The sequence below is a fragment of the Duganella sp. GW822-FHT06D06 genome (assembly GCF_058799615.1).
Map to the genome: position 1 here is coordinate 1 of NZ_JBXALQ010000008.1, position 56,353 is coordinate 56,353.

The window sequence follows — 56,353 nt, forward strand, 5'->3', positions numbered from 1 at the left end:
CGCCGACGGCGCGGCGGCGGGCGCGGCTGCCGGGGCGGCAGGCGGCGGCGTTGCGGCGGCGGCCGCCTCGGCAGGCATGGCGGCATCGATGAACGCCACCAGCGCGGCGATGGTCGACAATTCTTCGAACAACTGGCGGATCGAAATCGTGACGTCATACAGCGCTTCGATCTTGCGCATCGCCTGCACCAGGATCAGGGAATCGGCGCCCAGTTCCAGCAAGGGCATGGCGGGGTCGATCTTGCCGGCATCGATGCGCATCAATTCGGCGACGATGTCGATGATCGTCGCGCTGATCTGCGCCCGGCGGCCCGCCGTCGCGGCGGCAAGTTGCGTTGAACTCATGTCTTGAATCTCCATAGCTAGCTGATGTACTGATGGGTCGTTGGCGCCGCGTAAGTCCGCAGGGGCCACAATTGAGGGAATAGCGCGCGGCCTGGCGTCGATCCAATGACGTTGCCGTTCGAACGGGTAAGTGGGCAGATGCAGCCGGCGCGGTTGCTGCCCGAAGTGCACCGCGTTCCAGTCGATCGGATGGCCGTCGAGCCAGAGTTGACCAAGTGAATTGAGCCAGGTCGCCAGGTCGGCCTCCGCAGCGGCGGTCTCGGCCAGCGAGGAACGTATCGTCCAGACCGACGCCGCCTGCTGCAGGGCGAACTGGCGCGCCAGGCTGGACAAGATACGGCCCGGTCCCAGTTCCAGCACGTTCAGGCCGGCGCCGTCGTCCCAGCCGGCCAGCGTTTCCAGGCCTTGCACGAAGCGCACCGGCGCCCGCAGGTGGCGCACCCAGTAGGCCGGATCGACCGCCTCGGCGGCGCTGATCCAGCGGCCGGTGAGGTTGGAAATGAAGGGCATCTGCGGCGCCTTCAGGACCATCCCTTCCAGCAGCGCCTGGAACGATTCCAGCACCGGGTCCATCATCTGCGAATGGAAGGCGCGCGTGGTCGGCAGGCGGCGCGTGGTGACGCCGCGCTGCGCCAGCTGGCGTTCCACCAGCGTCACCGCGGCGTGCGTGCCGGACAGCACGCAGCGCTGCGCGCCGTTCACGGCCGCCAGCGCCAGTTCCGGGTTCAGCAGTTCCTGCACCTGCTCTTCGTCCAGCAGGACGCTGAGCATGGCGCCGCCTTCCAGCGCGTTCATCAGCTCGCCGCGCGCGACCACCAGCGACAGCGCCTCCTCCAGCGTGAACACGCCCGCCAGGCAGGCGGCCACGTATTCGCCAAGGCTGTGGCCGATCATGGCCTGGGGCCGCAGCCCGCATTGCTGCCACAGCTGGGCCAGCGCGTATTCCAGCACGAACAATGCCGGCTGGGCGTAGCGGGTCTGCGCCAGCAGGGAGTCGTCGGCGGGCCCAGCCGGCCGGCCCAGGTCCAGCAACCGATGCAGGTCGAACTGGTGCGCGCGCAGCAGATGCGCGGCGCACAGATCGATCTGCTGGCGGAAGCCGGCCACCTCGCGGTACAGCTCGCGTGCCATGCCGACCTGCTGCGCGCCCTGGCCCGGGAACATGAACACCAGCTTGGGCAGCGCGGCGCCGGCCGGCACCTGGCGGGTGGCCAGCGCCGCCGTATCGGCCAGCGCGGCGGCCGCTTCGGCGCTGTCGCGGCAGACCAGCATGCGGCGCGCCGCGAACGCGTTGCGGCCGGCCTGGTGGGTGTAGGCGACATCGGCCAGCGCCGGCGCGTCGGCCGCCGCCAGCCGCTGCGCCAGCTGCGCGCCGAGCGCATCGAGCGCGCCGACGGTCTTGGCGGACCAGGTCAGCAGTTGCCATGGGCGGTGGACGGCGGCCGGCGGCCGCGCGGGCGCCTGCTGCACCACCACGTGGGCCAGGGTGCCGCCAAAGCCGAACGAACTGACGCCGGCATAGCGCGGCGCCTGGCCCGCGTCCCAGCGCTGCGGGCTGGTGGGCAGCGTCAGCGCGCTGCCCTCCAGCGAGCAGTGCGGGTTCGGACGCTGGAAGTGCAGATTGGGCGGGATCACCGCGTGCTCCAGCGCCAGCACCACCTTCAGCAGGCCGGCCACGCCGGCGGCCGCTTCCAGGTGGCCGATATTGGTCTTGACCGCGCCGACCGCGCAATGCTGGTCCGGGCCGCGACCCTCCTGCAGCACGGTCTTCAGCGCGTTGAGCTCGATCGGGTCGCCCAGCGCGGTGCCGGTGCCGTGGCTTTCCACATAGCTCAGTTGCGCCGCCGCGATGCCGGCGGCCTGGTGCGCGGCGCGCAGCACCGCCATCTGGGCCACGCCGTTGGGCGCGATCAGGCCGTTGCTGCGGCCGTCCTGGCCGACCGCCGAGCCGGGAATCAGGGCGCGGATCGGATCGCCGTCGCGCAGCGCGTCGGCCAGACGCTTGAGCACCAGCATGCCGCAACCTTCGCCGCGCACATAGCCGTCGGCCGCGGCGTCGAAGGCCTTGCAGCGGCCGTCGGGCGCCAGCATGCCGCCCTGCGCGAACGGCAGGCTCGCTTCGCTCGACAGCAGCAGGTTGACGCCGCCGGCCAGCGCCAGCTGCGATTCGCCGTTGCGCAGGCTCTGGCAGGCCAGGTGCACCGCCACCAGCGACGACGAGCAGGCGGTATCGATGGCCAGGCTGGGGCCGCGCAGATCGAGCAGGTAGGACAGGCGGTTGGCGCTGATCGAGGCGGCGCTGCCGGTCGCGGCGTAGACGTCCAGGCCTTCGTCGGCCTGCTGCTGCACGCGCTCGTAGTCATGGGTGGACAGGCCGACGAACACGCCGGCGGCGCTGCCGGCCAGGGCCGCCGGCGCCACCCCGGCATCCTCCAGCGCCTCCCACGCCACTTCCAGCACCAGCCGCTGTTGCGGGTCGACCCGGCGCGCCTCGACCGGCGAGATGCCGAAGAAGCCGGCGTCGAACTGGTCGACCTGGTCGAGGAAACCGGCGAACCGGGTGTGCGCCGGATGGCCGGCGGCGTGGCTGAAGGTGCCGGCCGCCAGCCGCGCCTGCGGCGCGCTGCGGGTGGCTTCCCGCCCTTGCTCGAGCAGGCGCCAGAACGCCTCCGTGTCGGGGGCGTCGGGGAAGCGGCAGGACACGCCGACAATCGCGATCGGCTCGCCGGCGGCGCCGGCGGCGGCGGCGGCCTGTGCCGGCGCCGCCAGGCTCGCGGCCAGATGCTGCGCCAGCTGCGCAATGGTCGGATAGTCCCAGAAAACGGTGGGCGCGACCGGCGTACCCAACCACGCCGACAGCGCCTCCCCCGCCTGCAGCAGGGTTTGCGAATCGAGGCCGTAGTAGGCGAACGGCTGGTGCGGATCGACGGCGTCGACCGCCAGCGCGAACTGACGGGCCACATAGGTTTGCAGCCAGGCCACGATCAGGGCCGGGCTCAGCCGGGGCTGCGGCTGCGGCTGCGGCTGGGATTCGGATTGGGGCTGGGCCGCCGCCGGCGCCGCCAGCTGGGCTTGCGGCCTGGTCCAGCGCGCCACCTCCTCCAGCGCGCCGTCCAGCATCATCCGCTTGCACAGCTGGCGCTGGATCTTGCCGCTGGAGGTGCGGGGGATGCGTCCCGGCTTGAGCAGGACGATGATCTCGGGCGCGACGCCGACCACCGCCGTCACCGACGCCGCGATCGCGCCGAACAGGGCGTCGTCGGCGCTGGCCCGATAGTCGAGTTCCTGCACCACCGCCAGCTGTTCGCCGGCGTCGCCCTCCAGCGCGAAGCTGACGGCGCCGTCCGCGCGCAGGCGCGGGTCGGCGGTGAAGGAGGCGTTCTCCACATCCTGCGGATAGATATTGCGGCCGCCGATGACGATCAGGTCCTTCAGGCGGCCGCAGATGTACAGTTCCTGCTGGTGCAGGAAGCCCAGGTCGCCGGTGCGCATGAAGTGGCCGCGGCTGTCGCCGGCGATGCTGGCCTGGAAGGTGTCGACGGTCTCGGTCTCGCGGTTCCAGTAGCCCTGCGCGACGCACGGGCCCTGCACCCAGATCTCGCCGACCTGGTCCGGCTGGCACAGCGTGCGCGTGACCGGATCGACGATGGCCACCGCGTGTTCGTCCAGCACCGGGCCCGAGCTGACCAGCGGCAACGCGTCGGCGTCCGTGCTGAGCTGCACAAGGTTGGCGTTCAGCTCCGTCCTGGAGACGGCGACGCTGGCGGCCACCAGCTGCGCACTGGCCTGGGACTGCAGCCTGCCGCTGATCATCAGGGTCGACTCGGCCATGCCGTAGGCCGGCAGCCATGCCTGCGGATTGAAGCCGCAAGGGGCGAAGGCGTCGGTGAACGCCTGCAGCGTTTCATCGCGGATCGGCTCGGCGCCGTTGAAGGCCACCCGCAGGCGGCTCAGGTCGAGGGTGGCGCGCTGTTCGTCGGTGACCTTGCGCACGCACAGTTCGTAGGCGAAGTTGGGCGCGCCGGTGATGTTGGCCTTGAAATCGTGCAGCGCCTTGAGCCAGCGATAAGGGTTGAGCAGGAAGGCGGAGGGGCGCATCAGCACGCCGGGATGGCCGCGGTAGAGCGGCGCCAGGATCGCGCCGATCAGGCCGAAATCATGGTATGGCGGCAGCCAGAACACCGGCATGTCGTCCGGGCCGGCCTGGACGCGCTGGCCGATCAGCTCGAGGTTCTTGAACAGGTTCCGGTGGCTGACCATGACGCCCTTGGGCGAACTGGTCGAACCGGACGTGTATTGCAGGAAGGCCAGACTGTGCAGGTTCAGCCCCGGGTCGCGCCAGGCGTCGGGCTGCTCCGGCAGCGCGTCGACCAGCAGCCAGCGGGTCACCGACAGCTTGTCGCTGCGCGCCTCCATGGCGGCGATGCGCTGCAGATCGGCCTGGGTGGTGATGGCGGTGCTGGCGCGCGCGTCGTTGAGGATGGACTGCAGGCGCGGCAGCTGGCGCGCGCTGGTGGGCGGATAGGCCGGCACCGGCACCGCGCCGGCGTACAGGCAACCGAAGAACGCGCTGATGTAGTCGATCCCGGGCTGGCACAGCAACATCACCGGCTGCCCCGCCACGCCGCCCTGCGCCTGCAGGCAGGCGCCGATGGCGCGCGCGCGCGCATCCAGTTGCGCGTAGCTGACGCGGGTTTCCGGCCCGGCGCCGTCGTCCAGGAAAATATAGGCCGTATCGTCCGGCGTCCAGCTCGCGCGTTGCGTGAGCACCTCAATCAAACTCTGTACATGGGGCATGTGCGACATAGATGACGACCGTGAAAAGGTGAACGTTCAGGAAAGGAGCACGCGGGGAATTTTATTGGCGAAGTAACAACTGCCAACTCCCATTATGCAAGGGCGGCATGCGAAGCAGAACGGCCTGGATTACTTTCCAAATAATAAATATTGGTATATAATTTCAAGCGGGAAAATTGTCTGTCCGGGCAATATGCCGGCACGAGAGCCATGGCGCGCAGCAGGCGGCCAGGTTGGAGAGCGGGGGATTTACTTCAGACGGACGGCGCGCGCGCCCATCCCGGGCGCGGCGACCGGCGCCGGTTCAGGCTTCGAGCAGGCCCAGCACGATGGTGCGGCTGATCGCATGGCGTGTCGTATGGACGTTCAGCTTGGCCGCCACATTACTCAGATGGAAATACACGGTGCGCTGGGAAATGCCCAGGATCTGGCCGATCTCACGGCTGGTCTTGCCGGCCGCACTCCAATGGATACACTCCAGCTCACGTTTGGACAACAAGGCCGGCGGCTGCGGCGCGCGGTCGCGCCACAGGGTGGCCGAGCGGTCGTGCAAATACAGGCCGAGCAGCACCAGCGGCGCCTGCTGGGCGGCCGCGGCGGCGAACGGCTGCAGCCGGTCGCCATAGAAATCGATACGGCTGGCCGCCTGCCCGCTGCGCACCACCAGGCTCAGCGCGTGGGTGATGCCCGACGTTTCCAGCAATTGATAGACCACCGGCGCCGGCGTGGCGACCTCCCGGGGCTGCCAGGCCAGCGGCGCGCTGGACGCCAGCAGTTGCCGGCCGATCGGATCCGACGCCGCGTGCTCCCGATTGGAGAACAAGCGCAGCAGTGGATCGGGCAGCGTGCCGATGACGTGGCTGACGGCGCCTTCGGCGCCCTTGATGTCCAGCTTCAGCATGAAATGGGCAACGCCCAGCCGTCCCAGCACACTGCCCGCCCCGGCCTGCAGCTGCCCCCAGTCGGCCGCCCCGGCGATGACGGCCACGTCATCGTCGCTCAGCCCGGTGTTCAGTTTAGACTCCAGCATAGTTTCCTCTAGTCATCAACGGTTGGGCAGATCGTTCAAAAAATCCGCATACGAATAAATCGGTCCCGGCAAATAGCGGGCCGGCAGATCAAACAAGGCCCAGAAATAATCCTGCTGTCCCTGGCAATGCTGCGCCGGCAGGCAATACGACTGCCAGGCGTGCTCTATGGCCTCGACGTACATGCCGGTATCCGAGAAGAATGGCAGGATCTGCATGCTTTCCAGCCCGGCCACCAGCCCCATCGGAGCGCCGGCGTCGCGCGCCACCTCGTAGTGGGCCAGCATGCCGGCCTCGGTTTCGATCACCATCAGCGTGGGTTTGCCGTGGAAGTCGAAGAACAGGATGCCCGACGGATTGACGAACAGATAATATTCGACGAAATCATACTGCTTGCGCAATTGTTCGATCAAGTCCGCCATCGCCGGCTCGAACAGAAAGGTGTGCGACTGGCGCCCCAGCAAGTCTTTCAAGGTGCTGGACTGGTCGACAAAGAAGGCGCGCTCCAGCGCGTGGATGCCGAGCGCCAGATGGTCGAGCACGGCGTGATCGTTCTTGGTGAGAAAACGGTCGATCAGGCCCTGGTTGAAGGCGTCGATGGCGACCTTGTCGTCGGCCTGTCCGGTGAACATGATTTTCTTGCAGGGCAGATGGTCCAGCGCCTCGCACACCGCCACGCCGTCCATTTTCGGCATCGCGTAGTCGACCACCAGCACGGTGGGCGTCAGGAAGCGCCGCGGGTTCATCACCTGGCGGTAGATCTGGTCGAGGTCGACCGAGACCACGCGCCGCTCGAACGACAGCACCTGCTCGTCGTAGCTGACGGCGATCGGCACGTTGCGGTTGGCCGAGTTGCGGCTGGCCTCGCTGATCCAGGCGATCGCCTCGTCGGCGCGTTGAAACGTCTTGTGGGCGATGCGCGGGTGGAGCTGAAACGACAGGCTGTCGAGAAAGCGTTGATTGTCGTCGATGAAGACCGTGGTGGTCGGATGTCGATAAGCAGAAAGAAATTTTTCCATCAATGCCATGTAGTGATCAAAGAAAGGCGTTGGCGCCGGACTGCGGCGGTTGCGGCGTCGACGGTGCAAACTCCAGGATGAAAACGGTGTAACGGTCCAGGCGCGACACGCAGCGGATCTGCGCGCCCCACGCGTCCATCACGTCCTTGCAAAACGCCAGCCCGATCCCGGCGCCATTGCCTTCCGGGGCAGAATAAAAGCGCCGGAAAATATTCGGCAGGTTCTGCGGGGCGATGCCGCATCCGGTATCGATGAACAGCAAGCGCGGCCGGGCACGGGCGCCGTCGATCACGATACGGATGCGCCCTTTCCCGGCCCGCTGCACCGCCGTGATCGCGTTGCGCATCAGGTTAATCAAAATCATGGAACACAGTTCCGGCTGGCCATGAAATTGAAAATCCGCCCGCAGCGTGAGCGCGATCATATCGCGCTCCGTTGAATTAGTAAAAGAATATCTTTCCTGCGCGGCCAGCACCATCGCCTGCATCGACAGCATTTGGTTGCCTTGCAGATTTTTATTGCTGGAGCTTACTCCCAGCAACAACAGATCGATCGCGGTATTCATGTGCCTGACCTCGGAGGAAACCCGGGTCAGCGCGCCGTCGAAGGCGTCGTGGCTGCCCGCCGGCAAGCGGGCCTCGTCCAGGATGCGCCGCATGCCGCGCGCGTTGGCGTCGATGCTGCGCAGCGGTGTGCGCAACTCGTGCGAGACGGTGCCCAGCGCGGTCGCCATGCCGGCCAGGCGTTCGCGCGCCAGCACGTCGCGCCCCACCTTCACCAGCGACACGCAGCCGATCGCGAACAGGTGGATCGGCCATTGGATCAGTTCGGCGGCATCCAGCGCGCCGTCCGGCGGTGGGCCGTGCCACCATTGCCCGGTGTAGGCCAGGTAGGCCAGGCTGGTGCCGACCAGGTACACCAGCAAGGCGCTGAAGGTATCGAAGTGGAACAGGACGATCACCGCCACCAGCAGCGACTGGCTCCAGACGTTGTTGCCGCCGTTCATCAGGAACATATAGGTGAAGAAAAACGGCAGCATATACGTCAGGCCGACCAGCAGATAGACCGACAGCCAGCATTGCCTAGCGTAGCGGCGCGCCATCACGCCCGGCAGGCACAGCGCGAAGCCGATCACGCGCAGCACCGGGTTCTCGTAGGGCTGCGGGGCCCAGCAGCTCCACAGAAAATAAAACAGCGGCATGCCGATCAGGCCGATCCAGGACAGGACGACCACCCGTTTGACGACGATATCATTGCTGTTGTTGTAATCGAGCCACCATCGGACCGAACTCAGGCGGTACTCGGTGAGGCGCACGCGCAGCCGCGGCAGCGCAGTTTTCATCATATGTTTTTTACAATGTTGATTAAGCAAGTTGTAGGATAGAAGCGGTGCGTGTCACGAACGCATGGGCCGGGTGGTATCCCGGCATCCGGATGTGAAGGAAAGCCGCAGAAAACTTCATTTATTGAAAATATATCCTATGGAACAAATTATGGACCAAGTAATTGCACCGACCAGCACCATTAAGATTGCCGCCGAACATGTCCTGCCCCATTTCGTCAACGCCCGCATGGACGAGCATTTCATCCAGCGCGTCGCCCAGTTGCTGGGCGGCGAGCATATGCACCAGTGGCGCCCGCCCGGCCCGGACGCCATCTACGTCGCCAGCAACGACTATCTGTGCATCACCGCCGAGCCCGAACTGATCCTGGCCCAGACCGCGCAAATGCAATACGGCGGGGACATGCTGATGTCGTCGGTATTCCTGCAGGCGGGCAGCGTCCAGCACCAGCTCGAACAGAAATTCGCCGCCTACCTGGGCTCGGAGGACAGCTTGCTGACGCAATCGGGCTGGAGCGCAAACGTCGGTTTGCTGCAGAGTATCGCCGGTCCCGGCGTGCCGGTCTACCTTGACATGATGGCCCACGCCTCGCTGTGGGAAGGCGTGCTGTCGGCGCAGGCCCGCGCCGTGCCGTTCATGCATAATGATGCAAGCCATTTGCGGCGTCAAGTTGCCAAGCACGGGGCCGGCGTGATCGTGGTGGACTCGCTGTACAGCACCAACGGCAGCCTGTGTCCGTTGCACGAGGTGCTGGCGGTGGCCGAGGACAGCGGCAGCATCCTGGTGGTCGACGAATCCCATTCGCTGGGCACGCACGGGCCGGAGGGAGCCGGCCTGGTGGCCGCGCTCGGCATCACCGAACGCGTGCATTTCCGCACCGCGTCGCTGGCCAAGGCCTTCGGCGGACGCGCCGGCCTGGTCACCTGCTCAAGCAAGTTCAAGAGCTACTTCCTGTCGTCCTCGCGGCCGGCGATCTTCAGTTCCTGCCTGTTGACGCACGAACTGGCCTGGTTCAACGCCGCGCTCGATTTCATCCGGGCCGCCGACGACCGGCGCCTGGCGCTGCGGCGCACCACGCGGCGCGTGCGCGCCGGCCTGACCGAGCTCGGCTACAACATCAGCGACGGCAGCGAACAGATCATCGCGTTGGAGGCGGGCACCGAACCGTGCACGCTGGTGCTGCGCAAGGCGCTGGAGGCGCACGGCATCTACGGCGCGGTGTTTTGCGCGCCGGCCACCGCCAAGAACCGCTCGCTGGTGCGCCTGACGCTCAACTCGGGACTGACCGAGATCGAGATCGAGAAGTTGTTGTCGGTCTGCGCCGCCATCCGCGACCAGGTCGCGCTGCCGAGCTGGTCATCCTCGCGGCGCGCGGCGCGCGCCGCCGTTGCCGGCCAGGCGTGACCGGCGCTGCCGGTCGAATGCGCTACTCGTAACGCAGGCATTCGACCGGCAGCAGCACCGAGGCGCGGCGCGCCGGATAGAAGCCGAAGAACACCCCGACCAGGCTGGAGAAGCCGCACGCCACCACCACTTCCCGCAGGCTCACCGAGACCCCGAACTTGCTGTTGGCGGTGATCAGCGTGGCCACCCCGGTCGCCAGCAGGATGCCGATGGTGCCGCCCACCAGGCAGATCACCACCGCCTCGGTCAGGAACTGCCACAGCACGTCGCGCGGCTTGGCGCCGATCGCCATGCGGATGCCGATCTCGCGGGTGCGTTCGGTCACCGAGACCAGCATGATGTTCATGATGCCGATGCCGCCGACAATCAGCGAGATGGCGCCGATCAGGCCCAGCAAGGCGGCGATGCCGGCGCTGATCTTCTTGGCCGTTTCCGCGAACGAGGCCAGATTCTCGATGTGAAAATCGTCGGGCTGCTCGAACTTGATGCGGTGGCGGTCGCGCAGGGTGTCGTTGATGTCGGCGATGCCGTCCTGCAGCGCGACGCCCGACTTGCCCTGGGCCACGATGTAATGCACATTGTCCGGGATCGGGCTGCGGATCAGGTTGGCGCGCGCGGCGGTGATCGGCACCAGCACCAGTTCCGACAGGTCTTCGCCGCCGTCGACCTGCTTGCCCTCGCCGTGCAGCACGCCGACCACCTGGAACGAGACGTTCTCGATGCGGATGAACTTGCCGAGCGGGTCGACCTTGTAGAAGAACTGGTCGGCCACCTTGTGGCCGATGATGACCATGCGGGCGGCGGCGTGCACATCGGCGTCGCTGAACGAGGTGCCCTGCTCCAGCCGCCAGTTGCGGATCTTGAACATGGTCGGGGTGATGCCGCGCACCGCGCTGTTGGAGGTTTCATTGCCCACCGCCAGATTGAAGTTGGCCTGCAGCACCGGCGCCGCGCCGACCAGGCTGGGCAGGCTGTTCATGGCCTCGGCGTCCTGCATGGTCAGAACCGGCGTCTTGTCGACCCGCGCGCGCTGGCCGCCGGCGCGGTCGCCGCCCGGCACCACGAACAGCATATTGGTGCCCAGCTGCTCGAGCTCCTTGCCGATAAAGCCCTGCATGCTCTTGCCCAGCGCCAGCAGCAACACCACCGAGGTGATGCCGATGATGATGCCCAGCATGGTCAGCACGGTGCGCAAGCGGTTGGCGTTCATCGAACGCAGCGATTCCACCACAATCTGCAAAAAATTCATTTTGATGTCCCGGCGGCGTTAGGCATGGCTCTGTATGGCATGGGGCGGCGTCGGCAGCGCCGGCGCCGCCAGGCCGGCGGCGGACGGGCCGTCGTACCACACGCGGCCGTCCTTGAGGCGGATCAACCGCTTGCTGTAGGCGGCGATGTCGGGCTCGTGGGTGACCAGCAAGATCGTGATCCCGCGCTCCCGGTTGAGCTGCTGGAAGGCGTTCATGATCTCGATGCTGGTCTGCGTGTCGAGGTTGCCGGTCGGCTCGTCGGCCAGCAGCACCGGCGGATCGCCGACCAGCGCGCGCGCCACCGCCACCCGTTGCTGCTGGCCGCCGGACAGCTGGTTGGGCGTGCGCTTGGCGTAGTCCTGCAGGCCGACCCGCTCCAGCTCCACCAGCGCCTTGGCGTGCGCCTTGCCGCGCGCGACGCCGGCGTAGATCAGCGGCAAGGCCACGTTCTCCGCCACGCTCATGCGCTTGATCAGGTTAAAGCTCTGGAACACGAAACCGATGGTGCGGTTGCGGATCGTCGCCAGCTCGGCGCGCGACAGCGAGCGCGTATCGACGCCGTTCAGCAGATAGGTGCCGCCGGTGGCCTGGTCCAGGCAGCCGAAGATATTCATCAAGGTCGACTTGCCGGAGCCGGACTGGCCCATCACGGCGACGAAGTCGCCGTGCGGCACCACCAGCTCGATGCCGTGCAGCACCGGCGTTTCATTGCCTTCCGAGAAATAGCTTTTGGTGACGTTGCGGATCTCGATCAGATGGCCGGCCGCGACGCTGGCGAGATGGGCGCCCACTACAGCACGCCCGCGCTGCCCGGCGCCAGCGCGCGGATCACCACCCGTTCGCCCGCCTTGAGCGCCCCGGCGCGCACTTCCGTGTAGCGGAAGTTCGACAGTCCGATCTGGACGTCGACCGGCACCGCGCGGTTCTGGGCATCGAGCTTGTAGATCTTGAAGGCGCGCGTGATCTCGCTCTTGCTGCGGAACGCGACGTCGTCGCCGGCCACCGCCGGCGCGGCGGCGACGCTGTCGGGCTTGCCGCCGCGCTGCGCCTTCTGCAGCTTGGCTTCCTTCTCCAGCTCCTCGTCGGACAGCCGGAAGCGCAGCGCCGCGGTCGGGATGCGCAGCACCTGCTGGCGCTTGCCCACCACCAGCCGCACTTGCGCCGTCATGCCGGGCTTGAGCAACTCTTCGCGGTTGGCCACGTCCAGCACCACGTTGTAGGTGACGACGTTCTGCGCCACCGTCGCCGCCAGCCGGAACTGGCGCATGGTGGCGTCGAACTCCCGGTCGGGATAGGCGTCGACCACGAAGCGGGCCGCCTGCTCATCCTTCAGCGCGCCGACGTCGGCTTCCGAGACGTTGGTGTCGATCTGCATCTTGGTCAAGTCCTGCGCGATCTGGAACAGGTTGGGCGTCGAAAACGCGGCCGCCACCGTCTGCCCCAGGTCGATGGTGCGCTTGATCACCACGCCGTCGATCGGGGCCCGGATGACGCTGTTGTCGAGGTCGGCCTGCGCGTGCGCCAGCTCGGCCTTGGCCAGCTCGAAATTGGCGCGCGACACGTCCAGCTCGCGGCGCGCCTGGTCCAGCACCAGCGCCGACAGATAGTTTTGCGCCACCAGGCGCTCGTTGCGCTCGAACGTGGCCAGCGCCAGCCGCAGCGAAGCGTCGGCCGACGCCAGCGCGGCCTGGGCCTTGCGGACGCCGGCGTTGAAGATGGTCGGGTCCAGCTTCAGCAGCACCTGGCCCTTCTTGACGTGGTCGTTGAAGTCGGCGTTCAGTTCGACCACCGTGCCCGACATCTGCGAGCCGACGTTGACCAGCGCCACCGGATTGATGGTGCCGGTGGCCGTCACGGTCTGGGTGATGTCGCCGACATCGACCGTCAGCGTGTGGAATTTCGATGGCGGCACCACCGTTTCCTGGTTGGCCTGCAGGTAGGAGGCGCCGCCCACCACGACCACCAGCAGGCCGAGGGCGAACGCCAGGCGTTTTTTGTTGAGCCTGGTCATGCGGGACTCCCGGCGCGGTCAAAAGGCGGCCTGGACTGACCGGTCAAACGGGAAGGACGGTTGGGCATGACGTTACTCTCATAGGCTAGGAATCGGGAGCGGCAAGGGCGCGCGGTCTCAGTGGTCCGGCATGCCGAACTGTTCGAGAAAGATGCCGAACGTGATCACGGTCATCAGCAGATCGCTGTCGAACGGCAGGTTCAGCTTGAATCCCGGACGGGCATAGGTCTTCTTCAACCGCTCCACGGTCTCCGGATTGAAATAGCCCTGCTTGCGGATCACCTCCGGCGACAGCAGTTCGTTGATCCAGTCGATATTGCGGGCCAACAGCGCCGGGCTGCCGGGCGCGACGAAATGGAACTTCTCGCGGTTGCAGATCGACGGCGGCAGATGGCGCTTGGCCACCTGCTTCACGATGTATTTTTCCACCAGGCCGTTGAGCTTGAGGCGCGGCGGCAGCGTCTTGGCGAACTCCACCAGCCGGATATCGAGGAAGGGATAGCGCGCCTCGATCGAATTGGCGTACGACACCCGGTCGCCGTGGTCGGCCAGCAGGTGGTCCGACAGCCGCAGCTTGAAGTCGACGTAGGAACGCTGGTGGATCGGGTGCCGGCCCTTCATCTTGGCGCGGTTGAGCAGGTTGTGCCGGACCGAATTGAACTGCGGGAAGCGCTCCGCCACGGCCGGACTGTACAGGTCGAGCTTGCTGGCTTTCAGCGCCAGGTAATTCTTCTCGTAGAAGAAATTCTTGTTGCCCCACAGGGTGTTGCGTTCCTCGTCCTCGAGCACGTCGTCCAGCTCGCGCGCGCCGCCGTCCTGCTGGCCGCGCATCGCGTCGAAGCGGTAGCCCACGTAGCCGGCGAACAATTCGTCGGCGCCCTCGCCGGTCAGCACCACCTTGATGCCGCTGTCGCGCACCAGCTCCGACAGCGCCAGCGAACAGGTGTTGTAGGATTCCTTGAGCGGCGCCTCCGAGTAGTACACCGCCGACTTCAGGCGGCTGGCGACCTGCTCCCAGTCGAACAGGATCTCGTGGTGGGTCGACGGGATGCTCTGCGTATAGGTGCGCTGGAACGAGCTTTCGTTGTGGTCGGTGTCGGCAAACACGATGGAGAAAGAATGGCGCTGCGGATCGGGCGCGACCACCTGGGTCAGGCTGCCGATCAGCGAGGAATCGAGGCCGCCGCTCAGATAATAGCCGACCGGCACGTCCGCGTTCAGCCGGTCCTTGACCGCGCGGCACAGGATTTCCTCGAACTCGTCGAAATACAGCTCGTCGTCGCCGTGGTCGTGGATCGCCACCGGGTAGTCGAGATCCCAGTATTCCTTTTCCTGGATGCCGGCGCCCACCTTGGCCAGCAGGTAGTGGCCGGGACGCAGCGAGGAGATCCCCTTGAACATGGTGGTCGGGCTGGCGACACCGGGGAAGCTCAGGATCTGGTCCAGCCCCTGCAGGTCGACCGCGCGCTGCACCAGCGGATGCGCCACCACCGCCTTGATCTCGGAACCGAAGATCAGGCTGTCGTTGACCATGGTATAGAACAAGGGACAGATGCCGACGTGGTCGCGCACCAGCAACAGGCTCTTCTTGCGGTCGTCGAAGATCGCGAACGAAAACTGGCCGTTCAACTTCTTCATGAAATCGATGCCGTATTCCTGGTACATCGGGATCAGCACCTCGACGTCGCATTCGGTCTTGAAGCGGTAGCCTTTTTGCTGCAGCTCGTGGCGCAGCTCCTTGTAGTTGTAGATCTCGCCGTTGCAGATCGAGACGATGCTGTCGTCCTCGCTGAAAAACGGCTGGTTGCCATGCTTCAGGTCGATGATCGACAGGCGCCGGAACGCCAGACCCACCTCGTTCTTCAGGCAGTAGCCGGCGTCGTCCGGGCCGCGATGGATCAACTGGTTGGCCATGTGCACGAGCATGGCCTGGTTTGTCGAGCGTTGACCGTGAAGGTCAAAGGTACCTGCGATTCCGCACATAAAGCGTGTGTCTTTCGATGGGTTGAGTTCGGGAAAATGGCGCGCCGGCGGCGCTGCGGCCGGGGCCGGGCTGGCGGGTCTTAATTGCTCATCGATACCAGGATCTTGCGCGCGCCGGTGAACGGCGAGCGGCCATGCGCGGTCAGCATATTGTCGACGATCATCATATCGCCGCTTTCCCATGGAAACGCCACGCTCAGCCGGTCCATGCCGGCGCGCACCTCGGCCAGCGCGCTGTCGGGAATCGGCGTGCCGTCGCCGAAGCAGCCGTATTGCGGCATCTCGAACGGGTCGTCGCCGTAGATTTCCATGATGGCCTGGTAGACCTCGGGCGGGTTGGTCGACGGATGGAACTGGTCGACCTGGTTGAACCAGACCCGTTCGCCGGTGCGCGGATGCACCGCGGTCGCCGGCCGGCGCTGGATCAGGCGGACGCCGCCATCGGGCTTCCACGCATACTCGATCTCGCCGTCCTTGCAGTATTGCTCGACGACCGAGCGCTGCGTGGTTTCAAAGGTCTGCTGCCACGACTTGCCGATCGTCGCGCCGCTGCCGCCGTGCAGGTTGCGGACATAGGTCACGCCTTTTTCCTCGAACAGCTTGAGCACTTCCGGCGACAGCTCGCGCAGCATGGCGCGGCTGTCGGCGATCAGCGTGCTGCCGCCCGTTTGCGGCGCCGTGACGCAGCAGAAATACAGGCGCGCCGGCCAGACATGGCTGTACGACAATTCGTTGTGCATGGAAATGCTCAACTCGGGCGGATACTCGGTCGAGGTGTAGATGCTTTCGCTCAGCTTGGTGCGGGGCGAGTTGCCGTCGATGTAGGAGGCGGCCGCGCCCGTCAGCGCGCTGGTGCAGCGCTGGAACTTCTCCAGCGAGCTGACGTCGAAATTCCGCAACAGGATGGCGCCATGCTCCAGCAACAGGCGGTCCAGCTCGGCCTGGTGGGTGCGCAGCACCTGCGGCAGGTCGATGCCGCGTTCGGCGCCGGCGTTCCATACATAGGGCAATACTTTGGACATCACAATCTGCTCCTCTTGCGATTGGGTAACGGCCGCCGCGCTAGGCGGCGATCGAATAAACGTTGGCGCGCGCCGATCCCACGCGGTCCAGGCAGTGCTGGGCCAGCACCTTGACCGGATCGATGATCTGGAAGCCGGCCCAGCGCTGTCCCTGGATCGCGAACGACAGTTCGGTGCAGCCCAGCAGCAAATGGGTGGCGCCGGAGCGTTCGCGCAGGCGGGTGGCGACCTCGATCAGCGCCTCGATCGCCTTCATGCTCGGCAAGTTGCCGGTGGCCTTGATGCCGAACTCGGTGTCGAAGATGGCGGCCATCAACAAGGCCTGGTCGTCTTCGTCCGGGATCGCCAGGGTCCGGCCCATCTTGCTGAAATAGCCGTCGTACAGGCCGGACTTGACCGTCGCGGTGGTGGCCAGCAAGCCCACCGATGCGTGCGGGAAGCTGGCCTCGATGTAGGCCGCCGCGTTCTCCACCATATTGATCAACGGCATCTTGACCTGGTCCGAGATCTCGTCGAAATAGATGTGCGCGGTGTTGCAGATGACGACGCCGAAGTCCGCGCCCAGCGTGGCCAGCTTGTCCAGCGAGCTGACCACCGACGGCGCCGGATTGGCGGTGCGGTTCAGAAAGGCATCGACCCGGTTCGGAATGTGGGGATCCGAATACAGGATGAAGGGTACGTGGTCGCCATCCTGCTTGGCCGCCGTGTTGAGTGCGATCAGTTGCTGGGCAAAATACAATCCCGCGGCCGACCCCATGCCGCCCAAAATTCCGATTTTTTCTATCATGAATAGATTCCGATCTGCTCTTGCCACACTGGTTGGGATGCGCAGAGTACGGCGCGCATGGTGTACTCGATGCAACGCGGCTAGCCGTGAAAGCCGGTCTGAACTACGGACGGTGGAATTATCATGCAACTCACCGTGCAACAAAAATAGGCTATTTTTCTTTGTATTTTAATAATTTTCGTGCATAATTGTCGGTTGCATAAAATTAATTGCCGGACGCGCAGACCAAACCGAGGTCCAGCGGACGCTCGCCTTCCAGCGGCACGATCTGGGTCAGCGCGACCGATTGCGACAGGCCGGCCGCGCGCTCGACGCAGACGGTGGCCAGGTAGTCCGGCGCCGGGCGCAGCTGCCAAAAGCGCCAGCGCCCGGCGGCGTCGCCCAGGGCCGGCGCGACTGTCATGTCGAGCACGCCGCCCGGCGAAAACCGGAAGCCGAACTGGTCCAGCGGCAGCGACAGCCCCATGCCGCGCGCCTTGATGTAGGCTTCCTTGAGTGTCCAGTATTGAAAAAACCGCTGGTGCCGCTGCGGCTCGGGCAGGGCAGCGAGGTCGGCGCACTCGCGCGGCGACAGGAAGCGGCGCGCGCTGGCCAGCGGGGCCGGCGCGCGGCGGGTGTTTTCCACGTCGACGCCCAGCGCATGGCTGAAGCTCAGGCCCAGCAGCACCAGCTCCGCTGTGTGGCTGAGGTTGAAGGAGATGCGACGCCCGCCGTCCTGCGCGGGCGGCAGTCCGGGCCGGCCATAGGCATTGACGGGAAATTGCAGCTGCTCCGGCGGCGCCGACGCGTAGCGCGCCAGCACGGTGCGCAGCAGCGCCCGGGTCACCAGGTAGCGATGGCGGTCGGCGGCGAAATGGAAGCGTTGCGCCTGGGCCAGTTCCGCCTCGCTCAGCAAGCGCCGGTACCTGGCCAGCAAGGCCGGCGCGCGGATCTGCTCAGGGAAGGCGCACCACAGCAGGATCCGGCCCGGATCCGGTGGCGCCATCTAGGCGCGCTGCAAATCGTTCAGTTCTGCGCCCACGCAATCGAGCACCGCCCGGCGTTCATCGTTGAGAAAGAAATGGTCGCCCTCGAACCAGTGGACGCTGAACGGGCCGCTGGTCTCGCGCTGCCAGCCCTCCACCTGCGCCGGCGTGGTGTATTCGTCGCGCCGGCCGGCCAGCACCGAAATCGGTATCTCCAGCGGGGCGCGCGGATGGTACTGGTAGTTTTCGGCCAGCGAAAAATCGGCGCGCACCATCGGCAACAACAAGTTCATCAGTTCAAGATTGCGCAGCACCTCGGGCGGCGTGCCCTTGTAGTCGTGCAGCGCGCTGATCAGATGTGCGTCGGCATACAGGTGCAGGTTCTTTGACGGACTGCGCAACTGCGGCGCGTTGCAGCCGGAGGCAAACAAATGCTCGGGCATCGGCAGGCCATGGCGGGCGCAATAGGCGGCGACCTCATAGGCCATCAGCGCGCCCAGGCTATGGCCAAAGAAGGCGAACGGCAAGTCGCTTTGGCCGGCCACTTTCTCGGCGATGCGCAAGACCAGTTCGGGCATCGAGCGGCACGGCGCTTCGCCGAAGCGGCTGCCCCGCCCCGGCAGCTGGATCGCGCACACTTCGATCGCCGGGTCGAGCCCGGCCTGCCAGGCGGCGAAGCTGGCCGCGCTGCCGCCGGCATAGGCGAAGCAAAACAGCCTGAAACGTCGGCCGGGGCTGGACTGGCGGACAAACCAAGGATCAAATTTCATCAAATAGCTCCGGTGCCGGCGGCGATTGCGCCGGGGAAAAGTAGTGAATGGCAAGCAACCCTGCCCGCGCCTGGCGGCACACCGGCAGGCGCTCAAAAAATCGGTCCGAGCATAGCCGCTTTTGCCGGCCCCGAAACCTGTCAGATGCAACAGCTGCGCCGCTGCCGCCGGCGCTGCCGCAGAGAGCGGCGCAGGGCCGCGGCATTAGCGAACTAGCATTATTGTCAGGTTCAATAAATGAACGTTCTCTTTAGAATGGGGCATCGTCGAACCTAGCCAGCGTTCCACGCCACCGCCCTTGCCTCACGCGGGACTGCTGCCGCGGTCCCCGGTTCAGCGTGGAATGTCGCCCTTGAACACCAGGAAAATCCATCCGGTTTTATCACTAGAAGAGCACGTTCACCATGTCAGCCACCGACTTCGCCTATTCGGCTCTTGAGCAGATTCATGCCTGTAAAAACCCGACCGAACTGGCGGCCTTCACCAAGGAGCTGATCGGCAACCTGGGCGCCAGCTCCTATGTCTATTCCGTTCACATCACCGATGACAATACGCCAGACCAGTTCAGCCAGCGCCACGTGATGAGTTCCGACCCGGCCTGGTGCGACCTGTACAACAAAAGACGGTGGTTCATGAACGACCCCTTCCTCGAGTACGCAAAACGCAATTCATCGCCGGCGCTGGGCAGCGACGTGCGTGCCGCCACGCAGGGACAGCAAGACATGCTGCGCATGGCCGGGGAATACGGATTTCTGAGCGGGATATTGGTGCCTACCCACAGCAGCAACAATGTGGAGGAGCGCGTCAGCATGCTGTACGTCGGCTGCGACGCGCCGCCCGAGGTGGGCGAACCCATACTCAAGGCATGCCGCATTATCTACCGGGCGCTGGGCATGGAATTGCTCGACTGGTGGCTGCGCTACCTGCGCGACAAAGCGGCGGAAAAATTCAAGCTGAACGCGGAAGAAATCCAGCTCTTGCAACTGTCCAAAAATGGCTGCGTGGTGTCGGAAATCGGCGCAAAGCTGAGCATAAAACCCAGCAATCTCTATCGTAAATTCGACATCATCAAGGACAAGTTCAACGTCGAGAAAATCGGCGAAGCGGTGCGTGTCGCCAACCGTTCCGGCTTGCTTGGCTAGCCGCGTTCTTTCCGGGGCAGCGGCAGCGCCCGGCGCGCCGACGGCGGCACCGACTCCCAGCGCTTGAACGCGCGGCGGAAATTGGCGACGTCGGTGTAGCCCAGCGCGTAGCTGATCTCCTGCACGCTCAGCTGCCCGGCGCGCAGGTATTCCAGCGCCAGCATGCGGCGCACCTGTTCCAGTATCTGCTTGTATGAGCTGCCCTCCGCCAGCAGGCGCCGGTGCAGCGTGCGCGGCGTCATGCACAGCCGCCGCGCCGTCAGCTGCAACGACGGGAAGCTGGTGCGCTGCTCCAGCATCAGCCGCTGCACGCGCGCGCTCAGCGAGACTTGCGCCGCCAGCTTGTCCAGCTCCCGCTGGCAGATCTGCACCGCGTGTCCGAAGGTGGCCGGATCGCCCACCCGCAGCGGCACGTCGATGGCCGCCGACGGCAGCACCATGCCGGTCCAATCCTGGCCGTAGCCCACCTCGCAACGAAACAGCTCGCGCGCCAACGGCGCATCGTCCGGCGCGGCGAACTGGAAGGCCACAGCGCGGCATTGATAGGCGCCGCGCGCGATGAAATCCAATACGTTTTTAAACGCCAGCAGCGCCGCCTCCAGCACCGGCCGCGCGATATCGCCCAGCGGAATGCGTTCGTGCAGGCGCACGCGGAAGTCGTCGCCCTGCTGCGCGAAGTCGATCGAGATCATCGTCGTGCGCAGCATGAAGTAGCGCTCCAGCAGTTCCAGCGCCTGGCGCAAGGTGGCGCTGTTCATGGCGGCGTAGCCGAGGATGCCGTGGGTGTGCTCGCGCATGCGGTCGCCCACCAGCAGGCCCATGGCCGGCTCGCCGGTCAGCGCCACCGAATCGAGCACCAGCTGGCGGAACACCGGGAACGACACGGCCAGCTCGCCGTCGTCCAGCTGGTCCGCGCGCAGGCCGCTGCGCGCCAGCCAGTCGCCGACGTCGCCGCCCATGCTGCCGATTTGCTCGGCGATCTGGCGCAGGTAGCTGCTTGCCAGCGTGTGGTCGTTTGCCTGCATGGGGAGCGCCTCAATGAAGATCAAACGATTGTCAATAAATAACCCCTGCATGTCAATCCGGCACCTCCCTTGGACGCCACTGCGCTGCCTACAATGGACGTAATAACAACAAGGAGACCGCGCCGATGAACGTCCTGCACTACCTGAAATTTTGCCTGTTCCATGTGGTCGGTCTGCTGGCCGCCGCCGCGCTGTACGCCGGCGGCGACACGGTCGCGGCCTCGCTGCTGGGCGTGGTGCTGTTCTACGTGCTGGGCGACCTGCTGGGCGGCGACGATCTGAGCACGCCGTCGCTGCGCCACCACGCCGTCCTGACCGGGCAACTGTGGCTGGCCTTGCCGCTGCTGTTGCTGATCGTCGGCGCGGCGCTGGACAGCTTCATCGCCGGCCGCTACGCCACGCCGCTCCAGCTGGCGGCCGCCGTGCTGCTGACCGGGCTCATGATAGGCACGATAGGCACCATCACCGCGCACGAACTGGTCCACCGCACCAGGGAGCCGGCATCGTTGCTGATCGGCCGCTGGCTGCTGGCGTTCAGCTTCGACACCGGCTTCGCCATCGAGCATGTGTACGGCCACCACCGCTACGTTTCCACCCGCGAGGACCCGGCCACCGCGCCGCGCGGACGCAACGTCTATTGGCACATCGTCTGCTCCACCATCAAGGGCAACATCAGCGCGTGGCAGCTGGAACGCAAGCGCCTGGAGCGGCGCGGCCAGCGCCAGTACAGCCGGCACAACATGGTGCTGCGCGGCCACCTGATGAGCGTACTGCTGCTGGCCGCCGCCTGGTACTGGGGCGGCGCCGCGGCGACGCTGTTCTTCAGCGTCTGCGCGCTGTGGGGCAAGGCGCTGCTGGAGGTGGTCAACTACATGGAGCACTATGGGCTGGTGCGCAATCCGGCCCGGCCGGTGCAGCCGCGCCATTCGTGGAACACCAACAAACGCCTGAGCTCCTGGACCATGTTCAACCTGACGCGCCACTCGCACCACCACGCGCGCGCCGGCCTGCCGTACCAGGACCTGCATCCCTACCCGGACGCGCCGCTGATGATAGGCGGCTATCTGTCGACCATGCTGCTGGCGCTGGTGCCGCCGCTGTGGCGGCACCTGATGGCGCCGCGCCTGCGCGCCTGGGACCGGCACCATGCCAACGACGAAGAACGCCAGTTGCTGCGGGATGTCGGCTAACCGTTCTTGCCGGCCACCGCCAGCTGGCGGTACTGGGTCGGCGTGACGCCGGTGGTGGCCTTGAACTGGCGCGTGAAGGCGGAATGGTCGCCGTAGCCGCAGGCCTGGGCGATCTCCGCCACGCTGGCGGCGCCCTTCAGCAACCGCGAGGCGGCGTCGACCCGGGTCTGGATGATCATCTGGCGCGGCGTCAGGTGGAAGATGCGCAGGAAGTAGCGCTCGATCTGCGCCACCGACATATTGGCCGTGCGCGCCAGCTCGGCCAGCGGCAAGGCTTGGCCGTATTCCTGGTGGATCAGGTTCACCGCCGCCGCCACCTTGCGGTAGGCGGGATTCTTCTTGTCCGCCATCGCCAGGTCGCGCGACACGCCGGTCAGGCCGACGATGCGGCCGGCGGCGTCGCGCAGCGCGGTCTTGCGGGTCAGGCACCAGCCGGGATCGCGGTTGGGATACAGGTGCAGTTCCAGCTGGTCCTCGATATCGCTGCCGCCGGCCAGCACCGCCATGTCCTGCGCCAGGTAGGTCTGGCCGAACGGCCGCGCGAACACCTCGGCCGGGGTGCGGCCGATCAGCGCCGCCTTGTGCCGCTGGCCGCAGCGCTGCACCAGCGTCTGATTGACCACTATATAGCGGCATTCGACGTCCTTGACGAAGAAAACCACGTCCGGCAGCGCGTCGAACAACGCCTCGGCAAAGAAGGGGTCGGCGATGTCCGTGCCCAGGGCCAGCCGGGCGTCGTCGTGAGGGAGTTCTTTATGCATGAAGGCGATTGTGCCAGCGGCGCCGGGCGGCGTCTCCTGTTTTATCGCCGTTGTGCAGATTTCGTCATCGATCATGCGCAGGAGATGCAAGACAGCGGGGCTCAGGAAGCCTAAGATTTGAGCATGAAAACCATCTCCATCATCGACTCCCACACCGGCGGCGAACCGACCCGCCTGGTGACCGACGGCGGCCCGGAATTGGGCCAAGGACCGCTTAGCGAGCGGCTCGCCCTGCTGAAACGCCAGCACGACCGCTTCCGTTCCGCGGTGGTGTGCGAACCGCGCGGCTCGGACGTGCTGGTCGGCGCGCTGCTGTGCGAGCCCTACGAGGCCGATTGTGCGGCAGGCGTCATCTTCTTCAACAATGTCGGCTACCTCGGCATGTGCGGCCACGGCACCATCGGCCTGGTCGCGTCGCTGGCCTACATGGGCCGCATCGGCGCCGGCCGCCATCGGATCGATACGCCGGTCGGCGTGGTCGAGGCCGAGCTGCACGCCGACGGCAGCGTCACGGTGGACAACGTGGCCTCCTATCGCAGCCAGACCCAGGTCACGGTCGAGGTGCCGGGCCACGGCCCGGTCACCGGCGACGTGGCGTGGGGCGGCAATTGGTTCTTCCTGGTTTCCGGTCACGGATTGGAGCTGGGGGTTGGTAACGTCGAGGCGCTGACCGCCTACACGGTGGCCGTCGCCGCGGCGCTGGAACAGGCCGGCATCACCGGCGAGGGCGGCGCGCTGATCGACCATATCGAACTGTTCGCGCCATCGCGCACCGGCGCCGACAGCCAGAGCTTCGTGCTGTGCCCCGGCAAGGCCTACGACCGCTCGCCTTGCGGCACCGGCACCAGCGCCAAGCTGGCCTGCCTGGCGGCCGACGGCAAGCTTGCCGAGGGCGCGCTGTGGAAGCAGGAAAGCGTGATCGGCAGCGTGTTCGAAGCTTCCTACCGTTATCGCGGCGAGCAGCTGATCCCCAGCATCCGCGGCCGCGCATGGGTGAACTCGCAGGCGCAGTTGCTCCTCGATCCGACCGATCCTTTCGTATGGGGCATCCGGTGAGCCAGAACGACGTGATCGTCATCGGCGCCGGCATCGTCGGTGCCGCCTGTGCGGATGCGCTCAGCCAGCGCGGCCTGCGGGTGATGGTGATCGAACAGGACATGCCCGGCAGCGGCGCGACCGCGGCCGGCATGGGACACCTGGTGGTCATGGACGACAACCCGGCGGAGCTGGCGTTGTCGGCGTACTCGGTCTCCTTGTGGAATTCGCTGGTGGGCGACCTGCCGCAGCGCCACGAGTACAGCCGCTGCGGCACCATCTGGGTCGCCGCCGATGAGGAAGAAATGGCGGCGGCGCGCACCAAGGCCGACACCCTGTCCGCCTACGGCATCGCCTGCGAACTGCTGGCGCCTGCCACGCTGTATGCACGCGAGCCGCAATTGCGCACCGGCCTGGCCGGCGGCCTGCTGGTCTCCGGCGATGGCCTGGTGTATCCGCCCAAGAGCGCGCGCATCCTGCTGGACCGGGCGATCCGCCGCGGCGCCACCACGCTGCGCGCCAGCGTCGCCGCCATCGAAGACAACGGCGTGCTGCTGGCCGACGGCGCCCGCCACCAGGCGCAGCACGTGGTGCTGGCCGCCGGTTCGCGTTCGGCCACGCTGCTGCCCGAACTGCCGGTGCAGCCGAAAAAAGGACATATCGCCATCACCGACCGCTATCCCGGCTTTGTCCACCACCAGCTGGTGGAACTCGGATACATCAAAAGCGCCCACGCCGCCAGCGGCGACTCGGTCGCGTTCAATTTGCAGCCCCGTCCTACCGGACAAGTACTGATCGGCTCCTCCCGCCAGTTCGACACAATCGACCTGGCGGTGGAGCCGGCCATGCTGCAACGCATGCTGCGCCATGCCGCCGCGTTCACGCCAGCCTTGGCGCAACTGAACCTGCTGCGCTGCTGGACCGGCCTGCGTGCCGCCACCCCGGACGGCCTGCCGCTGATCGGCCCCCACGCCGCGCGGCGCGGACTGTGGCTGGCGACCGGACATGAAGGATTGGGCATCACCACCTCGCTGGCGACGGCGCAACTGCTGGCCGGCCAGATGACCGGCGACAGCACCCGCATCCCTGCAGCACCTTACTTACCGGGACGCTTCAATGACTGACGTCGTCCTCAACATCAACGGCCTCGATATCCATGTGGCGCAAGGCGTCAGCGTGGCCGCGGCGATCGCCATGGCCGGCAGCGCCGTCACCCGGCGCTCGGTTCGCGGCGCGGCGCGCGCCCCTCTGTGCGGCATGGGCGTGTGCCAGGAGTGCCGTGTCACCATCGACGGCCGCATGCACCAATTGTCATGCCAGACGCTGTGCGCCGACGGCATGCGCGTGACCACCGGCGAGGTCCGCCCATGAGCCGCTACGAGGTACTGGTGATCGGCGCCGGACCGGCCGGACTGGCGGCCGCGCATGCCGCCGTGGCGCACGGCGCCCAGGTCGGCCTGGTCGACGACAACCCGCTGGCCGGCGGCCAGATCTGGCGCGGCGGCCCGGAGCAGCAGGACCAGCGCGCGCAAAGAATGTGGAGCGACCTGCGCGCCGCCCCCAACCTGACCTACCTGCCGCAGACGCGCGTGTTGTACGCGCCGGCGCCGCAACAGCTGCAAGTACAGACGCCATCGTCGTCGGCCACGCTGCACTACGAAAAACTGATACTGGCCACCGGTGCGCGCGAGCGCTTGCTGCCCTTCCCCGGCTGGACATTGCCCGGCGTGACCGGCGCCGGCGGCTTGCAGGCCCTGGCCAAGGGCGGCTATCCGGTACAGGGCAAACGGGTGGTGGTGGCGGGCAGCGGCCCGCTGCTGCTGGCGGTGGCCGCGACGCTGCGCGCCAAGGGCGCGGAGATCGTCGCCATCGTCGAGCAGGCGTCCTTGCCGGCGTTGGCCCGCTTCGGCTTCGGCCTGTTGGCGACGCCGTCCAAGATAACGCAGGCGCTGCAACTGGCCGCGCAGCTGAGCGGCATCCCGTATCTGCGCGGCAGCCATGTGCACTCGGCGCTGGGCGACGGCACGCTGCAATCGATCCTGGTCCAGCGCGGCGGCGCGCGCGAGCTGGAGGCGCTGCAATGCGACTACCTGGCCTGCGGCTACGGCCTGCTGCCCAATGTCGAACTGGCGCAGGCGCTCGCTTGCGTCACCGCGTCGAACCAGCGGCAAACCACGGTGCTGGTCGACGACGACCAGCTGACCTCCGTGTTCGGCGTGTACTGCGCCGGCGAAGGCACGGGTGTCGGCGGCGTCGACCTGGCGCTGGCCGAGGGCCGCATCGCCGGCCTGGCGGCCACCGGCCAGCTCAGCGCCGCGCGGCAGCTGTACGCCGAACGCGCGCGCTGGAAGAAATTCGCAGCAAGGCTGGAGCGCGCTTTTGCGCTGCGGCCGGAACTACTGAAACTGGCCGGCGACGACACCATCGTCTGCCGCTGCGAAGACGTCTGCCACAGCGAGCTGCGCACGCACACCAGCTGGCGCAGCGCCAAGCTGCAAACGCGCTGCGGCATGGGGCCGTGCCAGGGACGCATCTGCGGCGGCGCCACCGAACTGCTATATGGCTGGCGGCCGGACGCGGTGCGGATGCCGATCTCACCGGCCCGCATCGCCAGCATCATCGACGATTAATTCACGTATTAACCACAACACCGATTCATCACAAGGAGAACAGCATGGCAGCAGCAAAATGGGAAGGGGTATTCCCCGCAGTAACCACCAAATTCAAAGAGAACGAGGATCTCGACCACGCGGAAATGGAAAAGCACTTCAACTTCCAGATCGACAGCGGCGTGCACGCGCTGCTGACCTGCGGCTCGCTGGGTGAAGCCAGCACGCTGTCGTTCGACGAGAAGCTGGCCGTCACCAAGACCGCGCTGAACGTCGCCGCCGGCCGCGTGCCGGTGCTGGTCAACGTCAGCGAAACGCGCACCGCCACCGCCTGCCGCTTCGTCGAAAAGGCGCACGAGATGGGCGTTCAGGGTCTGATGGTGATGCCGTCGGTGCTGTACGCGGCCGATTCGCGCGAGGCGATCGACAATCTGCGCGTGATCGCCAAGGCGGCGCAGCTGCCGATCATGGTCTACAACAATCCGGTCTCCTACAAGGTCGACCTGACGCCGGAAGACTTCAAGGAACTGGCCGATTGCGAATGGATTGTCGCGATCAAGGAATCGACCGACAACGTACGCCGCATCACCGACCTGCGCAACGCCGTCGGCAACCGCTACCAGCTGTTCATGGGCGTGGACGATCTGTCGTTCGAAGGCCTGGCGGTGGGCGCGGATGGCCTGCTGGCCGGCCTGGTGGTGGCCTTCCCGAAAGAGACCGTGGCGCTGTACAAGCTGATGAAAGCCAAGCGTTGGGATGAAGCGCTCAAGCTGTACCAGTGGTTCATGCCGCTGATGCACCTGGACGTGTCGAACAAGCTGGTACAGAACCTGAAGCTGGTGGAAACGCTGGCCGGCGTCGGCAACGAGTTCGTGCGCCGTCCGCGCCAGCCGCTGCAAGGCGCCGACCGCGCCCGCGTCACCGCCGTGGTCCAGGCGGCCCTGGCCACCCGTCCGGACGTCAGCCAGCTGTTCTAAAAACCAACCCCGGGGTCAAGTCTGACATTCGGACACGAGCTCTGCTGTAGCCATGGCTACAGCAGAGCTCGTGTCCGAATGTCAGACTTGACCCCGGTTTTTAGCGTTTGATGGTCGAGCCGCGCAGGATCAGCTGCGGTTCGATCATCGTGGTGGCGGGGGCGGGTTTGCCGTCGATGGCGGCGATCAGCTTTTCCATCGCGGCCACGCCCATGCGCTCGCTCTGCAGGTCCACCGTGGTCAGCGCCGGCGAGGTGTATTGGCCGTACTCGATGTTGTCGAAGGCCGCTACCGACAGCTGCTCCGGCAGCTTGAAGCCCAGCGTCTGCGCCGCTTTCATGAAGCCCAGCGCCATCAGGTCGTTGTAGCAGATCAGCGCGTCCGGGTGCTCGGCGCCCAGCATGATGGACGAGCATACGCGATCGCCTTCGGCCGCGGTCGGCGCGCCGCCTTCATACACAGTCAACTCCAGGTCGTGCGCGGCCAGGCAGGCGCGGATGCCGGCCAGGCGCTCTTCGTCGCGCCGCGAGCGCGGAAAGCGCAAATAGCCGATGCGCTTGTGCCCCAGCGAGACCAGGTGCCGCGCCAGCATGTAGGCGCCGCGGTGGTCGTCGCTGATCACCCACGGTATCTCCAGCCGCGACAGCCGGCCGAAATACACCAGCGGTTTGCCCAGCTCCATCACCCAGTCCATCTCCGATTCCAGCATGCGCGAGAACATGATGATGCCGTCCACCCGGCGGCTCAACGCTTCCAGCAAGGGCCGTTCGCGGTCCGGGTTTTCCTCGGTGTCGACCAGCAGCAGCGTGTAGCCGTGCGCCAGCGCGACGCGGTTGGCGCCCTTGACGATGCTGGTGAAGTGCGGGTTGGCCACATCCAGCACCGACAGGCCGATGCTCTTGGTGCGGCCGGTGATCATCGACGCCGCCAGCGGATTGGAACGGTAGCCCAGCCTGGCGATGACTTCCTTGATGGTCGCCTCCACCGCCGGCGAGAAGCGCTGCGCGCCGTTGACGAACTTCGATACGGTGGCGGTCGAGACGCCGGCCGCCGCGGCGACGTCGCGGATGGTTGCTACATTTTTTTTCATGTTCTGATTGTCGGGGATGCGTGGCCGCCGGTGCTTCGGCGGCGCCAAAGGACAATCTTAGCATGTCGGCATCGCTCCGCCGCCCGATCACAGGTCGGTGATTTCCTTGTGGCGCGGGACCAGCACCTTCATCACGCTCCACGCCACCAGGTAGGCCAGCGCGCAGATGGCGAACATGATCATGTAGCCGGTGCGGATGTCGTTGACCGATTTGTAGTAGTCGAACACCCAGCCGCCCAATTTGGTCAGCAGCACGCCGCCGATGCCGCCGGCCATGCCGCCGATGCCGATCACCGAGGCCACCGATTTTTGCGGGAACATGTCGGACACGGTGGTGAAGATATTCGCCGACCAGGCCTGGTGCGCCGAGGCGCCGACGCCGATCAACAGCACCGGCACCCAGAAGCTGATCGCCCCCAGCGGCTGCGCCAGCAGCACCACCAGCGGGAAGAAGGCGATCACCAGCATGGCTTTCATGCGGCCGTCATACGGCGCATGGCCGCGCGCCATGAAGTAGCTGGGGAACCAGCCGCCGCCGATCGAGCCTATCATGGTCATGCTGTACAGCACCGCCAGCGGCACCACGATGGCGTCGCCCTTCATGCCGTATTGCGCCGACAAATAGGTGGGCAGCCAGAACAGGAAGAACCACCAGACGCCGTCGGTCATGAATTTACCGAAGGCGAAGGCCCAGGTCTGGCGGTACTTCAGCAGCTGGAACCACGCGACTTTGTTGTCGGCCGCCGGCGCCGCCACCACGGCCGGCTGGTCGCTGCGGATATAGGCCAGCTCCTGCGCCGACAGGCGCGGCTGCCGGTCCGGCTTTTCGTACAGCGTGATCCACACGCTCATCCAGACGAAGCCCAGCATGCCGATCATGATGAAGGCGGCCTGCCAGCCCCAGATGCCGGCGATCAGCGGCACGCAGATCGGCGCCAGGATGGCGCCGACGTTGGCGCCGGAGTTGAAGATGCCGGTGGCGAACGAGCGTTCCTTCTTCGGGAAGTATTCGGCGGTGGCCTTGATCGCGGCCGGGAAGTTGCCGGCCTCGCCGACCGCCAGCACCGCGCGCGAGATCATGAAGCCGACGATGGACGGCACCGTGACGATGCCGAAGGCGCCCAGCAGCACACCCACGCCCTCGCCCATCGGCACCGAGAAGGCGTGCAGCAGCGCGCCCAGCGACCAGATCGTGATGGCCAGCACGTAGGCGGCCTTGGTGCCGATCCGGTCGACCACGCGGCCGGCCAGCAGCATCGAGATGGCGTAGACGAACTGGAAGGCGGCGGCGATGTTGGCGTAGTCGGTATTGCTCCAGCCGAATTCCTTGGACAAATCGGGCGCCAGCAAGCTCAGGACCTGGCGGTCCAGGTAGTTGACGGTGGTGGCAAAAAACAACAGCGCACAGATGGTCCAACGGTATTTACCGACGGTTTTTCCCACCGCTTGCGCGTTCACAGGCTCGCTCAGGTTCATGGCATCACTTCTATTCTGGTTTTTGGTGATGATCTCCCGGTCTCCACGAGATCACTCTAGTCGTAAGTCATCGTACAACTATAAAACGCGATAGGCAAGCGGAAAGATGCGGATATTCAGGGGGTTGCGCCATCGCGACGGCCCGGCGCTGCGGCTGTCGCGATGATGTTGTACGATGACATTGAATGCGATTACGGGGTTTTGGCGGTGCCGCCCTTGGCCAGCAACAGCGCCACCAGGCTGATCACCGCTGCCGTGGACAGGTAGTAGCCGACGTATTGCAGGCCGTAGTTGGTCGCCAGCCAGGTGGCCGCGTACGGCGCCAGCGAGGCGCCCAGGATGCCGGCCAGGTTGAACGTCAGCGAGGCGCCGGTGTAGCGCACCTCGGCCGGGAACAGCTCGGACAGCATGGTGCCCAGCGGGCCGTAGGTCATGCCCATCAGGCCCAGGCCCAGCGACAGGAACACGGTCACCATCGTACTGCTGCCGGAGCCGAACATCGGCGCCATCGCCAGCCCGAACACGGCGATCGCGGCCGACACCCACACCAGCGTGATGCGGCGGCCGTAGCGGTCGGCCCACAGCGCGGCGACCGGGATGGTCAGGCCGAAGAAGGTCACGGCGTACAGCTGCTGGATCAGGAAGTCCTTGCGGCTGAACTTGAGCGCACTGGTGCCCCAGCTCAGCGCGAACACCGTCATCAGGTAGAACAGCACGAAGGTGGCCAGCGCGATCAGGGTGCCCAGCACCAGCACCCGGCGGTGCTCGCGCCAGACCGTCACCACCGGCACCTTGACCCGCTCGTTCTTCTCCAGCACCTTCTGGAAGTCCGGCGTCTCATGGATCTTCAGGCGGATGTACAGGCCGACGATCACCAGCAGCGAGCTGGCCAGGAAGGGAATGCGCCAGCCGTAGCTGAAGAACTCGGCGTCGCTCAGGGTCTGGCTCAGCAGCAGGAAGATGCCGCCCGACAGGAAGAAGCCGATCGGCGCGCCCAGTTGCGGGAACATGCCATACCAGGCGCGCTTGCCCGGCGGCGCGTTCTCGGTGGCCAGCAGCACCGCGCCGCCCCACTCGCCGCCCAGGCCCAGGCCCTGGCCGAAGCGGCACAGCGCCAGCAGCGCCGGCGCCAGGGTGCCGATCGAGGCGTAGGTCGGCAGCGCGCCGATCACCACGGTCGAGATGCCCATGGTCAGCAGCGCCGCCACCAAGGTGGCCTTGCGGCCGATGCGGTCGCCGAAGTGGCCGAACACGGCCGAACCGACCGGGCGCGCGAAGAAGGCGATGGCGAAGGTGGCCAGCGATTGCAGCGTGGCGGCGGCCGGGTCGCTGGCGGGGAAGAACAGTTTGGGGAACACCAGCACGGCCGCAGTGGCGTAGATGTAGAAATCGAAGAATTCAATCGTGGTGCCGATCAGGCTGGCAAACAGCACGGTGGCCGGCGAGTTGGTCTTGGGCGATCCGGGTTGAAGCTGACTCTTGGACTGACGCATGCTTGACGCTCCTGCGGGTGGATGGTGCGGCCCATCATACACACCCGCCGCGTCTGCTGCCAAGCGGATAAGCTTGCTCGCTAGGTATCGATTTGCGCAAAGGCAACGCCGATCTGGTCGGCCGTCAGCGGCCGCACCAGGCGCGCCACTTCCAGGCCGTCGCGCAGGAAGATCAGCGTCGGCCACAGCTTGACGCGGTAGGAACGGCCCAGCGCGCGGCCGGGGCCGTCCTCGACCTTGTAGTGGCGCACGCCGTCGTGGCCGACGAAGGCTTGCGCCAGCGGCGCCTGCGCGGCCATGCAGTGGCCGCACCAGTTGGCGCCGAACTCCAGCAGGGTGGCGCCGGCCAGGGCGTCGACGGTGGCGCGCTCGGGCGCGGTGGGCAGGTAGATTTTTTCCATGGCGTCAGGATTTGGTTTTGGCTTTGAGCTCGGCGCACGGGTCGGGTCGGGACTGCGGCGCCACGCTGTAGACCGCGTCGTAGCGGCCGGCGCCGTCGGCGCCTTCGACATAGCCTTCGCTGCGCACCGTCAGCGCCGGCGCCAGTTGGTTGATCCAGCGCGCCACGCCGACGTCCTTGCGCACGTGGCCGTTGCCGGCGATCAGCACGACGTCGCGCGGCCGCTGGTCGCGCACGATCTTGGCCATCCAGATGTCGCGCGACACCTGGGCGTTGATCATGCCGTCGACCATCATCTCCGGCAGCATATTGCAGTGGCCGGCGGTGATTTCCTGGTACTGGGCGCCGCGCACGTCGGCCGGCAGCGGCTGGTCGAGGTGGTAGTCGCGCACGCTTTGCGGGTCGAAGCTGGCGGCGATGCCGTCGCGCACCACGCGCGCGGCGTCGGCGCGCGACAGATTGCCGGCGACCAGCGGCAACTGGTAGGTCAGCGCCAGCTGGATCACCGGGTAATACAGTTGCCAGTTCCAGCGGCCGGCGCCGACCACGCGGATCACGCACTGGGCGTCCAGGCAACCTTTCTGGGCCTTGCTCAACACGTCCTGGTGTTCGCGGTCGAACTGCTCCATGACGATGGCCGGGCGCCAGCCGGCCTCGACCCGCTGGCGCAGCAGCTCGTAGCGCAGCTTGTGGCCGGCGGCGTTGTCATGCACCTCGCCCAGCAGCAGCACCTGCGGATTGGGTCCATCCGGCGCCGGCGCGGCCGCCGTGGCGACGCCAACGGCGCCCTTGCCGCCGCTGGCGCAGCCGGCCAGCACAGCCAGCGCCGCAGCGACCAAAGTCAACCCCAGTTTGCCGCCATATGTGGAAATCATCTGTGCCCGCATCCTCTGCAATCGAATTATTTGTTGTGAAGTTGAAATCATCTGCGCCACTGGCCCGCAAGCAACAACCGTTGTTGCGCCGCACGAATTGATTGCTCCGAGAAAAATACAGATGGCAATATGTTATTAAATATGGTTTAATGTGAATCTGTAGAGCACGGTTGGAGCCACGACCAATCTTAGCTTAAAGAATATGTTTTAATGTAGGCTTAACGTCCTGCTTGTGCAGCATAGTCAGGAGAGCACTGTGAAGAAGTTGAATTTTATAACGATATTATTGCTGGCCCTGGGAATGGCCGGAGCCGCTCAGGCTCAGGCCGCCAGCCCAGACAACAGCAAAGTTGCAACCGCAGCAATCGTACTGGCCCAATGCGATGCCCACAGCGCCACGCCGTGCGGCATCGATGGCGCCGTGCCCGCGGAAAAGACCGCCTCGGATCGCGATCCTGAGGCGCTGGTCAACAACGCTCCGGAAAACCAGCAAGCCATCGACCCGGTGGCCGAAGTGCCGGAACCGCAAACCTTCGTCATGCTGATGCTGGGACTGGTCATTCTGGGCTTTTCCTCGCGCCGCCGCGGCGCCTCGGATAAATTTACCGAGTAAGCCTGGCCGCCGCTACAGGCCGCACACCCCGTGGATGTTGGTGATCGCCACGCCATGCAGGATGGCGCGGCCGACGCAGGAAAGTTTCTGCACGCCGTTCTCGGTGCCCAGTACCGCAAAGATCGCCAGCGCCAGCGCCACGCCGATCAAAATCGCCAAACCCTTGAGTGTGTCCTTGTCCATGGCGGCATCCTAGCGTGGCGCCGGACGCTTAAGCAACGGCGTCACCGAGCGTATAGTCGAAGTCATAGTAGTGCTTGCCGCCCTCTATGCGGATGTGCAACGTTCCGCTGAGGCCGGTCAGCTCGCCGCTGCCGGAATCGGCCACCACCGCCACCTTCAGGCCGGCCGTGCCGCGCTCCATGGTGCCGCTGTGGTGCAGCAGGAAGCTGCCGCGTCGCCCCGCCAGCGTCCCCGTCACTTTTTCCATCGCCACGTAGGCGCCGGAACCCAGTTCGCGATCCATATAGGCCAGCATCTCGCCGGCGCCGGCGGCGTCCAGCGCGCCGTGGTAGCGCTTGTCCAGCGACATGCGGCCGATGCCGCTGTCGGCCGCCACCGGCGACATGGTTTCGGGCGCCATCTTGACGTTGAATTCACCGCTGATATTGGGCATTGCTGGCCTTTCAAGTGTGGAGACGGGCATCCGCTTGCAGCGCGGCCGCTTCGTCGACCGGCGTCACGCACGGCATGCGCAGCACGAAGCTGGCGCCCTGCCCCAGGATGCTGGAAACGGTAATGGTGCCGCCAAACTGCTTGGCGATCAAGTTGAACACGATATTGAGGCCGAGCCCGGTGCCGCCCTGCCCGCGGCGGGTGGTGACGAAGGGGTCGAACACCTTGTCCAGCATGTCCGGCGGGATGCCCTTGCCGTCGTCCACCACCTGCATCTCGATCCAGTCGGCCTTCTGCGCCACGCCGATGGTGATGTGGCCCTCGTCGCCCGCGTCGAAGGCGTGCTCGACGCAGTTGAGCGTCAGATTGGTGATGACCTGGGCCAGCGCGCCGGGGTAGCTATCGAGCATGATGTCCGGCGGGCAGGCGATGCTGACGGTGATGCGGGTCTTCTTCAGCTTCGGTTGCAGGCTCGACACCACCTCGTTGATGTAGTCGCGCAGCTCGAAGCGGCGGCGCGCCTCGCTGACCTGGTCGACCGCGATCTGCTTGAAGCTGTGGATCAGGTGGGCCGCGCGGTAGGCGTTGTTCATGATCAGGCGGGTACTCTCGGCCGCCGTCTCCAGGTAGCGCATGATGTCGGATTTCTTGATATTGCCGCTGGCGACAGACTGGTGCACCTTCTCGGTCGCCTCCATCAGCACCGAGGCGCTGGTCAGCGCGATGCCGACCGGGGTGTTGATCTCGTGCGCGACGCCGGCCACCAGCCCGCCCAGCGAGGCCAGCCGCTCGGCCTGCAGCAGCGATTCCTGCGTGCGGCGCAGGTCGTCGAGCGCCTTGGCGGTGGTCTGGGCCGATTTGCGGGCCTCGTCCTCGGCCTCGCGGATGCGCTGGATATTCGATTTGACCTTGCGCTGGATGGCGTTGAAGCCGCGGATCACCTCGCCGAGCTCGTCGTGCCGGCTGTCGGGCAACTCCTCCACCTCGTCGCTGCCGCGCGTGGCCAGGTCGAACAGGCCGTCGCGCAGCCGCTTGAGCGGATCGAACACGATGCGCAGCGACAGCGCCAGCGCCGCCACCAGGATCAGGTCCAGCAGCAGCACCTCGGTGACCTTGCGCCGCACTTCGGCCGCCAGCGTGGCGTCGATCTGCGCGCGGCTGAAGTTGACCACCACGCGGCCGACGATGACCGGCTTGAGCGAGGCGCCGGCGGCGCCGGAATCGCGGTAGGCCAGGTCGGCCACCACCGGCGAACCGCCGACGGCGGCGTCGTTCTCGATCGAGCTGACGCTGCCGTTTTCATTGCGCAGCTTGCCGGAGAACAGGCCGACCGAGGTGTCGTAGACGCGGATCGACACCAGCTCGGGCGGCAGCATCTCGGCGGCGACGATGTTGTCGACCTTGGCCTTGTCCAGGTCCCACAGCGCCGACGGCAGGCTGGTCTGCAAGCGGGTCAGCACGCCCTGGCGCAGCCGCTGGCTGCTCACTTCCAGCTCGTGGCCGAGACTGTACTGGGCGTAGGTGCCGGAAATGCCCAACACCAGGGTCACGATGACCACGAAAAGCAGCGTCAAGCGGCCTTGGATACCAAACATCGACCAACCTCCGTGCAGTGATGGAATTGACGGCAACGTCCCAATGTACGGTATGACATGCGACTTGGCAAGATGTGGCCCCCATCGTCACGCCGCCGCGGCAGACTTTGCTCGCCCGCAATGGTAAGATCGGGCAATGTAGACGAGGTGGCAAACCGGGAGGGCATCATGACAGGCAATTATCATCAACTGACGCTGGCGGAGGTACGGCCGGGCATGGTCCTGTCGGACGTGCTGCTGGACGTGCAGGGCCACGTGCTGCTGCCGCAGGGCACGGTGCTGACCGAGGCCATGCTGACGCTGATGCCGCGCCACGGCATCGCCATCCTGCCCATCCTGAAAGACGAAGTGTCGCCGGAAGTGGCGCAGGCGACGCTGGAGCACCACGCGGCGCGCATCGCCCACCTGTTCCGCAAAAACGACGCCGACAGCGACAGCGACTGGGCCACCGCGCTGCTGCGCCGCTTCGTGTCGGACTTCCGCCTGGGCTTACCGGAGACCCCCGAGCATGAGTAATACCCTCAGTTACGACGACGTCGTCCGCACGCTGGACGACCTGCCCTCGCTGCCGGCGGTGGTGATGGAGCTGCTCAACAGCATAGACCAGGACGATATCGACATCTCCGTGCTGGCCAAGAAAGTCTCCTACGACCAGGCGCTGACGGCCAAGACGCTACGGCTGGCCAACTCCTCGCTGTACGGGCTGCAGGTCAAGGTCACCACCATCCAGCAGGCGATCACCTACCTGGGCTTCCAGACCACGCGCAACCTGATCACGGCGGCCGCCGTCACCGGCTGCTTCGCCGAGGGCCATTGCCCCGGTTTCGACCACAAGGCCTTCTGGCGCCACTCGATCGCCACCGCCGCCTGCGCCAAGGTGCTGGCGCGGCAGATGCGCTTCAACCAGGACTACGCCTTCACGGCCGGCCTGCTGCACGATATCGGCCGGCTGGTGCTGGTGTCCTGCTTCCCGAATCAGTACTCGGAAACCCTGGCCTACCGCGACGCCCACGATTGTTATCTGCTGGACGCCGAGCGTACCGTGCTGGGCGTCGATCATGTCGACGCCGGGCTGGCCCTGGCTGAGCACTGGAATTTTTCCGATACGATGCGGCTGGCGATCGGCGGCCATCACGACCCGGAAGCGCCGGGCGCAGGGTTCCTGGCCGCCATCATTCATGTGGCCGACGCCATCGTGCATGCGCTCGATCTGGCGCAGATGCAGGACGATCTGGTCCCGCCCTTGTCCACCGTGGCCTGGACTGCGCTGGGCCTCGATGAGGAAATCTATCTGCAACTGTTCCGCGAGACGGAACTGCAATATGAAGAAATTTCGATGGTGCTGCTGAGCTGAGCGTGCACCCTGCCGGCCGGCTTCAAGTCAAGCCCGGCGACGGCAGGTGCAGACGTGCGGGCGCATTAGTGACGCGCGTAGTTTCCGGCCTCGGCCTTTTCAGTACGCTCTTCTGGCTTCGGACGGCCCTGGGCGTCGGACAGGCGGTACTTGGTGCGGCGGTCGCCCATCAGGTCGCGCAGGTCGCGGATGCTCATGCCGGTCACTTCGTGCATGCGGATCAGCAGCGAGGCGCCGACCGGCAAGCGGTGGTGGCGGATCTTGCTGATGACCGGCGGCGCGACTTCCAGCAGGCGCGACAGCGCGGCGTCGTTTTTCAGCTGCATCTTGCCGAGCAAGATGTCCAGCAGATGGTTGGGATTGTAGCTTTCCTGGGAAGCGAGTGCGTGGTGTGCCATGATATTCCTCGTTGGTTGGGTGAATGAAGTGTGCAGGCCTGAACTTAAGGACAACTTAGATTCCTTGGCCTAAGTTTTCCGGCTCCGCCGGGCCCCGGCTGATTGCCTTTCGTACAAGATTATTCTATGCTCAAAAGGGCCTGTTCCTGCCGCTTTCCGTCGAGCGAAGATTGTTCGACATCAATCGCTGGCTAGAAACCTTAGCAACTATGCTATTTCATCACATGGGGCTGGAGGGTGTCGCACGCAAGAACTTGTAGGAAACTGTTACACAAAGCAAGTTCGTCTTTACAGGCGGGGGCGGGGCTCAGGCGGGGCTCAATCAGGCGCTGGTGTCGATGTGGCGGCCCAGGGTTTTCTCGCTCTGGCGGCGATCCTGTTGGGCGTGTTTGTCGGCGGCCTGGGCGGCGCGGCGCTGCAGCGCGGTGGCGTCGTCGTTGGACTGGGCGCGGCTGCGCTGGGTGTCGCTATTCTTTTCCACCCGGGTCTGCACCGCGCGTTCGGCGCCGTTGCTGCGCTGTTCGCGCTCGACGCTCTCGGCCGAGCTCGCCTGCTGGGCGCGCTGCTGCTCGCGGTGGGCGCGGGTTGCGCGCTGGTTGGCCGCCTGCACGCTGTCGAGCGGGGTGCTGATGCGCGAGGACGAAATCACATTCGCCGCCATGAAACCCTCCAATAGAAATTGCCGACAGGCTACTCTTCCAATGTAGAAGCCCGGCTGCCTGAAATCAAGCTCTATCGCATCTGGCGGCGCCGAATTACGTTAAACTATCGCCTGTGCCGGCACTGCCGGCCTCTCTCATAAAGCATCCCATTGAAAACCAAAACCCCAGTCCAGCCGCACTACTTTGTTCCGGAACCGCTCGATAACGCGCGTCTGGCCCATCTGTGCGGCCCCCTCGACGAAAACCTGCGGCAGATTTCCGCCGCGCTCGACGTCACCATCTTCCGGCGCGGCGAGAAGTTCATCGTCAGCGGCCACAACGCCGAACGGGCGGTGCAGATCCTGGAACAGTTCTACGCGATCGCCAACAAGATCGTGCCGATCGAGGAAGTGCAACTGGCGCTGGTCGAGCAGCGCGCCGGCCTGGCGGTGGCCAACGCCGCCATCGCCGCCGCCTCGGCGCCGGACCTACCGCGCGCGGTCGAGGCGCCGTTCGTCGAGCCCGACATCAACAGCCCCATCCTCAAGACCCGCCGCGCCGACCTGCGCGGCCGCACGCCGCACCAGATCCGCTACCTGCGCAACATCCTGGAGCACGACATCAGCTTCGGCGTCGGCCCGGCCGGCACCGGCAAAACTTACCTGGCGGTGGCCTGCGCGGTCGACGCGCTGGAGCGCGACGCCGTCAAGCGCATCATCCTGACCCGCCCCGCGGTCGAAGCGGGCGAGCGCCTGGGCTTCCTGCCGGGCGACCTGGCGCAAAAGGTCGATCCCTACCTGCGTCCGCTGTACGACGCGCTGTACGACCTGCTGGGCTTTGACCGCACGCAGAAAATGTTCGAGAAGCAGGTGATCGAGATCGCGCCGCTGGCCTATATGCGCGGGCGCACCCTGAACCACGCCTTCGTCATCCTGGACGAGGCGCAGAACACCACCGTCGAGCAGATGAAGATGTTCCTGACCCGCATCGGCTTCGGCAGCAAGGCCGTGATCACCGGCGACGTCACCCAGGTCGACCTGCACAAGAGCCAGAAGAGCGGCCTGGTCGACGCGGTCCAGGTGTTGAAGGATGTGCGCGGCATCGCCTTCAGCCACTTCAACAGCGAGGACGTGGTGCGCCACCCGCTGGTGGCGCGCATCGTCGACGCCTACGAGACGGCGCACAACCACGAAGCGGAAATCGCTCCCCTCCTCAAAGCCACCGCCCTCAAAAATGTCCGCAAAAAATAAACTGACGCTGTCGGTGCAATATCCCGACGCCCGCCTGCAGGCAAGCATCACCCGGCCGAAGATCCGCCGCTGGGTGCAGGCCGCGCTGTTCGCGCCGGCCGAGCTGACGATACGCTTCGTCGACGCCGAGGAAGGCCGCACCCTGAACCGCGACTACCGCGACAAGGACTACGCCACCAACGTGCTGACCTTCGCCTACAACGACGGCGAAGAATTACCCGACGACGCGCCGACCCAGGCCGACATCATCCTCTGCACCGACGTGCTGGAGCGGGAAGCGGCCGAGCAGAAGAAAACCGTGGAAGAACACGCCGCCCACCTGATCGTCCACGGCGTGCTGCACGCGCAAGGCTACGACCACATGGACGACGAGGAAGCGGCCGAGATGGAAGGCATCGAAACCGACATCCTGGCCGGCCTCGGCTACGCCGATCCCTACGCCGACTGAGCGGACGGAGCTGTCTTTTTGACAAAAACGGCTCCACCTCCCCATTTGGTGTATCCTATACCCCTTCGTAACAACGGCTCACGCCTCCTATGCAAGAGCACTCTAGTGGCGTCAAGAATGACGCCAAACCCCATCGGTCACTGTTTGAACGCCTGACCGCACTGATATCCCCCGAGCCAGAGAACCGCGCGGAACTGCTCGAAGTTCTGCATGACGCCCACGAGCGCAACCTGATCGACGCCGACGCCCTGTCGATGATCGAAGGCGTGTTCCAGGTGTCGGATCTGTCCGCCCGCGACATCATGATTCCCCGCTCGCAGATGGATGTCATCGACATCTCCAAGCCGATCGAGGAATGGATGCCGCAAGTGCTGGCCACCGCCCACTCGCGCTTCCCCGCCATCGAAGGCGAGCGCGACAAGGTGATCGGCATCCTGCTGGCGAAAGACCTGCTGCGCTACTACGCTGAAGAATCGTTCGACGTGCGCGACATGCTGCGCCCCGCCATCTTCATCCCCGAATCGAAACGCCTGAATGTGCTGCTGCGCGACTTCCGCGCCAACCACAATCACATGGCGATCGTGGTCGATGAATACAGCGGCGTGGCCGGCCTGATCACCATCGAGGACGTGCTCGAGCAGATCGTCGGCGACATCGAGGACGAATACGATTTCGACGAGGAAGAGGACAACATCCTGTCGATCAAGGAGGGCGTGCACGGCCCGCGCTGGCGCATCAAGGCGCTGACCGAGATCGAACAGTTCAACGAGGAACTCGACACCGCGCTGCCGGACGACGACGTCGACACCATCGGCGGCCTGGTCGCCAAGCACCTGGCGCGCATGCCGCACAAGGGCGACGTGTTCGACATGGAAGGCTTGCGCTTCGAAGTGCTGCGCGCCGACGCCCGCCAGATCCACGTGCTGCTGGTGGAGAAACTGCCGGCCGCCGACGACGCCGGCGACGACGCATAATGCGTTTTCGCCGCGCCGATCCGAACGCTCCACCCAAGCCGCAACGCTCCACCCGTGGCCGCATGGCCATCACCGCCGTGGCCGGCGCGTTGTGCGTGTTCGCCTTCGCGCCGTTCGGCTGGTGGCCGCTGGAGCTCCTCGGCCTGGCGACCTTGTTCTACCAGGTGCTGCGCAGCAGCGACGTCAAGGCCGCCGGCCTGATCGGCTGGGCCTTCGGCTTCGGCTGGACCGCCGCCGGCACCCACTGGCTCTACGTTTCCCTGCACACCTACGGCGCCATGGCGGCGCCGCTGGCCGCCGCCGCCGTGCTGCTGCTGGCCTGGGGCATGGGCTTCTACGTGGCGCTGGCGATGGCCGGCGCGGCCTGGCTGCGCAAGCGCTGGGCGCTGCCGCTGCCGGCCGCCAACCTGCTGGTGCTGCCGGCCATGTGGGCGCTGTTCGAATGGATACGGGGATGGCTGTTCACCGGCTTCCCATGGCTGTCGGCCGGCTACGCCCACAACCACAGCCCGCTGGCCGGCTTTGCGCCGGTGATCGGCATGTACGGCCTCGGCTGGCTGGCGGCGGTGATCGCCGGCGCCCTGCTGTTGCTGGCGCACCGCACCCGCCTGCGCGCGGCCGGCCTGATCGTCGCCATCCCGGTGGCCGGCGTCGCCCTGGGCTTCTTGCATTGGACCTACCCGGAAGGCAAGCCGATCTCGGTGCGCCTGCTGCAAGGGAATATCCCGCAAGACGAAAAATTCAACGGTTCGCGCGTGATGTCGGCGCTCAAGCTGTACCAGGACGCCATCACGGCCGCCCCGGCCGACCTGATCGCCACGCCGGAGACGGCCATCGTCATGCTGCCGCAGCAGCTGCCGCCGGATTATTTGCCCGGCATCGCCCAATTCCTCAACAAGACCAACAGCAACCTGATCCTGGGCATCCCGCTGGCCGACAGCCAGACCGCCTACTTCAACAGCGTGATCGGCATCCCGTCGCGCCTGGGTTCCAGCTATTACCGCTACGACAAGCACCACCTGGTGCCGTATGGCGAATTCATTCCGTTCGGCTTCCGCTGGTTCGTCAACCTGATGTCGATTCCGCTGGGCGACCAGACCAGCGGCCGCGACATCCAGCCCTCGTTCACCATCAAGGACCAGCGCGTGCTGCCGAACATCTGCTACGAAGACTTGTTCGGCGAAGAGATCGCCGACCAGTTGAACAACCCGGCGCAGGGCCAGAAAGCGGCCACCATGCTGCTCAATGTCTCGAACCTGGCCTGGTTTGGCGACACCATCGCCATTCCCCAGCATTTGCAGATCTCGCAGATGCGCACGCTGGAGACCGGCCGCCCGATGCTGCGGGCGACCAACACCGGCGCCACCGCCATCATCAATGGCGAAGGCAAGGTGGTCCAGCAGCTGCCCGTCAACACCTTTGGCGCGCTGGCGGCCTCGGTGCAGGGCATGGGCGGCAGCACCCCGTACATCCTGTGGGGGAACAAGCTGTTCCTGGCGCTGGCCGCGCTGTCGCTGGCGGGCGCATGGTTTGGGGCCAGGCGCGCAAAAAACCAGCCCAAAGCCGCTTAATCTCTACAGGCTCCCAGTAAAACCCGCTAAAATTGCCGCTTTAGCGCAACTGCAACCGCGCGCCCACGGGCTGCGCCACCGACCACACAAGATGCTGACATTTCAACAAATTATCCTGACCTTGCAAACCTACTGGGACAAGCAAGGCTGCGCCCTGCTCCAGCCCTACGACATGGAAGTCGGCGCCGGCACCTTCCACACCGGCACCTTCCTGCGCGCGATCGGCCCGGAGCCTTGGCGCGCGGCCTACGTGCAGCCATCGCGCCGCCCGAAGGACGGCCGCTACGGCGAGAATCCCAACCGCGGCCAGCACTACTACCAGTACCAGGTGGTGATGAAGCCGGCTCCGGAAAACATCCTGGACCTGTACCTCGGTTCGCTGGAAGCGCTGGGCCTGGACCTGAAGCAGAACGACGTCCGCTTCGTCGAGGACGACTGGGAATCGCCGACCCTGGGCGCCTGGGGCCTGGGTTGGGAAGTCTGGCTGAACGGCATGGAAGTGACGCAGTTCACCTACTTCCAGCAAGTCGGCGGCCTCGATTGCAAGCCGGTGCTGGGCGAGATCACCTACGGCATCGAACGCCTGGCGATGTACCTGCAGGGCGTCGAGAATATGTACGACCTGGTGTGGACCAGCTGGGAAGAGAACGGTGTAACCAAGACGCTGAAGTACGGCGACGTGTTCCACCAGAACGAAGTGGAGCAGTCGGCCTACAACTTCGAGCACTCGAACACCGAGTTGCTGTTCGCCCAGTTCAACAACCACGAATCGGAAGCCAAGCGCCTGATCGAGCTGCAACTGACCCTGCCTGCGTATGAGCAGATCATGAAGGCTTCGCACAGCTTCAACCTGCTGGACGCGCGCGGCGCCATTTCCGTGACCGAACGCGCCGCCTACATCGGCCGCGTGCGCACCCTGTCGCGCCTGGTCGCGCAAGCCTACTACGATTCGCGTGAACGCCTGGGCTTCCCTATGGCCATCGCCTTGGCGACCGCCGTCGCCGCCGAATAAAACGATATAAATAATATGACTCAAACTCTGCTCATCGAACTGCTGACCGAAGAACTGCCGCCGAAGGCGCTCGCCAAACTGGGCAAGGCTTTCGCGGACGGCATCGTCAACGGCCTGAAATCGCGCGACTTCCTGGAAGCCGACAGCGTCGCCACCCCGTACGCCTCGCCGCGCCGCCTGACCGTCTCCATCACCAAGGTGCGCGCCACCTCGCCGGACAAGGCGATCCGCGAAAAAGTGCTGCCGGTGTCGGTGGCGCTGGACGCCGCCGGCAACGGCACGCCGCCGCTGGCCAAGAAACTGGCCGCGCTGGGTTTCCCCGACCTGACCGTGGCCGAGCTGGAACGCGCGCAGGACGGCAAGGCCGAAAGCTTCTTCTACACCTACACCGCTGCCGGCAGCGCGCTGCAAGCGGGTCTGCAAACGGCGCTGGAAGAATCGGTCGCCAAGCTGCCGATTCCCAAGGTGATGAGCTACCAGCGTCCCGACGGCGCCACCGTGCAGTTCGTGCGTCCGGCGCACAGCCTGATCGCCCTGCATGGCGCCACCGTGCTGCCGTTGACCCTGCTCGGCCTGACCGCGTCCAACGTCAGCGAAGGCCACCGCTTCCTGACCGCGCCGGGCCAGCGCATGATCACCATCGCCAACGCCGACAGCTACGCCGCCACCCTGGCGAGCGAAGGCAAGGTACTGGCCGGCGTCGAAGAACGCAAAGAGAAAATCCGCGCCGAGCTGCTGGCCAAGGCCGGCGCCGACCAGGTGCTGATGCCTGAAGCGCTGCTGGACGAAGTGGCCGCGCTGGTCGAATGGCCGGTGGTCTACGAGTGCAAGTTCGAGGAAGAGTTCCTGGCCGTGCCGCAGGAATGCCTGATCCTGACCATGCAGACCAACCAGAAATACTTCGCGCTGACCGACGCCAACGGCAAGCTGCGTTCGCGCTTCCTGATCGTCTCCAACATCGCCACCGACACGCCGACCGCCATCATCGACGGCAACGAGCGCGTGGTGCGCCCGCGCCTGTCCGACGCCAAGTTCTTCTTCGAGCAGGACAAGAAGAAAACGCTGGAATCGCGCCTGCCGCTGCTGGAAAAAATCGTCTACCACAACAAGCTGGGCACGCAGGCCGCACGCGGCGAACGCGTGGCCGCGCTGGCCGCGTTCATCGCCGGTGCTATCGGCGGCGACGCCGCCCTGGCCGCCCGCGCCGCCAAGCTGTCGAAGGCCGACCTGGTCACCGAGATGGTCGGCGAGTTCCCTGAGCTGCAAGGCATCATGGGCACCTACTACGCCCGCAACGACGGCGAGCCGGAAGATGTGGCGCTGGCCGCGTCCGAGCACTACCAGCCGCGCTTCGCCGGCGACGCCTTGCCGTCCACCGTCACCGGCACCGCCGTGGCGCTGGCCGACAAGCTGGAAACCCTGGTCGGCATCTGGGCCATCGGCCTGGCGCCGACCGGCGACAAGGATCCGTTCGCGCTGCGCCGCCACGCGCTGGGCGTGCTGCGCATGCTGATCGAGAAGCGCCTGCCGCTGGCTGTCTCCGGCCTGCTGTCGCACGCCGCGCAGCTGTTCGCCTCCGTGGCCGGCTTCAAGGACCCGAGCGCCGACGTCTACACCTTCATGATCGACCGCCTGCGCGGCATTTTGCGCGAGCGCGGCTTCTCGCCGAACGAAATCGAAGCGGTGGTGGCCCAGAACCCGGACCGCCTGGACGACATCGTGCAGCGCCTGGAGGCCGTGCAGGCCTTCGCCGCGCTGCCGGAATCGGCCTCGCTGGCCGCCGCCAACAAGCGCATCACCAACATCCTGAAGAAGAACGAAGAGGCGCTGGCCGCCGCCGGCAACAGCGGCGTCAACGCCGCGCTGCTGCAGGACGCCGCCGAGAAGAACCTGCACGCCGCCGTGGTGCGCGTGCTGCCGGAAATCGACGCCGCCTTCAACCAGGGCGACTTCGCCGCCACGCTCAAAACGCTGGCGCAGCTGCGCGAGGAAGTCGACGCCTTCTTCAACGACGTGATGGTGATGGCCGAGGATGTCGCCCTGCGCAACAACCGCCTGGCCCTGCTGTCGTCGCTGCACGGCATGATGAATCGCGTGGCCGACATTTCGAAGCTGGCGGCCTAAATGGGTGGGCCGTCCATGAAACTGATCATTCTCGATCGCGACGGCGTCATCAACCACGATTCGCCGGACTTCATCAAGTCGCCGGCCGAGTGGATCCCGGTCCCCGGCTCGCTCGAAGCGATCGCCCGCCTGAACCAGGCGGGTTATCGCGTGGTCGTGGCGTCGAACCAGTCGGGCATCGCCCGCGAGTTCTTCGACATGACCATCCTGAACGCGATCCACCAGAAGATGCACAGCCTGGCGCAGCAAGTGGGCGCCAGCATCGACGCCATCTTCTTCTGCCCGCACGCCGCGGCCGACAGCTGCGATTGCCGCAAGCCGAAGCCGGGCATGTTCACGGAAATCTCGCAGCGCTATAAAATCAGCCTGAAAGGCGTGCCGACCGTCGGCGATTCGCTGCGCGACCTGCAGGCCGGCTATGTCAGCGGCTGCGTGCCGTACCTGGTCCTGACCGGCAAGGGCGAGAAAACCCAGGCCACCGGTGGCCTGCCACCCGGCACCATGGTTTTCGCCGACCTGGCCGCGATGGTCAATCACCTGCTGAAAACCAGCGCCCCGCCGGCGCTGCACGTCGTTAGCTAAACAGTTTTGGAGTCTGCATTGGGTCATCCCGTCTTGTTTCTGCGTTCCCTGATTTTCACCATCGTCATGGTGGTATCGACCATCGTCTGGGCCTGCGTGTGCCTGCTGGCCGCGCCGCTGCCGTACAACCAGCGCTTCTACATCACCGGACGCTGGAACGTCTTCATGATCTGGTGCCTCAAGGTGATCTGCGGCATCCGCTACCAAGTCAAGGGCGCCGAGAACTTCCCGGACGCGCCGGCCATCGTGCTGTCGAAGCACCAGTCGGCATGGGAGACCATCTTCCTGCTGCCTAACATGCCGCGCCCGCTGGTGTTCGTGTTCAAGAAGGAGATCCTGTACATTCCCTTCTTCGGCTGGGCGATGGCGCTGCTGCGCATGATCCCGATCGACCGCAAGCAGGGCAAGAACGCCTTCGCGGAAGTGGTCCGCCACGGCAAGCGCCGCCTGGCCGACGGCCAATGGATTATCATGTTCCCGGAAGGGACCCGCATCCCGGTCGGCAAGGCGGGCAAGTACAAGAGCGGCGGCACCCGGCTGGCGATCGAGACCGGCGCGGTGGTGGTGCCGATCGCGCACAACTCCGGCGAGTGCTGGCCAAAAAATTCTTTCATCAAACGCCCAGGGCTTGTTACAGTATCGATAGGCAAACCGATTTCTCCGGAAGGACTAACCCCGGACGGCATGATGCAACAGGTGGAAAATTGGATAGAGTCAGAAATGCGCGTCATTTCGCCCCACGCCTACAACGCTGGCTAGATGATCTGGCCACGCTGGTAAAGCCGGCGTCGCCGAAAGACGACGCCAGCCAACTGGACCTGTTCGGACGGGAGGCGCAGTCGTCTCTCAAGCCGGTGTACACCGCACCGGTATGGTCGATTCCGACCGCTCCCGCCTCGAATACCCCTACTCCCGTTTCGCCCTACGTGGCGCCGCCGCAGACCGCCGTGCCGGTCAAGCCGCGCGCGCAGACGCCGCCGCCGTCCGACCAGCTGCCCAAGCGCCAGCTGATGGTGGGCGACTTCGTGCTCGAATATTCGCTGCGCCGTTCGACCCGCCGCTCGATCGGCTTCATGATCGACGACGAGGGCCTGCGCGTGACGGCGCCCAAGCGCATCAGCATCGCCGAGATCGACAACGCCATCCGCACCAAGCAGCACTGGATACTGAGCAAACTGAAAGAACGCCGCGAACGCCGCGCCGCGCGCCTGGAGAAGCCGCCGGTGGAATGGGTGGATGGCGCGCAGCTGCCCTACCTGGGCGCCGACATCACGCTGCGCCTGCTGGTGGGCGGACGCAATCGCAGCAGCTACAACCCGGCCACGCGCGAGCTGTCGATGGTGCTGGTGCCCGGCGCCACCGAGACGTTGCTCAAGGAGCGGGTCAAGTCCTGGTACCAGCAGGAAGCCAAGCTGCTGTTCGAGCAGCGGCTGGACGTGTTTGCGGAGCGGCTGGGGGTGCGCTATCACTCGTTCGGCCTGTCCTCGGCCGGCACGCGCTGGGGTTCCTGCACGGTGGACCGCAAGATCCGCCTGAACTGGAAGCTGATCCACTTCTCGCAGCCGTTGATCGACTACGTGATCGCGCACGAACTGTCGCACATCCTGGAGATGAACCACAGCGCGCAGTTCTGGAACACGGTGGGCCTGATCTATCCCGAATACGAGGAAGCCAAGAACCTGCTGCGCAAGCGCGCGCAGGAGCTGCCGGTGCTGTTTCCCTAGCATTCGGCCGGCCTGGCCGGCTGCCATTTCAGCAAGCCTGCCGATAAATTAATTTACTCAGGACAACAAGTTGCATATGTTATAATTGATAGTGAGAAAACTATTATTTAACTATTGCAATGAATTTGACAAAACTCACCCTCGCCTGCGCACTGACTTCCACCCTGGCCGCCTGCGGTGGTGGAGGTGGCGGCAACACCTCCACTCCTGATGCCGGTCTGGCGGGCGCTCACACCATCAGCGGCGTGGCCGCCAAAGGCCTGATCAAGGACGGTATCGTCGGCGTGTATGCCTACGATGCCGCCGGCAACCGCTCGGCGGCGCCGGTCGCCACCGGCCGCACCTCCAAAACCGATGGCAGCTATTCGTTCAACCTGGGCAACCGCAGCGGCTTGTTCACCGTGGAAGTGAGCGCCGACCCAAGCACCACCATGGAAGACGAGTACAGCGGCACGATCAGCATGCCCGCCACGATGACGATGCGCAGCCTGGTCCAACTCGACGGCGGCAACCACAACGCGACCGGCCATGTTACGCCGTTCACCGACATGCTGGTGACCGCGGCGATGAGCGCCGGCACGGCCAACAGCCTGACCACGGCCAACGTGGCATCGGCGCAGACCGAAGTCACCAAGATCCTCGGCTTCAATCCGCTGACGACCAAGCCGCTCAACGCCAATAGCGACGCCGCAGCCAACACCACCGATACGTCGGAAAAATTGCAGTCCCTCGCGTTGGCGGCGATCTCGCAAATCGCCCATGCCGGCGGCATGGGCTGCGCCGGCACGCCGGGGGAGAAGGTCAAATGCGCGGTGAACGCAACCACCGGCACTGCAAAGATGAAAGATGGCGCCGTCAGCATCGGCGGCGGCGCCAAGGCCGGCCTGCTCGCCGCGCTGACCGCGGTGGCCAACGACCCCACCGTCAACAAGACCACACTGAAAACGCTGGATGGCCAAAGGCTGTTCGCCGACGTGGCCATCAATACCCCAACGCCGACGCCGGCCAGTCCGGTGGACGCCACGAAAACCCTGTTCGCCAGTTTGCGCACCAACCTGCAAGCCTGGTCCGACGCCAGCAAGGACGGCGGCGGCCTGAGCAAGAGCCTGGACGCGCTGAAGGCCGATTTCGACAGCGCCGTATCGCCGCTGGACCAGAGCCTGGCCGACTGGGTCGTCGTCTCCGCTCGCGGCATCGAGCTCTACAACGACTTTGTCCAGAAACGATCCACGGCCCTCAGCGTCAGCGACAGCACGGCAGCGTCGGGGCTGGCTTCGTGCGCGCTCTACAAGGATGCGGCCGCGACCGTCGCCATGAGCGGCAAGGACGTGTCGTCCGTCACGCCGAAGAGCGTTTCCTGCACGCTGAACGGCAGGATCGTCGTAGGATCGGAGCGCAACGCGGCATCCAGCGGCCTGTACACCCGCGCCATGATCGGCCGACGCATCACCCTGACGCCTGCGGCCGGCAGCAACTTCGCCTACACCGCGCGCACGCTGCGCTTCGCACAGGAATATCAAAAGGACCGGTACGGCCCCTACAACATCCGCACCTTGAGTAACCCGACGCCGGTCGGCAGCGCGGCAAGCGGCGCCATCGCCTATACGATGAACGGCAACACCGTCGCCACCGCGCTGATTGAAGGCACCTTGCCCGCGCGCACCGACGCCGGCGGCATTGTGCTCAGCGACTTCGAAACCTGGCGGGTCAAAACCGCCACCACGGCGGAAGCAGGAGGCGTCAACAACTATGCACTCTCCGGCTCCATCAGCGCGGTCAAGAACGGCGCGGAGCTCGGCACCGTCAAGCTTGCCGACACCTCCTTCGTCCGGGCCGCCACCATGGGCGACAGCTACCGCGTCATCGAAGCCAAGCTGGGTATCGTCGCCGCAACCGCCAACAGCACCATCAGCGGCACCCTGTCCCTGAGCAAATTCGATACCGACAAACACGGCAACGGCGACCTGCCCAACTACGTACAGTTCACCGGCAGCTTCACCAATAGCCGCTCGGAAAACTTCAACGGCGTCATCACGGCCGAAGTGTCGAACTACAAGAACTACGACAGCGCGGCACCGCTGTCGGCGACCAATTTCGTGCTTGCCAACGCAACGTTCAAAGGCAAGCTGAAGATCGTCAGCCGTCCCGCGCTGGCCGTCACGTTTGCCGCCCGCACCACCGGCTACAAGGCGGCCGAATACAATGGCACCTACAACGACGGCGCCAGCGTCATCACGTTCGACGGCAACAACTCGCTGCCAAGAGCGGTCCGTCTCGCCAGCGCCACCGGCGTCACGGTCACGCTGGTGGACGGCGCCAGCTACATCGACGTCTACAAGAACGGCAGCAAGACAGCGCTGATCAACACCAGCACCGGGATGATCAACTACGTCGACGGCAGCTTCGAGACACTGAACTGATCCATCATGCGTTTGATTTCCTTACTGGCCGGCCTGCTTGCGGCGGGCGGCGCCGCGGCGCAAACGGCCGTCGCCGACAGCGACATCGCCCTGCACGCCCCCAGCGCCGCCTGGCAACCGTATGCCAAGGCGCAGGCCTGGGCGGCCTACGACGCGGTGCCGATCCGCGAACTTGGCCGCGACTGGGGTAATAGCTACGCCCCGCGCAACGACCGCAACGTCTTCCTGCAGCGGGACCGCGTGGAGTTCGGCGTGGAGAAGAACGGCTGGCGCATCGGCGCGGAATACCGGCTGGAAGTGTCGCTGCAGACGAACCGCGACACGGTGGACCTGTACCATCTCTATCAAAGCCGCAGGACGCCCGACAAGGCGCTCGATTTCGCGGTGTCCGCCCATTCGAAACAATGGGCGGCGGCGGGCGCGCGCGTGGGCCGCACCTTCGTCCTGCCCGACTTCAGTGCGGGCAATCCCTTGCTGATGGTGTCGGCCGCCGTGTACGGGCACGCCCGCAATCACGACAGCAGCGCGTCCGGCAAGGTGAGCTACAAGCCCGAGACCGCCTACCGGATCGACGGCACGTATGCGAACTCGCATACGGACTACAGCTATCCGTTCATGCCGGAGGCCACGCAAAAATCATCGGGCGCCAGCATCTCGGCCGCACTGCAATGGCCGCTGAACAGCCAGCTGACCGCCAACCTGGCGGTCAACGACTTGTGGAGCCGCATGCGCTGGAGCAATTTGCCGTCGAAGACGCAACGCATCGCGTCCGACGTGCGTACGGTCGACCGCGACGGCTACCTCAACTACAAGCCGCAGATCGCCGGCCAGAACAGCTTGATCGAGCACACCGGCGCCATCGGCGCCAGTACCGCGCTGAACCTCACCTACCGCCACCAGCAATGGGGGCTGCGGATCGGTGCGCAGCGCATCGCCGGCACCACCATACCGGAAGCCATCGGCAGCTATGCCAGCCAGTGGGGAACCTTCAGCGCCAGCTACGACACACGTTTCAACATGGTAGGACTGGGATACGAACAGGGCCCGCTCCGCCTGCGCGTACGCACCGACAGCTTGCCGTTCAGCGAGGCGCGCGCGTTCAGCCTGGAGACAGCCTTGCATATGCTCTTCTGACGGCTGCCTGAGCGCGGACATCACGCTGCGCCTGCTGGTGGGCGGACGCAATCGCAAGCGCGCGCAAGAGTTGCCGGTGCTGTTACCCTGGACGCTATTTGGAACTGAGCACCGCCGTTGCACACTTCCAATCAGAACCGTTGATACCGGCATCCAGCCGCAATGATTCCAGTCCCCCATATGCCTCGGTCAACGCCTGCAACATACGTGAAGCAGCAGTACATTCATCGGGATTTCCTAGTGCCTGCATAGCAATCTTCAAGTATTCAATTGCCAGCTCTCGGTCAGCGCGCAGCTCTAGAATTTCGCACTCGTGATGAGAGACACTTGCAAAAAAAACGCTCATATTTGCCTCCGCTTCCAGTCGGCCCAATACAACTTAGCCATTCTTATGTCCGCAGCCTGATCAGGCGAATATCGAAGAACTTGCATAATCGCGTGCTCGTAGCTTAGAAGTTGTTCTGTCGGTATGCAAGGCATGCCAAGCAATGCCGATAGATTAGTATGCGGACTTTACTTTGCACTGATTGCAGCGACATCAAACTTGCGCCTGATTTTGCCAATACCACATTTACGCTTCGTCCAACTGGCATCCTTCCAAATGCAATAAAACCGTGCCCATTAGTCAAGTGGTATGGCGCCCGACCAAAATCAGTTGACGTTTCCATAACCGCAACGTACCTTGTCGCGATGGACACCACACAAAAATTCAGCCGCACCACCATCATCCTGCATTGGCTGGTGGCGACCAGCATCATCGGCCTGATCGCGCTCGGCATCTACATGGTCGAGACGGAATCCTGGCATCTGTACGACATCCACAAATCGATCGGCCTGCTGGTGTTCGTGGCGATCCTGGCGCGGCTGGCCTGGCGCTGGCGCAATGGCCTGCCACAACCGGTGCGGCCAGTGTCGCGGCTGGAGCATGTGACCGCCGTGGCGGCGCACGTGGTGCTGCTGATCCTGACTGTGGTGCTGCCGCTGACCGGCATGCTCTACTCCGGCGCCAGCGGCCACGGCTTCGGCGTCTTCGACTGGCAGCTCTTCCCCAGCCGCTACAGCGCCGGCCAGGCCGTGCCGTTCAGCGCGCACTGGTCCGACCTCGGCCAGACCATGCACGGCTACCTGGGCTACCTGCTGCTCACGCTGATCGTGCTGCACGCCGCCGCCGCATTCAAGCACCACCTGGTCGACCAGGACGCCACGCTGAAGCGCATGCTGGGCCGTCCGCCGGAATCGACATAAAAGCAAGACAGTTATCCGTATCGCAAATATCTCTCATTCGATATTAAAAGTTGCCGCATGGAATTTATCGTGATAACTTCTGCTGCACTGCCGCATAAGGGATAAATTTAATGCAACAAACTATGAAAAAGAAGACCGGCCTGGTCTTGGGTGGAGGCGCGCCGAACTCGCCTCTGATCGCCGGCGCGCTGGCTGCCTTCCTCGACCAGGAAGTCGAATTCGACGTGATTTCCGCTTCCGGAGCGGGTGTTCTGATGGGCTTGCTGTACGCGGCGCCATTGGATGGCTCGCCGCGCGAAGCGCTGAAACGCTGGGCCGATACCGGCGTCTCCGACAGCATCTACAAGATGATGCCGGTGAACTACAAGATCTTCCACAAGCCGGGCCAGGAAGCGGACGCCTTCCGCAACGCCTTCGCGCCGTCGAACAGCCATCCGGTGTTCGGCGCGATGCAGAACGTGTTCGCCCAGGGCTCGGTGCCGTGGACCGACTGGACCCAGTTGCTGATGTCGACCATGTCGCCGTCCAACCTGTCGGCCAAGAGCCTGGGCTTGTGCGCCCATGCGCCGTTCCTGGAAGGCGCGGTTGATTTCTCCGCCATCGCCAGCATGAAGCCGGAGTTCTACATCAACGCCTACAACCTGAACCAGCATCGCATGACGATCTGGGACAAGCACGAAATCAAGGCGGAACATGTGCGCGCCGCGCTGTCCTTCCCCTTCCTGTACGCGCCGACTGAGATCGACGGCGAGGACTACATCGAAGGCGCCGCGCTGGAGACGCTGAACTTCGATCCCTTCATCGAAGGCAAAGGCGATCACCACGACACCGACACGCTGATCGTGCTCGACATCCTCGGCGACGAGCGCCTGCTGCGCAAGCCGCGCAATCTGTACGACGCGTGGGTCGGTTCGATGATCACGCCGCTGGTGAAGATTTCGCAGAACCAGATCCGCCTGTTCGAGCTGGAGCACAACACCGACCGCAAGACCGGCCTGCCGAAACGCCGCCTGCTCAAGCTGGAGTTGATGGCCGCCGTGCCGGACGACCATATGCCGAACACCATGGACTGGTCGACGTCGAACATGCAGTTCCTGTTCGATATCGGCTACAAGGCGGCGACGCGCTTCTGCCGCCAGCACTCCACCGTGCTGCGCTATGCTGAAGAGACGGAACTGGCGGGCTAAGGTTGGACCAGGGCTGGCAGCAATGCCGGCAACAGCGCCAGCGTGCGGCGCGTGGCGCCGCGATGCTGGTTGGCGAAGGCCAGCGCGTTGCGGCCCATCGCCGCGCGCGCCGCGTCATCTTTCAGCAAACGCCCGGCGGCGGACATCAGCTGCGCCGCATCGGCGACGCGTTGCGCGCCACCGGCCGCCAGCGCATCTTCCGTCACCAGCGCAAAGTTAAAGGTGTGGGTTCCGATCAGCACCGGCTTGCCCAGCGCCGCCGGCTCGATCAGGTTCTGGCCGCCCAGCGGCAGCAGGCTGCCGCCGACGAAGGCCACATCGCAGGCCGCGTAGTAGGCGAACATCTCGCCCATCGAATCGCCCAGCAGCACCTCGACAGAGCCCGCCAGCGCGGCATCATTGCCGTCCAGCGCCAGCTTGCTGCGGCGCTGCACGGTCAGTCCATGCGCGCCGACCATTTTTTCCACTTCATCGAAACGCTGCGGATGACGCGGCACGATCAACAGCAGCACATCGGACGGCAAGCCGGCACGCTGCCGGCGGAACGCCTCCAGTATCAATTCTTCTTCGCCCTCGCGCGTGCTGGCGCACAGCAGCACCGGACGGGCGCCGATCACGCCGCGCAGCGCAGCGCCGATCGCCAGCGCCGCATCCGGCACCACCACGTCGAACTTGATGCTGCCGGTGATCTCCACGCGCCGCACGCCCAGCGAGCGCACGCGCTCGGCATCGGCCGCCGTCTGCGCCGCGACCAGCGAAATGCCGCGCGCGGCATCGACCAGCAGCGAACCGAAGCGGCGCGACCTGCGCAGCGAACGCTCCGACAGGCGGGCGTTGGCCAGCACCACCGGCACGCGGCGCTGGCCGCATACCGCGATCAGGTTCGGCCACACCTCGGTCTCCATCAGGATGCAGACCGCAGGTTTGAAATGTTTGATGAAGCTGCCCACCATCGTCGCCGTGTCATACGGCAGGTACGATTGCACCAGCCGCGCGCCATGCTTGGCGAACAGCGTCTTGCCGGTGGCGCGCCCGGTCGGCGTCATGTGGGTGAGGACGATGCGGCTGTGCGGATACTCGGCCAGCAAGGCGTCGATCAAAGGTTCGGCGGCGCGGGTTTCGCCCACCGACACCGCATGCACCCAGAGCGTCGGCGAGGACGAGGCGGCGCCACGGTAGAAGCCCAGTCGCTCGCCCCAATGCTGGCGATAGCCCGGTTCCTTGCGGCCGCGCAGCCACAAGCGCGCCAGCACCAGCGGCAAGGCCAGGCACCACATCACGGAATAAAAAATACGCATGACGATTCTTATGACTGCGCGAGCAGGCTGCGCGCCGCCGCCAATACTTCGGCCACCGACGGCGGCGTGCCGCGATCGCCCAGGTTGATGATGCGCGGCGACCAGTTGCCCTCGGTCTTCCAGCGCGGCGAATCGGCATAGATCTCCACCGTCGGCCGCACGAAGGCGGCGGCGATATGGGTCAATCCGGTATCGACGCCGATCACCAGGCCGGCGTGACGCGCCAGCAGCATGGCATCGGCCATCGACAGCTTCGGCAGCACGCGCGCGTTCGGCAGGCCGGCGGCCAGTACTTCGGCTTCGGCCTTTTCCTTGGGCGAGCCCCAGGGCAGCAGGATGGGCATGGGCGCCAGTTCGCGGCCCAGCGCCATCCAGTTCTCCGGCGCCCACTTCTTCGGATCGCGCGCGGTGCCGTGGAAGTAGACGACATAAGCTTCGGCCGGCATCCAGTCCGGACGCGGCTCGCCGGCCGACACTTCCGGCAGGCCGAAATCGGCCGGTGCATCGACCGCGTAGCCCAGCGCCGCGCCGGCCACCAGACGGCCGCGCGCCACCGCGTGCGTGCGCGGATCGGTCGGTATGCTCAGATTGTGGAAGATGCGCGAGACGCCTTCGTAGCCGGAGCCTTCGCTGCCGTTGGCCAGGCCGACCTTGCGGCCGCCCTTCACCACCCGGGCTGCGCCCATGATGATGCCGGTCTTGAGCAATCCCTGCGTATCGAACACATAGTCGTACTGCTGCCGGCGCAGGGTACGGAAAAAATCCTTGATCTCGGCGCGGGTCTCGGGCTTGCCGAGACTCTTGCGCCAGCGCCGCAGCGCAAACGGAATGATGGTGCGCACGCGGGCGTTGAGCCGCACCAGGCTGACATAGCCCTCCTCCACCACCCAGTCGATATTCGCGTCCGGGAAATGGCGGGCGATATCGGCCACCATCGGCAGGTTGTGCAGCACGTCGCCCAGCGAGGAGACGCGCACCAGCAAAATGTTCAGCGGCTTGCGGCCGCCCGCTTGCGCCGTCATGCGCTTAGAACGGCAGTTCCGCGTCCGGCTTGGCAGCCAGGATCACGCTCTTGAACTGGCCCTGGATGCGCGCCAGCGCGGCCGGCGTTTCGGCCTCGAAGCGCATCACGATCACCGGCGTGGTGTTGGACGAACGCGCCAGGCCGAAGCCGTCTTCGTATTCCACGCGCAGGCCGTCGATGGTGATGATCTGCACATTGCCGGGGAACTTGGCGTCGGCGCGCAGCTTGTCCATGACGATGACGTTTTCGCCTTCGCTCAGGTGCAGGTGCAGCTCGGGCGTGCTGTCCGATTGCGGCAGCGAGTTCAGCAGCTTGGACGGATCGGCTACACGGGTCAGTATCTCCAG

52 protein-coding genes (1 of these 52 cut by a window edge) are annotated in these 56,353 nt (G+C 65.4%); 24 read left to right on the plus strand and 28 right to left on the minus strand.

Features of this window, described 5'->3' with window-relative positions:
* The 4 genes from AC1RMD_RS16060 to AC1RMD_RS16075 form a co-directional block, all read right to left on the minus strand.
* A partial coding sequence (locus tag AC1RMD_RS16060) for a beta-ketoacyl synthase N-terminal-like domain-containing protein (protein WP_492927676.1) occupies window positions 1-5,115 on the minus strand: 5,115 nt, incomplete at its 3' end.
* A 331-nt stretch (window positions 5,116-5,446) separates the two neighbouring features.
* Complete coding sequence (locus AC1RMD_RS16065) at window positions 5,447-6,172, minus strand: helix-turn-helix transcriptional regulator (RefSeq protein ID WP_492927677.1); 726 nt, start codon at window positions 6,170-6,172, stop codon at window positions 5,447-5,449.
* Between the two features lie 15 nt (window positions 6,173-6,187).
* Window positions 6,188-7,189, minus strand: coding sequence for a response regulator (locus tag AC1RMD_RS16070; RefSeq protein ID WP_492927678.1), 1,002 nt, complete (start codon window positions 7,187-7,189; stop codon window positions 6,188-6,190).
* A 16-nt stretch (window positions 7,190-7,205) separates the two neighbouring features.
* The gene (locus AC1RMD_RS16075) at window positions 7,206-8,534 is read right to left on the minus strand and encodes a sensor histidine kinase (protein WP_492927679.1); all 1,329 of its coding nucleotides are present in this window, start codon (window positions 8,532-8,534) and stop codon (window positions 7,206-7,208) included.
* A gap of 148 nt (window positions 8,535-8,682) precedes the next feature.
* Here AC1RMD_RS16075 and cqsA point away from each other — a divergent pair, with 148 nt between their 5' ends.
* Window positions 8,683-9,936, plus strand: coding sequence for an alpha-hydroxyketone-type quorum-sensing autoinducer synthase (cqsA, locus tag AC1RMD_RS16080; protein WP_492927680.1), 1,254 nt, complete (start codon window positions 8,683-8,685; stop codon window positions 9,934-9,936).
* Between the two features lie 22 nt (window positions 9,937-9,958).
* Here the strand turns inward: cqsA and AC1RMD_RS16085 are convergent, their stop codons facing one another.
* The 8 genes from AC1RMD_RS16085 to AC1RMD_RS16120 form a co-directional block, all read right to left on the minus strand.
* Window positions 9,959-11,185: an ABC transporter permease gene (locus AC1RMD_RS16085; RefSeq protein WP_492927681.1), complete on the minus strand. Its 1,227-nt coding sequence runs from the start codon at window positions 11,183-11,185 to the stop codon at window positions 9,959-9,961.
* A gap of 18 nt (window positions 11,186-11,203) precedes the next feature.
* Window positions 11,204-11,977 (minus strand): ABC transporter ATP-binding protein, encoded by a 774-nt coding sequence (locus AC1RMD_RS16090; RefSeq protein WP_492927682.1) that lies wholly within the window; start codon window positions 11,975-11,977, stop codon window positions 11,204-11,206.
* Window positions 11,977-13,197 (minus strand): efflux RND transporter periplasmic adaptor subunit, encoded by a 1,221-nt coding sequence (locus AC1RMD_RS16095; protein ID WP_492927683.1) that lies wholly within the window; start codon window positions 13,195-13,197, stop codon window positions 11,977-11,979. Before AC1RMD_RS16095 ends, AC1RMD_RS16090 begins: the two co-directional genes overlap by 1 nt.
* Before the next feature lie 117 nt (window positions 13,198-13,314).
* Window positions 13,315-15,363, minus strand: a complete 2,049-nt coding sequence (gene asnB / locus AC1RMD_RS16100) for an asparagine synthase (glutamine-hydrolyzing) (RefSeq protein ID WP_492927684.1) — start codon at window positions 15,361-15,363, stop codon at window positions 13,315-13,317.
* Window positions 15,261-16,202: a TauD/TfdA family dioxygenase gene (locus tag AC1RMD_RS16105; protein WP_492927685.1), complete on the minus strand. Its 942-nt coding sequence runs from the start codon at window positions 16,200-16,202 to the stop codon at window positions 15,261-15,263. The genes asnB and AC1RMD_RS16105 overlap by 103 nt, the downstream gene beginning before the upstream one ends.
* 40 nt (window positions 16,203-16,242) lie before the next feature.
* Window positions 16,243-16,989, minus strand: coding sequence for a cysteate racemase (gene cuyB / locus AC1RMD_RS16110; protein ID WP_492927686.1), 747 nt, complete (start codon window positions 16,987-16,989; stop codon window positions 16,243-16,245).
* A 205-nt stretch (window positions 16,990-17,194) separates the two neighbouring features.
* The gene (locus AC1RMD_RS16115; protein WP_492927687.1) at window positions 17,195-17,974 is read right to left on the minus strand and encodes a 4'-phosphopantetheinyl transferase family protein; all 780 of its coding nucleotides are present in this window, start codon (window positions 17,972-17,974) and stop codon (window positions 17,195-17,197) included.
* Window positions 17,975-18,724, minus strand: coding sequence for a thioesterase II family protein (locus tag AC1RMD_RS16120; protein WP_492927688.1), 750 nt, complete (start codon window positions 18,722-18,724; stop codon window positions 17,975-17,977). It lies immediately after the preceding gene.
* A gap of 404 nt (window positions 18,725-19,128) precedes the next feature.
* Between AC1RMD_RS16120 and AC1RMD_RS16125 the strand changes: the two genes are divergently transcribed.
* Window positions 19,129-19,866 (plus strand): helix-turn-helix transcriptional regulator, encoded by a 738-nt coding sequence (locus AC1RMD_RS16125; protein WP_492927689.1) that lies wholly within the window; start codon window positions 19,129-19,131, stop codon window positions 19,864-19,866.
* On the opposite strand, the gene AC1RMD_RS16130 is transcribed toward AC1RMD_RS16125, so the two are convergent.
* Window positions 19,863-20,891 (minus strand): AraC family transcriptional regulator, encoded by a 1,029-nt coding sequence (locus AC1RMD_RS16130; RefSeq protein ID WP_492927690.1) that lies wholly within the window; start codon window positions 20,889-20,891, stop codon window positions 19,863-19,865. The two genes, AC1RMD_RS16125 and AC1RMD_RS16130, sit on opposite strands and share 4 nt — an antisense overlap.
* Before the next feature lie 125 nt (window positions 20,892-21,016).
* On the opposite strand from AC1RMD_RS16130, the gene AC1RMD_RS16135 reads away from it, so the two are divergent.
* Window positions 21,017-22,081 (plus strand): alkane 1-monooxygenase, encoded by a 1,065-nt coding sequence (locus tag AC1RMD_RS16135; protein ID WP_492927691.1) that lies wholly within the window; start codon window positions 21,017-21,019, stop codon window positions 22,079-22,081.
* Here the strand turns inward: AC1RMD_RS16135 and AC1RMD_RS16140 are convergent.
* Entirely contained in the window at window positions 22,078-22,917 is an 840-nt protein-coding gene (locus AC1RMD_RS16140) for a helix-turn-helix domain-containing protein (RefSeq protein WP_492927692.1), read from the minus strand. The genes AC1RMD_RS16135 and AC1RMD_RS16140 overlap by 4 nt on opposite strands.
* A gap of 48 nt (window positions 22,918-22,965) precedes the next feature.
* Between AC1RMD_RS16140 and AC1RMD_RS16145 the strand changes: the two genes are divergently transcribed.
* The 5 genes from AC1RMD_RS16145 to AC1RMD_RS16165 are packed head-to-tail and all read left to right on the plus strand — an operon-like array spanning window position 22,966 to window position 27,463.
* Window positions 22,966-23,898: a 4-hydroxyproline epimerase gene (locus AC1RMD_RS16145; protein WP_492927693.1), complete on the plus strand. Its 933-nt coding sequence runs from the start codon at window positions 22,966-22,968 to the stop codon at window positions 23,896-23,898.
* A complete protein-coding gene (locus AC1RMD_RS16150) occupies window positions 23,883-25,001 on the plus strand; it encodes an NAD(P)/FAD-dependent oxidoreductase (protein WP_492927694.1) in 1,119 nt (372 codons plus the stop codon). Before AC1RMD_RS16145 ends, AC1RMD_RS16150 begins: the two co-directional genes overlap by 16 nt.
* Entirely contained in the window at window positions 24,994-25,248 is a 255-nt protein-coding gene (locus AC1RMD_RS16155) for a 2Fe-2S iron-sulfur cluster-binding protein (protein WP_492927695.1), read from the plus strand. Before AC1RMD_RS16150 ends, AC1RMD_RS16155 begins: the two co-directional genes overlap by 8 nt.
* On the plus strand, window positions 25,245-26,507 hold the full coding sequence (locus tag AC1RMD_RS16160) for an FAD-dependent oxidoreductase (protein WP_492927696.1): 1,263 nt from the start codon (window positions 25,245-25,247) through the stop codon (window positions 26,505-26,507). The genes AC1RMD_RS16155 and AC1RMD_RS16160 overlap by 4 nt, the downstream gene beginning before the upstream one ends.
* A 44-nt stretch (window positions 26,508-26,551) precedes the next feature.
* Window positions 26,552-27,463 (plus strand): dihydrodipicolinate synthase family protein, encoded by a 912-nt coding sequence (locus tag AC1RMD_RS16165; protein WP_492927697.1) that lies wholly within the window; start codon window positions 26,552-26,554, stop codon window positions 27,461-27,463.
* Between the two features lie 100 nt (window positions 27,464-27,563).
* Here the strand turns inward: AC1RMD_RS16165 and AC1RMD_RS16170 are convergent, their stop codons facing one another.
* From AC1RMD_RS16170 to AC1RMD_RS16190, 5 genes are all read right to left on the minus strand, one after another.
* Window positions 27,564-28,553, minus strand: coding sequence for a LacI family DNA-binding transcriptional regulator (locus AC1RMD_RS16170; RefSeq protein ID WP_492927698.1), 990 nt, complete (start codon window positions 28,551-28,553; stop codon window positions 27,564-27,566).
* A gap of 87 nt (window positions 28,554-28,640) precedes the next feature.
* Window positions 28,641-30,029 (minus strand): MFS transporter, encoded by a 1,389-nt coding sequence (locus AC1RMD_RS16175; RefSeq protein ID WP_492927699.1) that lies wholly within the window; start codon window positions 30,027-30,029, stop codon window positions 28,641-28,643.
* A gap of 191 nt (window positions 30,030-30,220) precedes the next feature.
* Entirely contained in the window at window positions 30,221-31,522 is a 1,302-nt protein-coding gene (locus AC1RMD_RS16180) for an MFS transporter (protein WP_492927701.1), read from the minus strand.
* 80 nt (window positions 31,523-31,602) lie between these two features.
* Complete coding sequence (locus AC1RMD_RS16185) at window positions 31,603-31,923, minus strand: thioredoxin family protein (RefSeq protein ID WP_492927702.1); 321 nt, start codon at window positions 31,921-31,923, stop codon at window positions 31,603-31,605.
* Between the two features lie 4 nt (window positions 31,924-31,927).
* Complete coding sequence (locus AC1RMD_RS16190; RefSeq protein WP_492927703.1) at window positions 31,928-32,797, minus strand: ChaN family lipoprotein; 870 nt, start codon at window positions 32,795-32,797, stop codon at window positions 31,928-31,930.
* A gap of 256 nt (window positions 32,798-33,053) precedes the next feature.
* Between AC1RMD_RS16190 and AC1RMD_RS16195 the strand changes: the two genes are divergently transcribed.
* Window positions 33,054-33,410: a PEP-CTERM sorting domain-containing protein gene (locus AC1RMD_RS16195; RefSeq protein WP_492927704.1), complete on the plus strand. Its 357-nt coding sequence runs from the start codon at window positions 33,054-33,056 to the stop codon at window positions 33,408-33,410.
* 12 nt (window positions 33,411-33,422) lie between these two features.
* On the opposite strand, the gene AC1RMD_RS16200 is transcribed toward AC1RMD_RS16195, so the two are convergent.
* Genes AC1RMD_RS16200 through AC1RMD_RS16210 form a run of 3 tightly spaced genes read right to left on the minus strand, consistent with a single transcriptional unit; the run spans window position 33,423 to window position 35,620 of the window.
* Window positions 33,423-33,593 carry a hypothetical protein gene (locus tag AC1RMD_RS16200; RefSeq protein WP_492927705.1) on the minus strand — a complete coding sequence of 57 codons (171 nt, stop codon included), beginning with the start codon at window positions 33,591-33,593 and terminating at the stop codon, window positions 33,423-33,425.
* Window positions 33,594-33,621: 28 nt separating this feature from the next.
* A complete protein-coding gene (locus tag AC1RMD_RS16205; RefSeq protein ID WP_492927706.1) occupies window positions 33,622-34,026 on the minus strand; it encodes a DUF3224 domain-containing protein in 405 nt (134 codons plus the stop codon).
* 10 nt (window positions 34,027-34,036) lie between these two features.
* Complete coding sequence (locus AC1RMD_RS16210) at window positions 34,037-35,620, minus strand: sensor histidine kinase (RefSeq protein WP_492927707.1); 1,584 nt, start codon at window positions 35,618-35,620, stop codon at window positions 34,037-34,039.
* 168 nt (window positions 35,621-35,788) lie between these two features.
* On the opposite strand from AC1RMD_RS16210, the gene AC1RMD_RS16215 reads away from it, so the two are divergent.
* Window positions 35,789-36,136: a hypothetical protein gene (locus AC1RMD_RS16215; protein ID WP_492927708.1), complete on the plus strand. Its 348-nt coding sequence runs from the start codon at window positions 35,789-35,791 to the stop codon at window positions 36,134-36,136.
* On the plus strand, window positions 36,129-36,974 hold the full coding sequence (locus AC1RMD_RS16220) for an HDOD domain-containing protein (RefSeq protein WP_492927709.1): 846 nt from the start codon (window positions 36,129-36,131) through the stop codon (window positions 36,972-36,974). Before AC1RMD_RS16215 ends, AC1RMD_RS16220 begins: the two co-directional genes overlap by 8 nt.
* A gap of 65 nt (window positions 36,975-37,039) precedes the next feature.
* On the opposite strand, the gene AC1RMD_RS16225 is transcribed toward AC1RMD_RS16220, so the two are convergent.
* Window positions 37,040-37,372: a hypothetical protein gene (locus AC1RMD_RS16225; RefSeq protein WP_008451968.1), complete on the minus strand. Its 333-nt coding sequence runs from the start codon at window positions 37,370-37,372 to the stop codon at window positions 37,040-37,042.
* Window positions 37,373-37,694: 322 nt separating this feature from the next.
* Entirely contained in the window at window positions 37,695-38,033 is a 339-nt protein-coding gene (locus AC1RMD_RS16230; protein WP_492927710.1) for a hypothetical protein, read from the minus strand.
* Between the two features lie 150 nt (window positions 38,034-38,183).
* Between AC1RMD_RS16230 and AC1RMD_RS16235 the strand changes: the two genes are divergently transcribed.
* From AC1RMD_RS16235 to AC1RMD_RS16285, 11 genes are all read left to right on the plus strand, one after another.
* Window positions 38,184-39,263, plus strand: coding sequence for a PhoH family protein (locus AC1RMD_RS16235; protein WP_492927711.1), 1,080 nt, complete (start codon window positions 38,184-38,186; stop codon window positions 39,261-39,263).
* Complete coding sequence (gene ybeY, locus AC1RMD_RS16240; protein ID WP_492927712.1) at window positions 39,247-39,711, plus strand: rRNA maturation RNase YbeY; 465 nt, start codon at window positions 39,247-39,249, stop codon at window positions 39,709-39,711. The genes AC1RMD_RS16235 and ybeY overlap by 17 nt, the downstream gene beginning before the upstream one ends.
* Window positions 39,712-39,800: 89 nt before the next feature.
* Window positions 39,801-40,685: a CorC family transporter gene (locus AC1RMD_RS16245; RefSeq protein ID WP_492927713.1), complete on the plus strand. Its 885-nt coding sequence runs from the start codon at window positions 39,801-39,803 to the stop codon at window positions 40,683-40,685.
* Window positions 40,685-42,256, plus strand: a complete 1,572-nt coding sequence (gene lnt, locus AC1RMD_RS16250) for an apolipoprotein N-acyltransferase (RefSeq protein ID WP_492927714.1) — start codon at window positions 40,685-40,687, stop codon at window positions 42,254-42,256. The genes AC1RMD_RS16245 and lnt overlap by 1 nt, the downstream gene beginning before the upstream one ends.
* Before the next feature lie 91 nt (window positions 42,257-42,347).
* Window positions 42,348-43,268 carry a glycine--tRNA ligase subunit alpha gene (gene glyQ, locus AC1RMD_RS16255; protein WP_492927715.1) on the plus strand — a complete coding sequence of 307 codons (921 nt, stop codon included), beginning with the start codon at window positions 42,348-42,350 and terminating at the stop codon, window positions 43,266-43,268.
* A gap of 15 nt (window positions 43,269-43,283) precedes the next feature.
* On the plus strand, window positions 43,284-45,392 hold the full coding sequence (gene glyS, locus AC1RMD_RS16260) for a glycine--tRNA ligase subunit beta (RefSeq protein ID WP_492927716.1): 2,109 nt from the start codon (window positions 43,284-43,286) through the stop codon (window positions 45,390-45,392).
* A 15-nt stretch (window positions 45,393-45,407) separates the two neighbouring features.
* Window positions 45,408-45,974, plus strand: coding sequence for a D-glycero-beta-D-manno-heptose 1,7-bisphosphate 7-phosphatase (gmhB, locus tag AC1RMD_RS16265; RefSeq protein ID WP_492927717.1), 567 nt, complete (start codon window positions 45,408-45,410; stop codon window positions 45,972-45,974).
* 66 nt (window positions 45,975-46,040) lie between these two features.
* Complete coding sequence (locus AC1RMD_RS16270) at window positions 46,041-46,733, plus strand: lysophospholipid acyltransferase family protein (protein ID WP_492927940.1); 693 nt, start codon at window positions 46,041-46,043, stop codon at window positions 46,731-46,733.
* Between the two features lie 5 nt (window positions 46,734-46,738).
* A complete protein-coding gene (locus tag AC1RMD_RS16275; RefSeq protein ID WP_492927941.1) occupies window positions 46,739-47,698 on the plus strand; it encodes a M48 family metallopeptidase in 960 nt (319 codons plus the stop codon).
* A 125-nt stretch (window positions 47,699-47,823) separates the two neighbouring features.
* On the plus strand, window positions 47,824-50,118 hold the full coding sequence (locus tag AC1RMD_RS16280; RefSeq protein WP_492927718.1) for a hypothetical protein: 2,295 nt from the start codon (window positions 47,824-47,826) through the stop codon (window positions 50,116-50,118).
* Window positions 50,119-50,124: 6 nt separating this feature from the next.
* A complete protein-coding gene (locus tag AC1RMD_RS16285; RefSeq protein WP_492927719.1) occupies window positions 50,125-51,252 on the plus strand; it encodes a hypothetical protein in 1,128 nt (375 codons plus the stop codon).
* Between the two features lie 94 nt (window positions 51,253-51,346).
* Here AC1RMD_RS16285 and AC1RMD_RS16290 read toward each other — a convergent pair whose 3' ends face one another.
* Window positions 51,347-51,598 (minus strand): hypothetical protein, encoded by a 252-nt coding sequence (locus tag AC1RMD_RS16290; RefSeq protein ID WP_492927720.1) that lies wholly within the window; start codon window positions 51,596-51,598, stop codon window positions 51,347-51,349.
* 344 nt (window positions 51,599-51,942) lie between these two features.
* Between AC1RMD_RS16290 and AC1RMD_RS16295 the strand changes: the two genes are divergently transcribed.
* Together AC1RMD_RS16295 and AC1RMD_RS16300 are read left to right on the plus strand one after the other, a co-directional pair.
* Window positions 51,943-52,497, plus strand: coding sequence for a cytochrome b (locus tag AC1RMD_RS16295; protein ID WP_492927721.1), 555 nt, complete (start codon window positions 51,943-51,945; stop codon window positions 52,495-52,497).
* A gap of 122 nt (window positions 52,498-52,619) precedes the next feature.
* Window positions 52,620-53,684 carry a patatin-like phospholipase family protein gene (locus tag AC1RMD_RS16300; RefSeq protein ID WP_492927722.1) on the plus strand — a complete coding sequence of 355 codons (1,065 nt, stop codon included), beginning with the start codon at window positions 52,620-52,622 and terminating at the stop codon, window positions 53,682-53,684.
* Here the strand turns inward: AC1RMD_RS16300 and waaA are convergent.
* The 3 genes in view from waaA to AC1RMD_RS16315 are tightly spaced (at most 8 nt apart) and all read right to left on the minus strand, a layout consistent with a single transcriptional unit that may run on beyond the window.
* Window positions 53,681-54,982, minus strand: coding sequence for a lipid IV(A) 3-deoxy-D-manno-octulosonic acid transferase (gene waaA / locus AC1RMD_RS16305; protein ID WP_492927723.1), 1,302 nt, complete (start codon window positions 54,980-54,982; stop codon window positions 53,681-53,683). The two genes, AC1RMD_RS16300 and waaA, sit on opposite strands and share 4 nt — an antisense overlap.
* Before the next feature lie 8 nt (window positions 54,983-54,990).
* Window positions 54,991-56,004, minus strand: coding sequence for a lipopolysaccharide heptosyltransferase I (gene waaC / locus AC1RMD_RS16310; RefSeq protein WP_492927724.1), 1,014 nt, complete (start codon window positions 56,002-56,004; stop codon window positions 54,991-54,993).
* Between the two features lie 4 nt (window positions 56,005-56,008).
* Window positions 56,009-56,353, minus strand: partial view of a phosphomannomutase/phosphoglucomutase gene (locus tag AC1RMD_RS16315; RefSeq protein ID WP_492927725.1) — the end only. 1,038 nt of this gene lie beyond the right edge of the window; 345 of the gene's 1,383 nt are visible here — the last part of the coding sequence; its start codon lies beyond the right edge, outside the window — the gene reads right to left on this strand; the stop codon is at window positions 56,009-56,011.

Bases quoted from the DNA above. Each gene is read 5' to 3' on its own strand.
- AC1RMD_RS16065 (WP_492927677.1), bottom strand. From the start codon at position 6,172: ATGCTGGAGTCTAAACTGAACACCGGGCTGAGCGACGATGACGTGGCC.
- AC1RMD_RS16130 (WP_492927690.1), bottom strand. From the start codon at position 20,891: ATGCAGGCAAACGACCACACGCTGGCAAGCAGCTACCTGCGCCAGATC.
- AC1RMD_RS16125 (WP_492927689.1), top strand. From the start codon at position 19,129: ATGTCAGCCACCGACTTCGCCTATTCGGCTCTTGAGCAGATTCATGCC.
- AC1RMD_RS16290 (WP_492927720.1), bottom strand. From the start codon at position 51,598: ATGAGCGTTTTTTTTGCAAGTGTCTCTCATCACGAGTGCGAAATTCTA.
- cuyB (WP_492927686.1), bottom strand. From the start codon at position 16,989: ATGATAGAAAAAATCGGAATTTTGGGCGGCATGGGGTCGGCCGCGGGA.
- gmhB (WP_492927717.1), top strand. From the start codon at position 45,408: ATGAAACTGATCATTCTCGATCGCGACGGCGTCATCAACCACGATTCG.
- AC1RMD_RS16270 (WP_492927940.1), top strand. From the start codon at position 46,041: ATGGTGGTATCGACCATCGTCTGGGCCTGCGTGTGCCTGCTGGCCGCG.
- AC1RMD_RS16225 (WP_008451968.1), bottom strand. From the start codon at position 37,372: ATGGCACACCACGCACTCGCTTCCCAGGAAAGCTACAATCCCAACCAT.
- glyS (WP_492927716.1), top strand. From the start codon at position 43,284: ATGACTCAAACTCTGCTCATCGAACTGCTGACCGAAGAACTGCCGCCG.
- lnt (WP_492927714.1), top strand. From the start codon at position 40,685: ATGCGTTTTCGCCGCGCCGATCCGAACGCTCCACCCAAGCCGCAACGC.
- AC1RMD_RS16095 (WP_492927683.1), bottom strand. From the start codon at position 13,197: ATGACCAGGCTCAACAAAAAACGCCTGGCGTTCGCCCTCGGCCTGCTG.
- waaC (WP_492927724.1), bottom strand. From the start codon at position 56,004: ATGACGGCGCAAGCGGGCGGCCGCAAGCCGCTGAACATTTTGCTGGTG.
- AC1RMD_RS16145 (WP_492927693.1), top strand. From the start codon at position 22,966: ATGAAAACCATCTCCATCATCGACTCCCACACCGGCGGCGAACCGACC.
- asnB (WP_492927684.1), bottom strand. From the start codon at position 15,363: ATGGGAAAGCGGCGATATGATGATCGTCGACAATATGCTGACCGCGCA.
- AC1RMD_RS16200 (WP_492927705.1), bottom strand. From the start codon at position 33,593: ATGGACAAGGACACACTCAAGGGTTTGGCGATTTTGATCGGCGTGGCG.
- AC1RMD_RS16175 (WP_492927699.1), bottom strand. From the start codon at position 30,029: ATGAACCTGAGCGAGCCTGTGAACGCGCAAGCGGTGGGAAAAACCGTC.
- AC1RMD_RS16160 (WP_492927696.1), top strand. From the start codon at position 25,245: ATGAGCCGCTACGAGGTACTGGTGATCGGCGCCGGACCGGCCGGACTG.
- AC1RMD_RS16105 (WP_492927685.1), bottom strand. From the start codon at position 16,202: ATGTCCAAAGTATTGCCCTATGTATGGAACGCCGGCGCCGAACGCGGC.
- waaA (WP_492927723.1), bottom strand. From the start codon at position 54,982: ATGCGTATTTTTTATTCCGTGATGTGGTGCCTGGCCTTGCCGCTGGTG.
- AC1RMD_RS16245 (WP_492927713.1), top strand. From the start codon at position 39,801: ATGCAAGAGCACTCTAGTGGCGTCAAGAATGACGCCAAACCCCATCGG.
- AC1RMD_RS16220 (WP_492927709.1), top strand. From the start codon at position 36,129: ATGAGTAATACCCTCAGTTACGACGACGTCGTCCGCACGCTGGACGAC.
- AC1RMD_RS16170 (WP_492927698.1), bottom strand. From the start codon at position 28,553: ATGAAAAAAAATGTAGCAACCATCCGCGACGTCGCCGCGGCGGCCGGC.
- cqsA (WP_492927680.1), top strand. From the start codon at position 8,683: ATGGACCAAGTAATTGCACCGACCAGCACCATTAAGATTGCCGCCGAA.
- AC1RMD_RS16215 (WP_492927708.1), top strand. From the start codon at position 35,789: ATGACAGGCAATTATCATCAACTGACGCTGGCGGAGGTACGGCCGGGC.
- AC1RMD_RS16140 (WP_492927692.1), bottom strand. From the start codon at position 22,917: ATGATCGATGACGAAATCTGCACAACGGCGATAAAACAGGAGACGCCG.
- AC1RMD_RS16075 (WP_492927679.1), bottom strand. From the start codon at position 8,534: ATGATGAAAACTGCGCTGCCGCGGCTGCGCGTGCGCCTCACCGAGTAC.
- AC1RMD_RS16120 (WP_492927688.1), bottom strand. From the start codon at position 18,724: ATGAAATTTGATCCTTGGTTTGTCCGCCAGTCCAGCCCCGGCCGACGT.
- AC1RMD_RS16115 (WP_492927687.1), bottom strand. From the start codon at position 17,974: ATGGCGCCACCGGATCCGGGCCGGATCCTGCTGTGGTGCGCCTTCCCT.
- AC1RMD_RS16190 (WP_492927703.1), bottom strand. From the start codon at position 32,797: ATGATTTCCACATATGGCGGCAAACTGGGGTTGACTTTGGTCGCTGCG.
- AC1RMD_RS16085 (WP_492927681.1), bottom strand. From the start codon at position 11,185: ATGAATTTTTTGCAGATTGTGGTGGAATCGCTGCGTTCGATGAACGCC.
- AC1RMD_RS16070 (WP_492927678.1), bottom strand. From the start codon at position 7,189: ATGGAAAAATTTCTTTCTGCTTATCGACATCCGACCACCACGGTCTTC.
- ybeY (WP_492927712.1), top strand. From the start codon at position 39,247: ATGTCCGCAAAAAATAAACTGACGCTGTCGGTGCAATATCCCGACGCC.
- AC1RMD_RS16230 (WP_492927710.1), bottom strand. From the start codon at position 38,033: ATGGCGGCGAATGTGATTTCGTCCTCGCGCATCAGCACCCCGCTCGAC.
- AC1RMD_RS16155 (WP_492927695.1), top strand. From the start codon at position 24,994: ATGACTGACGTCGTCCTCAACATCAACGGCCTCGATATCCATGTGGCG.
- AC1RMD_RS16150 (WP_492927694.1), top strand. From the start codon at position 23,883: ATGGGGCATCCGGTGAGCCAGAACGACGTGATCGTCATCGGCGCCGGC.
- AC1RMD_RS16300 (WP_492927722.1), top strand. From the start codon at position 52,620: ATGAAAAAGAAGACCGGCCTGGTCTTGGGTGGAGGCGCGCCGAACTCG.
- AC1RMD_RS16165 (WP_492927697.1), top strand. From the start codon at position 26,552: ATGGCAGCAGCAAAATGGGAAGGGGTATTCCCCGCAGTAACCACCAAA.
- AC1RMD_RS16210 (WP_492927707.1), bottom strand. From the start codon at position 35,620: ATGTTTGGTATCCAAGGCCGCTTGACGCTGCTTTTCGTGGTCATCGTG.
- AC1RMD_RS16185 (WP_492927702.1), bottom strand. From the start codon at position 31,923: ATGGAAAAAATCTACCTGCCCACCGCGCCCGAGCGCGCCACCGTCGAC.
- AC1RMD_RS16285 (WP_492927719.1), top strand. From the start codon at position 50,125: ATGCGTTTGATTTCCTTACTGGCCGGCCTGCTTGCGGCGGGCGGCGCC.
- AC1RMD_RS16205 (WP_492927706.1), bottom strand. From the start codon at position 34,026: ATGCCCAATATCAGCGGTGAATTCAACGTCAAGATGGCGCCCGAAACC.
- AC1RMD_RS16135 (WP_492927691.1), top strand. From the start codon at position 21,017: ATGAACGTCCTGCACTACCTGAAATTTTGCCTGTTCCATGTGGTCGGT.
- glyQ (WP_492927715.1), top strand. From the start codon at position 42,348: ATGCTGACATTTCAACAAATTATCCTGACCTTGCAAACCTACTGGGAC.
- AC1RMD_RS16295 (WP_492927721.1), top strand. From the start codon at position 51,943: ATGGACACCACACAAAAATTCAGCCGCACCACCATCATCCTGCATTGG.
- AC1RMD_RS16180 (WP_492927701.1), bottom strand. From the start codon at position 31,522: ATGCGTCAGTCCAAGAGTCAGCTTCAACCCGGATCGCCCAAGACCAAC.